This window comes from Pseudomonas sp. RIT-PI-AD, from assembly GCF_025642785.1.
GTDB lineage: Bacteria > Pseudomonadota > Gammaproteobacteria > Pseudomonadales > Pseudomonadaceae > Pseudomonas_T.
Genome location: NZ_JANZKU010000014.1, coordinates 1 through 57,671, shown reverse-complemented (window position 1 = coordinate 57,671; position 57,671 = coordinate 1). Strand labels below are relative to the sequence as shown.

Genomic DNA, 57,671 nt, shown 5'->3' with positions numbered 1-57,671 from the left:
GGTTTCGTCCCAGTCGAGCTGGGCGTGGCGATCATCGGTCATGGACGGCCCATGGCAACGGAAAGGTGCGGATAGTAGCCGATTCGTCGCGCAGACAGCCGCGGCGCGATCCGCTACCTTGAAGCGACACAGCCAGGAGATCATGCATGTTCGAGTCCGCCGAAATCGGTCATTCCATCGACAAGGACACCTACGAGTCCGCCGTCGCCGAGCTGCGCGAGGCCTTGCTGGACGCGCAGTTCGAATTGAAACAGCAGGCGCGCTTCCCGCTGCTGATCCTGATCAACGGCATCGAGGGCGCCGGTAAGGGCGAAACCGTTAAGCTGCTCAACGAGTGGATGGACCCGCGGCTGATCCAGGTGGAGAGCTTCATGCTGCCCACCGACGAGGAACTGGCGCGCCCCGCGCAATGGCGCTTCTGGCGCCGCCTGCCGCCCAAGGGGCGGACCGGGATCTTCTTCGGCAACTGGTACAGCCAGATGCTGCATGCGCGGGTCGACGGCGACATCAAGGACGCGCGCCTGGACCAAGCCATCGATTCCGCCGAGCGCCTGGAGCGAATGCTCTGCGACGAGGGTGCGCTGATCTTCAAATTCTGGTTCCACCTGTCGAAGAAGCAGTTGCGCCACCGCCTCAAGGCCCTGGAGAAGGACCCCCAGCGCAGTTGGCAGATCAGCGACCTGGATTGGAAGCAGAGCAAGGTCTACGACAAGTACGTGCGCTTCGGCGAGCGCGTGCTGCGCCGTACCAGCCACGACTACGCGCCCTGGTACGTGATCGAGGGCGTCGATCCCTATTACCGCAGCCTCAGCGTCGGGCGGATCATCCTCGAAGGCCTGCAGGCAGCGCTGAAGGACAGCGCCGAACCCAAGCGCCGGCCCCACACCGCGCCGCTGATGTCGAGCCTGGACAATCGCGCGCTGCTCGACAGCCTCGACCTCGGGCAGAAACTGGAGAAAGACGACTACCACGCGCAGATCGCCTTCGAGCAGGCGCGCCTGGCCGGGCTGGTGCGCGACAAGCGCTACCGCCGGCACGCGGTGATGGCGGTGTTCGAAGGTAACGACGCGGCGGGCAAGGGCGGTGCGATCCGCCGGGTCACCGCGGCCCTCGACCCGCGCCAGTACCACGTGGTGCCGATCGCCGCGCCCACCGAGGAGGAGCGCGCCCAGCCCTATCTCTGGCGGTTCTGGCGGCACGTCCCGCAGCGCCGCATGCTGACCATCTTCGACCGCTCCTGGTACGGCCGGGTGCTGGTGGAGCGGGTCGAGGGGTTCTGCTCCGAGGCCGATTGGCTGCGCGCCTACAGCGAGATCAACGCGTTCGAGGAGCAACTCGACGCCCACGGCATCGTGCTGGTGAAATTCTGGCTGGCGATCGACCAGCAGACCCAGATGAGCCGCTTCAAGGAGCGCGAGACCATCGCCTTCAAGCGCTACAAGATCACCGAGGAGGACTGGCGCAACCGCGACAAGTGGGACCAGTACGTCGACGCGGTGGGCGACATGGTCGACCGCACCAGCACCGAGATCGCGCCCTGGACCCTGGTGGAGGCCAACGACAAGCGCTTCGCCCGGGTCAAGGTGCTGCGCACGCTGAACGATGCCCTGGAGCGGGCCCTGGAGCGCAACGCCTGAGCCGCCCGGCGCCGGGGATGACCGCGCATACGCCGAGTGAATGATCGTCGCCGGACCCGAGCGCCCGGCCCTATCCTCAGCGCCTCGTCCATTCCAACAAGAACCGAGGTGCGGCATGCGTGAAGTGGTGATCGTCGACAGCGTGAGGACCGGCCTGGCCAAATCCTTCCGCGGCAAGTTCAACCTGACCCGGCCCGACGACATGGCCGCCCACTGCGTGAACGCCTTGCTGGCCCGCACCGGCCTCGACCCGCAACGGGTGGAGGACTGCATCGTCGGCGCCGCCTCCAACGAGGGCGCCCAGGGCTACAATATCGGGCGCAACGTCGCGGTGCTGTCGAGGCTCGGCAAGGACGTCGCCGGGATGACCCTCAACCGCTACTGCTCCTCCGGGCTGCAGGCCATCGCCATCGCCGCCAACCAAATCGCCTCGGGGTGCAGCGAGATCATCGTCGCCGGCGGCGTCGAGTCCATCAGCCTGACGTTGAAGAGCGTCAACACCGATCACCTCTACAACCCGCTGATCCAGGCGAGCCTGCCGGGCATCTATTACCCCATGGGGCAGACCGCCGAGATCGTCGCCCGGCGCTACGGGGTGACCCGCGAGCAGCAGGACGCCTATGCCCTGCAGAGCCAGCTGCGAACCGCCCGGGCCCAGCGCGACGGCCTGTTCGACGACGAGATCGTGCCGATGGAGGTCCGTTACCAGGTCGAGGACAAGGCCAGCGGCGAGACGCGCATCCTCGACGGCGTGGTCGAGCGCGACGACTGCAACCGCCCCGAGACCAGCCTGGAAAGCCTGGCCGCGCTCAAACCGGTGTTCGCCGAGGACGGCTCGGTCACCGCCGGCAATGCCTCGCAGTTGTCCGACGGTGCTTCCATGACCCTGCTGATGAGCCTGGACAAGGCGCTCGAACTCGGCCTCGAGCCCAAGGCGTTCTTCCGCGGCTTCGCCGTCGCCGGTTGCGAGCCGGACGAGATGGGCATCGGCCCGGTGTTCTCGGTGCCGCGCCTGCTCGGCGCCAAGGGCCTGAAGGTGGAGGACATCGACCTTTGGGAACTGAACGAGGCCTTCGCCTCGCAGTGCCTCTACTGCCGCGACCGCCTGGGCATCGACCCGGAGAAATACAACGTCAACGGCGGTTCGATTTCCATCGGCCACCCCTTCGGCATGACCGGCTCGCGCCAGGTCGGCCACCTGATCCGCGAGCTGCAACGCCGCGACCTGCGCTACGGGGTGGTGACCATGTGCGTCGGCGGCGGGATGGGCGCCACCGGGTTGTTCGAAGCCGTGCGCTGAGTTCGTCCGGTACCATCGAGCGCGCTCCGGCGCGCTTTTCATTGCCGCGCGGAACGCGCCGGACACCGGTTCCAGCGCGGTCGAGGAGCCGAGTCCGGCAAGGGATGGCAACTGTACCTGTCGGGATGGCCTCCATGCGGCCTAGAATGCCGGGCTGGTCCGTCCCCGTCGTCCGGGCCGTGCTTTCGAGGCTGTCATGCATATTTCCTCCGGCCGCTGGCTACACGGCCTGTTCCTGACCCTGGTCACCGCGGTGCTCTGGGGCATCCTGCCGATCAAGCTCAAGGAAGTCCTGCGGGGCATGGACCCGCTCACGGTCACCTGGTACCGACTGATGGTGTCTGGCTCGCTGCTGCTGCTCTGGCTGATCGCCAAGCGCCGCCTGCCCGCCTTTCGTCCCCTAGGCCGCAAGGGCGCCTGGCTCCTGCTCGCCGCGGTGGGCGGCCTGCTCGGCAACTACGTGCTCTACCTGATCGGCCTGCGCCTGCTCAGCCCGGGCACCGCGCAACTGGTGATCCAGGTGGCGCCGATCCTGCTGCTGATCGGTAGCCTGTTCATCTTCAAGGAAAGCTTCGGGGTGGGGCAGGCCGTCGGCCTGGGGGTGATGCTGCTGGGCTTCGGCCTCTTCTTCAACCAGCGCCTGGACGAGTTGCTCGGCTCCCTGTCGAGCTACACCACCGGCGTGCTGATCGTCCTCGGCGCGGCCTGCGTCTGGACCTTCTATGGGCTGGCGCAGAAGCAACTGCTGACGGTGTGGACCTCGGTGCAGGTGATGATGGTGATCTACCTGTGCTGCGCCCTCTTGCTGACCCCCTTCGTCCACCCCCTGGATCTGGTGAACCTGAGCGCCGGCCAGGCGTGGCTGCTGTTGGCCTGCTGCCTGAACACCCTGGTGGCCTACGGGGCCTTCGCCGAGGCCCTGGCCCATTGGGAGGCCTCGCGGGTCAGCGCGGCGTTGGCGATCACGCCCCTGGTGACCTTCCTGGCGGTGGCGCTGGCCGCCTGGCTGTGGCCCGAGCACGTGCAGCCGGAGCAGATCAACCTGATCGGCTACGGCGGCGCGCTACTGGTGGTGTTGGGGTCGGCCCTGACCGCCCTGGGGCCCTCGCTGGTCCGCGGCTACCGCGCCCGGCGCCTGCGCCGAGAGCTTCCGCCGACCTGATCAGGCGCCCTTGCCGAGTCGCTCGGCCTTGTGCAGCCAGCGCTGGCGCTGTTCCTCGCGGGCCGGGCGCACCGGCGAGAACTCCACAAGGCGCCGGGTTTTCACCCCGCAGAAGCCGAGGATGGTGCGCACCATCTGGCGATGGGCGGGGGCGCCGTAAATCCAGCGGAAGTACCAGCTCGGCGTGTCCAGGGTCACCAGCAGGTCGGCGGTGCGCCCGGCGAGCAACTTGTCCCACAGCGACGAACGCGCCCGGTACCCGAAGGCGAAGCCGGGCAGCAGCACCCGGTCGAAGAAGCCCTTCAGCAGCGCCGGCGGTCCGCCCCACCAGACCGGATAGACGAACACCAGGTGCTGCGCCCAGTGGATCTGCCGCTGCGCCTCGAGCAGGTCCGGCTCCAGCTCCTGGCTCTGGTCGTAGCCTTCGCGCAGGATCGGGTCGAAGTGCATTTCGCCCAGCTTCAACTGGCGCACCACGTGGCCGCGGCCGCGGGCGCCCTGGGTATAGGCCTCGCCCAGGGCCTGGCAGAGGCTGCTGGACTTAGGGTTGCCGAACACCAGCAGGATGCGTTTGCCATCGCCCTCCAGCGGCGTGGCGCCGCTCTTGGCGGCGTCACTCATGCTTGCCGGCCTCGAGCATGCTTTCCGGGCGCACCCATTGGTCGAACTGCTGCTCGTCGAGGTAGCCCAGTTGCAGCGCGGCGGCCCGCAGGGTGGTGCCTTCGGCGTAGGCTTTCTTGGCGATTTCCGCCGACTTGTCGTAGCCGATGTGCGGGTTGAGCGCGGTCACCAGCATCAAGCCGTTTTCCAGGTGCTCGGCCATGCGCGCGGCATCCGGTTCCAGCCCGGCCACGCAATGCTGCTGGAAGTTGCGGCAGCCGTCGGCGAGCAGGCCGATGGCTTGCAGCAGGTTGTGCACGATCACCGGCTTGAACACGTTCAATTGCAGGTGGCCCTGGCTGGCGGCGAAGGACACCGTGGCGTCGTTGCCGAGCACCTGGCAGGCGATCATCGACAGCGCCTCGCACTGGGTCGGGTTGACCTTGCCGGGCATGATCGAGCTGCCCGGTTCGTTGGCCGGCAGCTTGACCTCGGCGAAGCCGGCGCGCGGCCCGGAGCCGAGCAGGCGCAGGTCGTTGGCGATCTTCATCAGGCATACCGCGAGGGTTTTCAGCGCCCCGGACAGGTGCACCAGCGGCTCATGCCCGGCCAGCGCGGCGAACTTGTTCGGCGCGGTGACGAAAGGCAGGCCGGCGAGGGCGCCCAGTTCGGCGGCCATGGCTTCGGCGAAGCCCTGGGGGGCGTTCAGTCCGGTGCCCACCGCGGTGCCGCCCTGGGCCAGCTCGTAGACCGCCGGCAGCGCGGCGCGGATCGCCCGCTCGGCGTAGTCGAGCTGGGCGACGAACGCCGACAGCTCCTGGCCGAAGGTGATCGGCGTGGCATCCATCAAATGGGTGCGCCCGGTCTTCACCAGCTTGCCGTGGCGGGCCGCTTGCTCGGCGAGGCCGCCGGAGAGTTCGGCGATGGCCGGCAGCAGTTGCTGGTGCACGGCGATGGCCACGGCGATGTGCATGGCGGTGGGGAAGGCGTCGTTGGAGCTTTGCGCGCGGTTCACGTGGTCGTTGGGGTGCACCGGGCTCTTGCCGCCGCGCTTGACGCCGGCCAGTTCGTTGGCGCGGCCGGCGATCACCTCGTTAACGTTCATGTTGCTCTGGGTGCCGCTGCCGGTCTGCCAGACCACCAGCGGGAATTGGTCGTCGTGCTGCCCGGCGAGCACTTCGTCGGCGGCCTGCTCGATCAGCCGGGCGATATCCGGCGGCAGGTCGCCGATGCGGTCGTTGACGCGCGCCGCGGCTTTCTTGATCAGCGCCAGGGCGTGCAGCACGGGCAGCGGCATGCGTTCGTTGCCGATGGCGAAATTGATCAGCGACCGTTGGGTCTGGGCGCCCCAGTAGGCCTCTTCGGCGACTTCCACCGGGCCCAGGCTGTCGGTTTCGATGCGGCTCATGCGCTCACTCCTGCTGATTGGAATCCGCAGTTTAGGCTGCATCGGCCGGAGGTGGTTCCTTCGCCCCGCCGGCCCGCCTAATGGCGCCTGGCCAGGTGCCGCCATACGTCTCGACGGCTTGAGCGTCGCCGCCGCTTGGGCGCAGAATGGCCGCCCCCGGGCCTACCTGCCCCGTTCAACTCAAAGGATACTCATGACCAAGCTTCGCGTACTCTGCACTGCCGCTCTGCTGGCCTGCGCCAGCAGCCAGGTCCTGGCCGACGCTTCCAGCCATGCCGCCAGCGCCGAAAGCTTCCTCAAGCTCATGCATGCGGATCAGGGCACCGTGGCGCTCTACGGGCAGGTGCAGCAGATGTTCAACCAGCGCTTCGAGCAACTGCAGGCGCCGGCGACCAAGAAAGCCACCCTGGAGACCTACACCGCCAAGGCCAACGCAGCCCTGGACAAGGCGGTCGGCTGGGACAAGCTCAAGCCCGATCTGGTCAAGCTGTACGTGAGCAATTTCAGCGAAACCGAGTTGAAGGACATGATCGCCTTCTACCAGTCGCCCACCGGCAAGAAAATGATGGAAAAGATGCCGCAGCTGGGTAACGAGGCCGCGCGCCTGACCCAGGCCAAGCTGGAGCCCGCGGTGCCGGTGGTGAACAAGCTGCTGGAAGACATGACCGGCGAACTCTCGCCGAAACAGGCCGCCGAGCCTGCCAAGAAAGCCGCCGAGCCGGCCAAGAAGCCCTGAGCATGAGCATGCGCGACGCCATCGGCCGGGCCCTGGATGCCCTCGAGCCGCAGCATCTGGACGTGCAGGACGAAAGCCACATGCACAGCCGCGGCCTGGAGACCCATTTCAAGGCGGTGGTGGTCAGCCCGGCGTTCGCCGGGCTGAACGCGGTCAAGCGCCACCAGAAGGTCTACGCCACCCTCGGCGACCTCATGGGGCGTTTCCACGCGTTGGCGCTGCACACCTACACCCCCGAGGAATGGGCCGCCCAGGGCGCCGCGCCGGACTCGCCGACCTGTCGCGGCGGCAGCAAGCACGACACCTGAGACGCTCGCCGATCCGCGCGCCCGGTCCCGGCCGGTGCGCCCGGATGCTGTAGAAGTCGCCCCGCCGGCCGCGTCGGCGGGGCGATTCGATGAAAAGGTCCGCCCTTTGCGAGGGCGACCACTGGAGAAAACCACATGACCCGCTCCCCGAACATCGTCGTGGCGGCGCTGTACAAGTTCGTCACCCTGGACGACTACGTCGCGTTGCGCGAACCCCTGCTGCAAACCCTGCTCGACAACGGCATCAAGGGCACCCTGCTGCTCGCCGAGGAAGGCCTCAACGGCACCGTCTCCGGCAGCCGAGCGGGCATCGACGCCTTGCTCGACTGGCTCAAGCGCGATCCGCGCCTGGCCGACGTCGACCACAAGGAGTCCTATTGCGACGAGCAGCCGTTCTATCGCACCAAGGTCAAGCTGAAGAAAGAGATCGTCACCCTCGGCGTGCCGGGCGTGAACCCCAACCTGCGGGTCGGCACCTACGTGGCGCCCAAGGACTGGAACGCGCTGATCGAGGACCCCGAGGTGCTGCTGATCGACACGCGCAACGACTACGAGGTGGCCATCGGCACCTTCGAAGGCGCGGTCGATCCCAAGACCAAGTCGTTCCGCGAATTCCCCGAGTACATCAAGGCGCACTACGACCCGACCCGGCACAAGAAGGTGGCGATGTTCTGCACCGGCGGCATCCGTTGCGAGAAGGCCTCCAGCTACATGCTCGGCGCCGGCTTCGAGGAGGTCTTCCACCTCAAGGGCGGTATCCTCAAGTACCTGGAAGAGGTGCCCGAGGAGGAAAGCCGCTGGCGCGGCGACTGCTTCGTCTTCGACAACCGGGTCACGGTGCGTCACGACCTGACCGCCGGCGACTACGATCAATGCCATGCCTGCCGCAACCCGATCTCGCTGGAGGATCGCCAGTCCGAACACTATGCGCCGGGCATCAGCTGCCCGCATTGCTGGGATTCCCTGAGCGAGAAGACCCGGGCCGGCGCCCGCGAACGGCAGAAGCAGATCGAACTGGCCAAGGCGCGCAACCAGCCCCATCCGCTGGGGCGCGACCCGCGGCAACCGCTGGACCCGTGACCCGGACGGGCGTCGCCGGCGCCCCGTCCGACCCTCCCCGGTGCGCGTGGCGCGCCCTTTAGAAGAGGAACCGCCATGCCCGCCCGCCTGCTGTATGTGATGGACCCGCTGTGTTCCTGGTGCTGGGGCTTCGCCCCGGTCCTCGAGGCCCTGGGGCGCCAGGCGGAGGCCGCCGGGGTGCCGCTGCACCTGGTGGTCGGCAGCCTGCGTCGCGAACGCGCGGCCCTCGACCCGGCCGGGCGCGTGCGCATCCTGGCCTACTGGCAGGCGGTGAACGCCACCACCGGGCAACTGTTCAACTACGCCGAGGGCCTGCCGGAAGGTTTCGTCTACGACACCGAGCCGGCCGGGCGTGCCCTGGTCACGGTGCGAGCGCTGGACCCGCAGAGCGTCTGGCCGCTGAACCGCCTGATCCAGGAGGCCTTCTATTGCGAGGGTCGCGACGTGACCCAGGCGCGGGTGCTGGTGGAGCTGGCCGAGCGTGCCGGCGTCCCGCGCATCGAATTCGCCGAGGCTTTCGATGGCATCCCCGCGCGCGAGGCGACGGCCGCCGACTACGCCTGGGTGCAGGACTTGGGCATCGCCGGGTTCCCCACGCTGCTGGCCGAGCGCGACGGGCAACTGGCGCTGTTGACCAACGGCTACCGACCGCTGGAGGAACTGGCGCCGCTGCTGACCCGTTGGCTGGAGCGCGGCGCGCATGCCTGATCGCCTGAGTTGGGCGGAAATCCGCCGTTTGATCCTGCGTCACCGCAAATCCCTCTGGCTGGCCAACGGCATCGCGGTGCTCGCCACCCTGTGCAGCGTGCCGATTCCCTTGCTATTGCCCTTGCTGGTGGACGAAGTGTTGCTCGGCAAGGGCGATGCCGCGCTGCGCTTCATGGACCGCTTGCTGCCGGCGGCCTGGGAGCAGCCGGTGGGCTACATCGGCCTGATGCTGGTCGCCACCCTGCTGCTGCGCAGCTTCGCGTTGACCTTCAACGTCCTGCAGGCGCGCCTGTTCGCGCGGTTGTCGAAGGACATCGTGTATCGCCTGCGGGTGCGCCTGATCGAGCGGCTCAAGCGGATCTCCCTCGGCGAATACGAGAACCTCGGGGGCGGCACGGTCAGCGCGCACCTGGTGACCGACCTGGACACCCTGGACAAATTCGTCGGCGAGACCCTCAGTCGCTTCCTGGTGGCCATGCTGACCCTGACCGGCACCGCCGCCATCCTGATGTGGATGCATTGGAAGCTGGCGCTGCTGATCCTGCTGTTCAACCCGCTGGTGATCTACGCCACGGTGCAACTGGGCAAGCGCGTCAAGCACCTGAAGAAGCTGGAGAACGACAGCACCTCGCGCTTCACCCAGGCGCTCACCGAGACCCTGGAGGCGATCCAGGAGATCCGCGCCGGCAACCGCCAGGGCCATTTCTTCGGCAACCTCGGCCTGCGCGCCCGCGAAGTGCGCGACTACGCGGTGGCGTCGATGTGGAAGAGCGATGCGTCGAGCCGCGCCAGCGGCCTGCTGTTCCAGTTCGGCATCGACGTGTTCCGCGCCGCGACCATGCTCACCGTGCTGTTCTCCGACCTGTCCATCGGGCAGATGCTCGCGGTGTTCAGCTACCTGTGGTTCATGATCGGCCCGGTGGAGCAGTTGCTCAGCCTGCAATACGCCTATTACGGGGCCGGCGCCGCCCTGCAGCGGATCAACGAACTGCTGGCGCGGGCCGACGAGCCGCAGTACCCCGGCGGCAGCGACCCCTTCGCCGGCCGGCAGACGGTGGGCATCCAGGTGCGCGGCCTGGATTTCGCCTATGCCGACGAGGTGGTGCTGGACGGGCTGGACCTGGACATCGCCCCCGGCGAGAAGGTCGCCATCGTCGGTGCCAGCGGCGGCGGCAAGAGCACCCTGGTGCAGTTGCTGCTGGGCCTGTATCAGGCGCAGGCGGGCAGCATCCGCTTCGGCGGCGCGAGCCTGGAGGAGATCGGCCTGGAGCGGGTGCGCGAGGAGGTCGCGGTGGTATTGCAGCACCCGGCGCTGTTCAACGACAGGGTGCGCGCCAACCTCACCCTGGGCCGCGAGCGCAGCGATGCGATGTGCTGGCAGGCGCTGGAGATCGCCCAACTGGCGGATACCGTGCGCAGCCTGCCGCAGGGCCTGGACAGCGTGGTCGGGCGTTCCGGCGTGCGCCTGTCCGGCGGCCAGCGGCAACGCCTGGCGATCGCCCGGATGGTGCTCGCCGAGCCCAAGGTGGTGATCCTCGACGAGGCCACCTCGGCCCTCGACGCCGCCACCGAGTACGCCTTGCACCAGGCCCTCGGGCAGTTCCTCGAGGGCCGCACCACGCTGATCATCGCCCACCGGTTGAGCGCGGTTAAGCAGGCCGACCGGGTGCTGGTGTTCGACGGTGGGCGCATCGCCGAGCAGGGCGGCCACCATCAACTGATCGCCGAGGGCGGCCTGTACGCCAAGCTCTACGGCCACTTGCAGCAAGGCTGAAGCGCGCCGCTCAGGCCGACAGCTCGCCGCTGTTGCGGCAGCGGCCGTCGCAGGTGCCCGGGCAGGCGCAGCCGGTCCGGCTGCGGCCGGTGGCCTGCTCCATGCGCCGCGCCACCTCCTCGTCGTCGGCGAAGGGCAGCATCGCCGCTTCGTCGAGCCCCTCGCCGCCCCGCTCGCCGAGGCTGCGTTGCAACGCCAGGTAGAACACCAGCACGGCCATCACCAACCAGAATTCGCTGGGCATCTCAGCGCTCCGCCAGGCTGGCGGCGGCGTGGTACGCCACGGGGTCGGCCAGGCGTACGGTGCGCCAGACGTTGTAGGCCATCAGCAGCATGCCGGTGAGGAAGAAGACGCCGCCGATCAGGCGCACGACGAAGCCGGGGTGGCTGGCATCCAGCGCTTCGACGAAGGAGTAGGTCAAGGTGCCGTCCTGGTTCACCGCGCGCCACATCAGGCCCTGGGTGATGCCGTTGACCCACATCGAGGCGATGTAGAGCACGGTGCCGATGGTGGCCAGCCAGAAGTGCGCGTTGATCAGCCCGATGCTGTGCATCCGTTCGCGGCCATACACCTTGGGGATCAGGTGGTACAGCGAACCGAAGGTGATCATCGCTACCCAGCCGAGGGCGCCTGCATGGACGTGGCCGATGGTCCAGTCGGTGTAATGGGAAAGGGCGTTGACGGTCTTGATCGCCATCATCGGGCCTTCGAAGGTGGACATGCCGTAGAAGGCCAGGGACACCACCAGGAAGCGCAGGATCGGATCGGTGCGCAGCTTATGCCAGGCGCCGGAGAGGGTCATCATGCCGTTGATCATGCCGCCCCAGCTGGGCGCGAGGAGGATCAGCGACATGGCCATACCGAGGGACTGGGCCCAGTCGGGCAGGGCGGTGTAGTGCAGGTGGTGCGGGCCGGCCCAGATGTACAGGGTGATCAGCGCCCAGAAGTGCACGATGGACAAGCGGTAGGAATACACCGGGCGCCCGGCCTGCTTGGGCACGAAGTAGTACATCATCCCGAGGAAACCGGTGGTGAGGAAGAAGCCCACGGCGTTGTGGCCATACCACCACTGCACCATGGCGTCGGTGGCGCCGGAGTAGACCGGGTAGGACTTGAACGCGCTCACCGGGATGGCCGCGTGGTTGACCACGTGGAGCATCGCGGTGACCACGATGAAGGCACCGAAGAACCAGTTGCCGACGTAGATGTGCCGGGCCTTGCGCTTGACGATGGTGCCGAAGAACACCACCGCATAGGCCACCCAGACGATGGCCAGCCAGATCGCGCCGCTGAACTCCAGCTCGGCGTATTCCTTGGTGGTGGTCAGGCCCTGGGGCAGGGTGATCAGCAGCATCGCCACCATCGCCTGCCAGCCCCAGAAGGTGAAGGCCGCCAGCTTGTCGGAGATCAGCGGCGCCTGGCAGGTGCGCTGCACCGTGTAATAGCTGGTGGCGAACAGCGCCGAGCCGCCGAAGGCGAAGATCACCAGGTTGGTGTGCAGCGGGCGCAGGCGGCCGAAGCTCAGCCAGGGCAGGTCGAAGTTCAGTGCCGGCCAGACCAGTTGCGAGGCGATGAACACGCCCAGGCCCATGCCGATCACGCCCCAGACGACGGTCATGAGGGCGAACTGGCGGACCACCTTGTAGTTGTAGACGGGGGAGGGAAGCGTAGTGTCCATGGGTGACCTTTCCGGGGAGGGGACGGGCCGCGACCGGCTGGCGGTGCGGCGGGTGGCGTCACTCTAGGAACAGCGGGCGGGGTCCGACAGACTCAGAACGGCGGGGTTTTTGCGGATCAGGCCGGGCGTCGCCGGGCCTGCGTCAGAAGGTCGCGAGAATCCGCCCGAGGGTCTCCATGGCCCGTTCGCTCTGGGCGTCCCACGGGTAGCCATGGTTGAGGCGGGCGCAGTTCTGGAAGCGCCGGGTAGCGGAAAAGATCGGCCCCGGAGCCAGGCTGATGCCCTGGGCCAGGGCCAGTTGGAAAAGGTGCAACGAGTCCACCCGTTCGGGGAACTCGAACCAGAGGAAATAGCCGCCGAGGGGCCGCGTCACCCGGGTTTCCGCGGGAAAGTGCCGCGCGGCCGAGGCGAGCATCGCCCCCTGCTGGGTTTCCAGGGCATAGCGCAGCTTGCGCAGGTGGCGGTCGTAGCCGCCGTGTTGCAGGTAGTCGGCGATGGCCGCCTGGGCGGGCACCGAGGGCGACAGGGTGGTCATCAGCTTGAGCCGCTGGATGCGTTCGGCATAGCGCCCGCCGGCGACCCACCCGACCCGGTAGCCCGGCGCCAGGCTCTTGGAGAAGGAGCCGCAGTGCATCACCAGGCCGTCGCGGTCGAAGCTCTTCACCGGCTTGGCCGGGCTCGGCCCGTAGTGCAGCTCGGCGTAGACGTCGTCCTCGATCAAGGGCACCTGGTGCCGTTGCAGCAGCTCGTAGAGCGCCCGCTTCTTGTCGTCGCTCATGCTCGCGCCGAGCGGGTTCTGCAGCCCGCTCATGAACCAGCAGGCTTTCACCGGCAGGCGTTGCAGGCTGTCGGCCAGGCTGTCCAGGTCGATGCCCTCGCGCGGGTGCATGGGAATCTCCACGGCCTTCAGCTTGAGCCGCTCCAGCACCTGCAGGGTGGCGTAGAAGGCCGGTGCCTCGATGGCCACCAGGTCGCCCGGCGCGGTCACCGTTTGCAGGCACAGGTTGAGCGCCTCCAGGGCACCGTTGCTGATCACCAGCTCGTCCAGGGCGAGGCGCACGCCGCTGACCATGTAGCGCAGGGCGATCTGCCGGCGCAGGTCGGGATTGCCGGCGGTCATGTCCGCCACCACCGCATGGGGCGACAGCTCGCGCAGCGCCTGGGACATGGAGCGCGCCAGGCGCGGCAGCGGGAACAGGTGCGGGCTGGGGAAGGCCGAGCCGAACGGCACGGTGAGCGGATCCTTGATGGAGTCGAGCACCGAGAACACCAGTTCGCTGACGTCCACCTCGGTGGTGTGCGCCTGGCGCGGGCCGATGTCCGGTTCGTGCAGCGGACGTTGCGCATGTTCGCGGACGAAATACCCCGAGCGTGCCCGCGCGCTGATCAGGCCGCGATCCTCCAGCAGGTAGTACGCCTGGAACACGGTGGACGGGCTGACCCCATAGGTGCGGCTGGCGTGGCGCACCGAGGGGACTTTCTCGCCGGGGGCGAGCACGCCGGAGCGGATCAGCTCGGCGATCTGCTCGGCGAAGCGTTCGTAGCGTTTCATCTTGTCCGCTCGGACGATGGGAGGGTCGGCGTACTCTACGGGTGTCGATGCGCTCATGCGATCTCGATCTCCTTGGGTGCGGGGCCTGCCGGCCCCGCGGAGGGTTGCTTCAGCGCTGCAGTGGGGCGGTGAAGGTGCTGCCCGCCTCGCTGCGCAGGCCCGGGTCGTCCAGCGCGGTGACCGCGAAGCGCAGCCCCTGCGAACTGCTGGCGGGCGCTGCGTCGGTGAGCGCCACCGACACCGGCAGGTCGAGGATTTCCCCCGGTGCCAGCGCCAGTTCCCGCGGCGCATGCAGCTCGAAGGGGCCGGGTTCGGCCAGGGCCAGCCGATAGCGCCGCGCCTGCTGGGTCTTGTTGATGATCTTGAGGGTGTAGATGTTTTCGACCTGGCCGATCGCGTTCTCGCGGAACAGCCCGCGGTCCTTGCTCACGTCCAGCGACACCAGGGGGCGGATCTGCAAGGCCCAGACGAAGGCGCCGATCATCACCAGCAGTACCCCGGCGTAGCCCACCAGGCGCGGCCGCAGCAGGCGGGTGCGGCCGCCCTCCAGTTGCCGTTGCGAGCGGTAGCCGACCAGGCCGCGGGCGTAGCCCATCTTGTCCATCACCGTGTCGCAGGCGTCGACGCAGGCGGCGCAGCCGATGCAGTCGATCTGCAGGCCGTCGCGGATGTCGATGCCGGTGGGGCAGACCTGCACGCACAGCGTGCAGTCGATGCAGTCGCCGAGCCCCTGGGCACGCGGGTCGCTGCCCTTGCGCCGCGGACCGCGGCCTTCGCCGCGGGCGGCGTCATAGGCCACCAGCAGGGTGTTGTCGTCGAACATCACGCTCTGGAAGCGCGCGTAGGGGCACATGTGCACGCAGACCTTCTCGCGCATCCAGCCGGCGTTGAGGTAGGTGGCCAGGGCGAAGAAGGCGATCCAGAAGCCCGCCACGCCCTCCAGGCGCAGGCTGAACAGCTCGGTGGCCAGCGGACGGATCGGGGTGAAGTAGCCGACGAAGGTCAGCGCGGTGAGCAGGCTCACCGCCAGCCACAGCCCGTGCTTGGCGCCGCGCCGCAGCAGCTTGTCGGCGTTCCAGGGCGCCGCGTCCAGCTTGATGCGCTGGTTGCGGTCGCCCTCCAGGGTCTTCTCGGCCCACATGAACACCCAGGTCCAGACGCTCTGCGGGCAGGTGTAGCCGCACCAGATGCGCCCGGCGACCACGGTGATGGCGAACAGGCCGAAGGCGCAGATGATCAGCAGCGCCGAGAGCAGGATGAAGTCCTGCGGCCAGAAGGTCGCGCCGAAGATGTAGAAGCGGTGCGCCGAGAGGTCCCAGAGCACCGCCTGGCGTCCGCCCCAGTCCAGCCAGGCGGTGCCGAAGAACAGCAGGAACAGGAAGCCCGCGCCGTACAGGCGCAGGTTGCGGAAGCGCCCGCTGAAACTGCGGGTGTGGATGGCGCCGCCGGCCTGCGAGGGCGTCAGGCGCAGCGGGGTGGGGGAGAGGGTTTCGATGAGGCGGGTGGGAATGCGTTCGGTCACGGTGGGACCCCTTCGAGGCGTATCAGGCTGCGCGCACTATGGGACTCGCGCTGTATCGATAACAGGCTCAGGTCCGACGATAAAAAGCGGATCAGATGGGGTTTTGCAGGCGCTGCGGCGGATGGTCGCAGGCGATCCGCGCCGCCTTTCGCAAGGGCCGAGGCCGCGTCGTTCGCGGGCTTAGGGCTCGGGCGGAGTGCCAGCGGGCGCACCATGCGGATCAGTTGCGCACGCGCCAGCGATTTCTCCGACGGGTCTTGGTCATGGGCTTCCCGGTCGTATCCGCCTGGAGAGGCGAATCCCCTCCGGGCCGATGGACGTGTCGTCCGCGCTAGGCGCTTCTGCGAACGGTGATCCGGCCCGGCGCCCGGCTCGTTGCCTGGCCTATCGGCGTAGGCGCCGGGCTGGGCCGGGTTACGGGCCTCGACGAGGCGGGGCGCCGGTGCAGGGCTTCTCGCATCCTTGGCGGTCGGCCCGATCGAGGTGGAGTCGCCGGCGCGCGCCTGAGCCGGTTTTTTTGCCGCGACCTGAACCTGTAACCCGGCGCAGGGCGCGCGCATAGTCCTTCAGTGAATCGCCCCGTGAGAGAGGGCGAACACTGATGAGGCCCCGGCATGTACCAATACGACGACTACGACCGCGCCCTGGTGCACGAGCGGGTGGCGCAATTCCGTGACCAGGTGCAGCGGCGCCTGTCCGGCGCCTTGAGCGAAGAGGAGTTCCTGCCCCTGCGCCTGCAGAACGGGCTCTACCTGCAAAAGCATGCCTACATGCTGCGGGTGGCGATTCCCTACGGCACCCTGTCGGCGACCCAATTGCGCACCCTGGCCGGCATCGCCCGGGATTTCGATCGCGGCTATGGCCACTTCACCACCCGGCAGAACATCCAGTTCAACTGGATCGAGCTGGAGCGCGTGGCGGACATCCTCCAGCGCCTCGCCGACGTGGACATGCACGCCATCCAGACGTCCGGCAACTGCGTGCGCAACATCACCACCGAAGCGTTCGCCGGGGTCGCCGCCGACGAACTGCTGGACCCGCGGCCCCTCGCGGAAATCCTCCGCCAGTGGTCGACGATCAACCCGGAATTCCTCTTCCTGCCGCGCAAATTCAAGATCGCCCTCTGCGCCGCCGAACAGGACCGCGCCGCCCTGCGCATGCACGACATCGGCCTGTACCTGTATCGCGATCCGGCCGGTGAGCTGCGCCTGCGGGTGCTGGTGGGCGGCGGGCTGGGGCGCACGCCGATCCTCGGCCTGCAGATCCGCGAGGACCTGCCCTGGCAGCATCTGCTGTCCTATGTCGAAGCGGTGCTGCGGGTCTACAACCGCCACGGCCGCCGCGACAACAAGTACAAGGCGCGGATCAAGATTCTGGTCAAGGCCCTGGGTATCGAGGCCTTCGCCGCGGAGGTCGAGGCGGAGTGGGCGCAGATCAAGGAAGGGCCGGCCGAGCTGACCGAGGACGAGTACCGCCGCGTGGCGTCCTCCTTCGCCGCGCCGCCCTACGAGCGGCTGGACGCCTTCGACCTGGACTATGGCCGCTGGCGCGAGCGCGACGCCCGTTTCGCCCACTGGGCGTCGCGTAACCTGCACCCGCACAAGGTGCCCGGTTATGCCAGCGTGGTGCTGTCGACCAAACCGGGCGCCAGCGCGCCGCCGGGAGACGTCACCGCCAGCCAGATGGAGCAGGTGGCGGAATGGGCCGAGCGTTTCGGCTTCGGCGAAATCCGTATCGCCCACGAACAGAATCTGGTGCTGCCCGACGTGCGTCAGCGCGACCTGCACGATCTCTGGCTGCGCGCCGAGGCTGCCGGCCTGGCGACCCCCAACGTCGGCCTGCTCAACGACATCATCGCCTGCCCCGGGGGCGACTACTGTTCCCTGGCCAACGCCAAGTCGATCCCCGTCGCCCAGGCGATCCAGCAACGTTTCGACGACCTCGATCATCTCCACGACATCGGCGAACTGAGCCTGAACATCTCCGGCTGCATGAATGCCTGTGGCCACCACCACATTGGCAACATCGGCATCCTCGGCGTCGACAAGAACGGCAGCGAGTGGTACCAGGTCACCCTCGGCGGCGCCCAGGGCGTGCAGGCGGCGCTGGGCAAAGTGATCGGGCCCTCGTTCGAGGCAGACGAGATTCCCGCGGTGATCGAGCGCGTGGTGGAAACCTTCCTGCTCCATCGCCAGGGCGGTGAACGCTTCGTCGAGACCTTCGCCCGGATCGGCCTCGAGCCCTTCAAGGCGCGGGTCTACGAGCGCGCGGAGGTCCGCCCTTGAACAACCTGATCCTGTGGCGGGATGGGGTGGCGCGGATCGTCGCCGACGACCCCTGGCGACTGCTCCGCGAGGTGCCGGAGATCCTGCCCGACGGCCCGCTGTTGCTGCCCTTGGGCGTCTGGCGCGAAGGTCGCGGCGATGCCGGGGCGTCCTGGCCTCACGGCTTCTGGCTGGGACCCGAGGACGAGGTGGAGACCCTGGCCGACTGCCTGGCGACGGTGCCGCTGATCGCCGTGGATTTCCCCAGCTTTCGCGACGGCCGCGGCTACAGCCAGGCCTATCTGTTGCGCACCCGTCTCGGCTGGCGCGGCGAATTGCGCGCCATCGGCGATGTGTTGCGCGACCAACTCAGCCATATGCGCCAATGCGGCTTCGACGGCTTCGCCGTGCGCGAGGACAAGGACGTGGAAGATGCGCTCCACGGCCTGGCGGGCATGAGCGTGCTCTACGGGCGTTCCGCCATCGAGCCGCGGCCGTTGTTCCGGCGCCGCACCTGAGCCTGGGAGATGGGCGCGTCATTCATCGATCCGTTCTCTGGCCGTCCAGTTGTTCGAGGGCAGGGGATCGACCCGCAAGTCGCAGGCGAATCCCCCTGCTCGGCATTCGCCCCGAAAGGCCTGTGATAGAGGGGTTGGCGATAGCACTTCCACAGGGGTCGGCAACTTCCTGAACCGTGTCGTAAGGGTTTATTTACAGACTGAAAGGCGCCTGGGGCGCTTTGACAGGGAGCCTGGAGCCTGTAAGGAAAAGCTGCCACAGTCAGGGCTGCGACATCCCGACGCATCGCCTGGTCTCCCTTGTTCGCCGCCCCGCCACAGGGTGTCATGGGGCATCCCCGCCGCCACCGGCGGTGCGCCGATAACAACAACGAGGAGGCGAGATGAACGCCGTGACCAAGATCGAGCAACACAACCCCATCGGTACCGACGGTTTCGAATTCGTCGAATTCACCGCGCCCAACGCCGAAGGCATCGAACAACTCCGCCAGTTGTTCGGCATGATGGGTTTCACCGAGACCGCCAAGCATCGTTCCAAGGAAGTCTTCCTGTTCCAGCAGAACGACATCAACATCGTCCTCAACGGCAGCCCCACCGGCCACGTCCGCGCCTTCGCCGAGCAGCACGGGCCGAGCGCCTGCGCCATGGCCTTCCGGGTGAAGAACGCCAGCCAGGCCGCCGCCTACGTGGAATCCCAGGGCGCGAAACTGGTGGGCAGCCACGCCAACTTCGGCGAGCTGAACATCCCCTGCGTCGAGGGTATCGGCGGTTCGCTGCTGTACCTCGTCGACCGTTACGGCGCGAAAAGCATCTATGACGTCGACTTCGAGTTCATCCCCGGCCGCAGCGCCAACGACAACGCCGTCGGCCTGACCGCCATCGACCACCTGACCCACAACGTTCGCCGGGGGCAGATGGACGTGTGGTCCGGTTTCTACGAGCGCATCGCGAACTTCCGCGAAATCCGCTACTTCGACATCGAAGGCAAGCTCACCGGCCTGTTCTCCCGCGCGATGACCGCCCCTTGCGGGAAGATCCGCATCCCGATCAACGAATCGGCCGACGCCAGTTCGCAGATCGAAGAGTTCATCCGCGAGTACCAGGGCGAAGGCATCCAGCACATTGCCCTGACCACCGACGACATCTACAGCACCGTGCGCAAGCTGCGCGCCAACGGTGTGGATTTCATGTCCACCCCGGACACCTACTACGAGAAAGTCGACAGTCGCGTGCAGGGCCACGGCGAGCCGCTGGAAGAGCTGCGCGAGCTGAGCCTGCTGATCGACGGCGCGCCGGGCGACGACGGCATCCTGCTGCAGATCTTCACCAATACCGTGATCGGCCCGATCTTCTTCGAGATCATCCAGCGCAAGGGCAACCAGGGATTCGGCGAAGGCAACTTCAAGGCCCTGTTCGAATCCATCGAGGAAGACCAGATCCGCCGTGGCGTGATTTCCGCGGACTGAGCCGCCGGACGGGCGCATCCCCCGGCGCGCACGTGCGCCCCGGGGCGGCTTCGAGGGCGCCTTGGTCGGTGACGTCCATGGTGAGCCCGGGCGAGTCGTCGTGTGTCCGGAGGGCGGTCCAGCCGCCCCCTTGGTGCCCTCCGCGCGTCCGCCTGGACTGGAAGCAGGGAAAGTGGATCGAGCGCCGCGCGGGGCATCGCTGTCGCCTGGCGGGCACATCCTATAGACGCTGGAAGGATCGCTGCATGAAACTCGCTTCATTGGACCAAGGCCGCGACGGTTACGGCCTTCGACAGCCTCTTCGGCGCCATCGACCGGATCGCCGAGCGCTATGAGCCCTGAGCGCGGACGGCGCATTCGCGCAGGGCAGATCCACGACCCGCAGCATTTCGACTGTGACCTCGAGGCATACCCCGGTATCCTTGCGCCGGTCGCGCGCTGCGAATCCCTGGATGTTTTCAGAACCGTCATTCCGGAGGTACAGCCCGACGCCCATTGATACGCCTCCGCCGGCTACCCGCCGACGGAACGGCCGCAGGTCCGGCCGCCTGACAGGGAAAGCGAATGCGCACCTCAGCTTGCGTGCCCGGCGCGCACCACGCCTCCCTGAGCGGACCCGCACAGTGCCGTAACCATTCGCCCCGCCACGAGCGAGGCGGTTCTGCTCCCGTCACAGACAAAAACAAAAGGTGACGCACATGATGAGTGACACACAGCCCGCAGGCGAACTCAAACGCGGCCTGAAGAACCGGCATATCCAGTTGATCGCCCTGGGCGGTGCCATCGGCACCGGGTTGTTCCTCGGCTCCGCGGGTGTGCTCAAGTCCGCCGGACCCTCGATGATCCTCGGCTATGCCATCGCCGGCTTCATCGCCTTCCTGATCATGCGCCAGCTCGGCGAGATGATCGTCGAAGAGCCGGTCGCCGGTTCCTTCAGCCACTTCGCGCATAAATACTGGGGCGGTTTCGCCGGCTTCCTCTCCGGCTGGAACTGCTGGGTGCTGTACATCCTGGTGGGCATGTCGGAGTTGACCGCGGTCGGCAAGTACATCCACTTCTGGTGGCCGGAAGTACCCACCTGGGCCAGCGCCGCGGTGTTCTTCGTGCTGGTCAATGCGATCAACATGACCAACGTGAAGCTGTTCGGCGAGGCCGAATTCTGGTTCGCCATCATCAAGGTGGCGGCGATCGTCGGGATGATCCTGCTGGGCTGCTACCTGCTGTTCAGCGGCAACGGCGGCGAGCAGGCGGCGGTGAGCAACCTGTGGAGCCACGGCGGCTTCTTCCCCAACGGCATCACCGGCCTGGTGATGGCCATGGCGATCATCATGTTCTCCTTCGGTGGCCTGGAAATGCTCGGTTTCACCGCCGCCGAGGCGGATCAGCCGAAGCGGGTCATCCCCAAGGCGATCAACCAGGTGATCTATCGCATCCTGATCTTCTACATCGGTGCCCTGGCGGTGCTGCTGGCGCTGTCGCCGTGGGATGACCTGCTGAACAGCATCAACGCCGCCGGCGACGCCTACAGCGGCAGCCCGTTCGTGAAGATCTTCGCGCTGATCGGCAGCGACACCGCCGCCCATCTGTTGAACTTCGTGGTGCTCACCGCGGCGCTGTCGGTCTACAACGGCGGCGTCTACTGCAACAGCCGGATGCTCTACGGCCTGGCTGAGCAGGGCGATGCGCCGAAGGTTCTGCAAAAGGTGAACGCGCGCGGCGTGCCCTACGTGGCCCTGGGCGCCTCGGCGCTGGTGACCTGCCTCTGCGTGGTGGTCAACTACGTGTTGCCGAAGAATGCCCTCGAGCTGCTGATGTCCCTGGTGGTGGCGGCGCTGGTGATCAACTGGGCGCTGATCAGCCTGACCCATCTGAAATTCCGCGCGCACCTCGCGCGGGAAGGCGTGCAGCCGCTGTTCAAGGCCTTCTGGTCGCCCTTCGCCAACTACCTGTGCCTGGCATTCATGCTGCTGATCCTCGGCGTGATGCTGCTCACGCCCGGCATCCGCGTATCGGTCTATGCCATCCCGGTGTGGCTGCTGGTGATGCTCGCCTGCTATCGCCTGAAATGCTCCGCTGCCCGCCGCGTTGCGCTGGCGTCCGAGGCGGCGCGGGTCGACGCGGTCCGCCCGGTGGGGGTTCGGCCGATCGAGCCGGCCTGAACGTGGGCACTGGCGTCCCTGAAAAAAGCCCGGCGTTGAGCCGGGCTTTTTTTTGCCTCGCTCAGAGGTCGAGGCGGTCGCGGTTGTGCGCCAGCAGGGCGCGGAACTCCGGCAGCGGCAGCGGCACGCTGTACAGATAGCCCTGGTACAGGTGGCAGCCCTGCTGCTCCAGGAAGCGCAGTTGTTCCGGCTCCTCCACACCCTCGGCGATCAGTTGCAGGCCGAGGCTGCGGCCCATGGCGACGATGGCGCGGACGATTTCCGCGTCGTTCGGGTCGTGGGTGGCGTCGCGGACGAAGGACTGATCGATCTTCAGGGCATCCACCGGCAGGCGCTTGAGGTAGGTCAGGGAGCTGTAGCCGGTGCCGAAATCGTCCATGGCGAAGCTGACGCCGAGGCGTTTCAGCCGGCGCATCTTGCCGATGGTGTCGTCCATGTTCTGGATCACGATGCCTTCGGTGATCTCCAGCTTGAGCATGGTGTGGGGCATGCCGGTCTTGCGCAGGCTGCTCTCGATGCGCTCGACGAAGTCGTTCTGGCGGAACTGCCGGGGGCTGATGTTCACGCACAGGCTGAAATGCTCCGGTTCGATCAGGCCCTCGGCGAGCAACTGCTCGCAGGCGTGGCAGGCTTCGGCGATCACCCAGCCGCCCACCTCCAGGATCAGGCCGCTTTCCTCCAGGACCTGGATGAACAGGGCCGGCGATTGCACGCCGCGGCTCGGATGCAGCCAGCGCAGCAGCGCCTCGGCGCCCACCACGCGGTTGTCGCGGGCGTCCACCTGGGGCTGGAAATACAGTTCGAACTCACCCCGTACCAGCGCCAGGCGCAGGTCGTTTTCCAGGCGCAGGCGCTCGCTGGCGGCCTCCTGCATGGTGCTGCGGAACAGTTGCAGGGTATTGCGTCCGGAATCCTTGGCCCGGTAGAGGGCGATGTCGGCGCGCTTGAGCAGGTCGGCGGGGTTCTGCCCATGGTCGGGGATCAGCGCGATGCCCATGCTCGGCGTCACCTGCAGACGATGCCCGTCCAGCAGCATCGGCTCGGCGATGATCTTGCGCAGCTTCTCGGCGATCTGCCGCACTTGGCGGGTCACCTCCAGGCGCTTGCCGGCGAGGCCGGACAGCAGCACCACGAACTCGTCGCCGCCCAGGCGCGCCACGGTATCCTCCAGGCGGACGCTGGCCTCCAGGCGCGCGGTGACCATCTTCAACACCGCATCGCCCACCGGATGGCCGAGGGAGTCGTTGATGTGCTTGAAGTGGTCCAGGTCGAGGAACAGCAGCGCGCCGCGCAGGTCGTGGCGCTTGAGCAGGGCGATCTGCTGGGTGAGCCGATCCATCAGCAGCGCGCGGTTGGGCAGGTTGGTCAGGGGGTCGTGGTAGGCCAGGTGCCGGACCTGGGCCTGGGCGCTCTTCAGTTCGCTGATGTCGCGGGCGGTGAGCAGCAGGCAGGCGACCTCGTTGAGTTCGATGGGCTCCACCGAGACCTCGACGATCCGGTCGCTGCCGTCCCGGTGCTGGCCGCGCATTTCCAGGTGGTGGACGCGCCCATCCCGTTGCAGCCGTTCCATCAGGGTGGCGCCGGCGCCCTCGTCGGCCCACACGTGGAGTTCATGCACGGTACGCCCGATCACTTCGTGGGGGCGGTAGCCGGTGAGCCGGTAGAAGCCCTCGTTGACCTCGATGTAGCGACCGCTTTCGCGCTCGGTGATGGTGATGGCGTCCGGGCTGGAGTGGAACGCCTTGGCGAACTTTTCCTGGCTCGCCTTCAGCGCCGCCTCGGCGTGCTGGCGCTCGGTGATGTCGCGGAAGGTGGTGGTGATGCATAGCTGGCGCTCGACGCGGATGAAGCGGCTGGAGACCACGCAGGTCAGCTCCCGGCCGTCCTTGGTCCGGTAGCGGGCGACTTCGCCGCTGAGGCCCTGGTCGCGGTTGAGCTTCTCGTAGAGGCTCTGGCGCTGTTCGGGGTCGACCCAGAAGCCGATTTCGCTGGTGCTGCGCCCGACGATCTCCTCGGGCAACCAGCCGAAGGTCTCGCTGAAGCTGGGGTTGATCTCGGTGAAGGCGCCGTCGCGGACGCGCGACACGCAGATCGGCTCGGGACTGGCCTGGAACAGGGTGACGAATTTTTCCTCGGAGGCCGCCAGGCGCTGTTCCCGCTGCACCCGTTCGCTGATGTTCATCAGCACGCCGGTCATCCGCAGGGGCTGGCCCTGTTCGTCGAAATACAGCCGCGCGGTGCTTTCCAGGTAATGGACGTCGCCATTGGCGAAGCGTGCCCGATAGGTGACCTGGTAGTCCTTGCGGCGCCCGGCCAGCAGGTCGTGGAAGGTCTGTCGCATGGCCGCCTGGTCTTCCGGCGGCACGCAGAGGAAGAAGTGCTTGAAATCGCCGTGGTAGGGGTCGGCGGGCAGGCCATGCAGGGCCGAGGCGCGTGGCGAGCCGTAGAGGGTGCCGCTGGGGATGTGCCAGTCCCAGGTGCCGAGGTCGGCGGAGTCCAGGGCCATGGTCAGGCGCTCCTGGCTTTCCAGCAGCGCCTGTTCCTGGCGCCGCTGGCCGGTGATGTCGCGTACCGTTAGCACCAGGCAGGCGCGGCCATCGAGCTCGATCTCGCCGCCATTGATCAGGTTGATGCTGACCTCGCCGGTACGCCTCGACAGGGGGGTCTCCAACTGCTCCAGGCCACCCTCCCGGTTCAGCGCGGCGATCATCCGCCGGCGGTCTTCCTCGTGGGTCCAGAGTCCCAGTTCCAGGGAGGTCCGGCCGATCGCCTCGGTGGCGCTCCAGCCGAACTGGCGTTCGAAACTGGCGTTCACCTCGATGAAGCGGCCCTCCGCCTTGTCGGTGATCACCACGGTGTCCGAAGTGGTCTGGAAGGCCTTGGCGAACTTTTCCTCGCTGGCCCGCAGCGCCGCCTCGCCGCGCTTGCGTTCGCTGGTGTCGAGGAAGGTGCTCAACAGGTGCGGTTCGCCTTCCAGCAGCAGGTACTGGCTGGACAGCATGCCGTCGAGGATGCGGCCGTCCCGGGTGCGCCACTGCACCTCCTGGACGACGGGGTCCTCGGTCAGCGGCGCGCGCCTCAGCAGCTCCGCGTGTTGCCGGGGATCGACCCAGAGGTTGAGTTGGGAGGTGGAGCGTCCGGTGACCTCGCAGGGCGGCCAGCCGAGCAGGCTGCCGAAATGGGGGTTGGCCTCGATGATCACGCTGTCGTCGAAGTGCAGCAGCAGGATCACGTCGGGGCTCATCTGGAACAGGCTGGAAAAGCGCCGTTCCGAACTGAGCAGGGCTTCCGCGCGGTTCTGCTGCACGGTGATGTCGCGGATCATGCCGAGCATGCGTCGCTTGCCGTCCGCGCCGACTTGCGGGCTGCCGCTGATCTCCAGCCAGTGCAGGCTGCCGTCGGGCCAGCGTATCCGGTGGCGGAAGGCGCGGGGCGAGGGCGCGCCTTCCAGCACGTTGCGGAACAGCCGCAGCACTTCGCCGCGGTCGCTCTCCGGGATCAGCCCCATGTAGTCCACCGGGCTGTGCAGCGGCTGGTGGGGGTCGAGGCCGAACAGCGCCTGGGCGCCGCGCGACCAGTTCACCTGGCCGCTGTCGATTTCCCAGTACCAGGCGCCCAGTTGCGCGGCGTTGAGCGCGGCCAAGAGCAGTTGGCTGTCTTGCCAGGTCTTCTCGAATTCCGCCGGGTCGAGGGCGGGGATGAAGGGCAGGGGCGTCTGGTCAGCGGACTGGGCCATCGGGGGTCCATCCTTGGGAAGAGGGGAGGCGGCTGAGGCGTTCGGCGGTTTCGCCGAGCGGCGTGGGGCGCATGCGCGCGGGGGCGGTCGTCGGTGGGGAAACGGGTTGCAAGGGCATGCGCAAACCTGGTTGTCGTCGTGCCGTCACGTTAGACACAGCTCAGGCCACTAGGCAAGGTTTTCGCGCTGGGCGTCGAGCAGTTCCATGAACGCCCGCGCGGCGTTGGACAGGGTGCGGTCGGTATGCAGGATATAGCCCAGCTGACGGCGCAGTTGCACCGCCGGCAGCGGCAGGCGCGCCACCTGTTCGTCGAGCATGGTGCGCGGCAGTACGCTCCAGGCGATGCCGATGGAAACCATCATCTTGATGGTTTCTAAATAGTTGGTGCTCATGGCGATGTTGGGGGTCAGGCGCTCGGCCTCGAACAGGCGCCGGACGATATGGTGGGTGAAGGTGTTGTCGCCGGGGAACACCGCCGGATGCCGGGCGATGGCGGCGAGGTCCACCGGGCCGTTGCAGGCCAACGGATGCTCGGGCGCGGCGACGAAGTCCAGCGGGTCGTCCCACACCGGCACGGCGCGCACCGGCGCGGCGGTATGCGGCGCCAGGGTGATCACCGCCAGCTCGGCGCGGCCGTGGAGGATGTCCTCGTAGGCCACTTCCGAGTCGAGGAAGCGGATGTCCAGCGCCACCTGGGGATAGGCACGGGTGAAGGCGCGCAGCAGCGGCGGCAGCCGATGCAGGCCGATGTGGTGGCTGGTGGCCAGGGTGAGGCGGCCGCCGACGTCGCCATTGAGGTTGTTCAGGGCGCGGCGGGTGTCGTCCAGCACGTTGAGGATCTGGTAGGCGCGGGGCAGCAGGGCCCGCCCCGATTCGGTCAGGCTGACCTCGCGGCCGAGCCGGTCGAACAGGCGCATGTTCAACTGCTGCTCCAGGGCGGCGATGCGTTTGCTCACCGCCGGCTGGGTCAGGTGCAGGCGTTCGCCGGCGGTGGAAAAGCTGCCGCTCTCGGCGATGGCGATGAAGGCGTTGAGGCTGCCGAGATCCATGGGGTTCGTCCGGTCTGCAAAAGGAGAGGCGCAGTACCACTGCGGGAGCTGCGCAGCCTCTCGCATTCCAAATGGTTATTCAATAGATGAAAAATATGAATTTGAGTTATTCGACATCAGGCCCTAGGATCGACCCTACAAGCCGAGGGGCTATTGATTCGATCCCCATGCGGCATAGAAAGACCCGATGAGGACGCTCCGATGGCCGGCAAAACGCTCTACGACAAGCTCTGGGAAGCCCATGAGGTGAAACGTCGCGACGACGGTTCCTCGCTGATCTATATCGATCGCCACATCCTCCACGAAGTGACCTCGCCGCAAGCCTTCGAAGGCCTGCGCCTGGCCGGCCGCAAGCCCTGGCGCATCGACGCCAACATCGCCACCCCCGACCACAACGTGCCGACCACCCGCACCGAGCGCCAGGGCGGTATCGAGGCCATCGCCGACGAAGTCTCCCGGCTCCAGGTGCTGACCCTGGACGAGAACTGCGACGCCTTCGGCATCCTCGAATTCAAGATGAACGACATCCGCCAGGGCATCGTGCACGTCATCGGCCCGGAGCAGGGCGCGACCCTGCCGGGCATGACCGTGGTCTGCGGCGACTCCCACACCTCCACCCACGGGGCCTTCGGCGCCCTGGCCCACGGCATCGGCACCTCCGAGGTCGAGCACGTGCTGGCCACCCAGTGTCTGGTGGCGAAGAAGATGAAGAACATGCAGGTGCGCGTCGAGGGCGAATTGCCCTTCGGCGTCACCGCCAAGGACATCGTCCTCGCGGTGATCGGCAAGATCGGCACCGCCGGCGGCAACGGCCACGCCCTGGAGTTCGCCGGCAGCGCCATCCGTGGGCTGTCCATGGAAGGGCGCATGACCATCTGCAACATGTCCATCGAGGCGGGCGCCCGCGTCGGCCTGGTGGCGGTGGACGACAAGACCCTGGCCTACGTGAAGGGCCGCCCCTACGCCCCGGCCGAGGCCGACTGGGAGCAGGCGGTGAGCGTCTGGAGCGACTTGGTTTCCGACGAGGACGCCCACTTCGACACCCTGGTGGAGATGCGCGCCGAGGACATCAAGCCGCAGGTGAGCTGGGGGACGTCGCCGGAAATGGTCCTGGCGGTCGACCAGAACGTGCCGGACCCGGCGCGGGAGAGCGACCCGGTGAAGCGCGATTCGATCACCCGCGCCTTGAAGTACATGGGCCTGAACGCCAACCAGCCGATCACCGAGATCCGCCTGGACCGCGTGTTCATCGGCTCCTGCACCAATTCGCGGATCGAGGACCTGCGCGCCGCGGCGGAAGTCGCCAAGGGCCGCAAGGTGGCCGGCAGCGTCAAGCAGGCGCTGGTGGTGCCAGGCTCCGGCCTGGTCAAGCAGCAGGCCGAGCGCGAAGGCCTGGACAAGATTTTCATCGAGGCCGGTTTCGAGTGGCGCGAGCCCGGGTGCTCCATGTGCCTGGCGATGAACCCGGACAAGCTGGGCAGCGGCGAGCATTGCGCGTCCACTTCCAACCGTAACTTCGAGGGCCGCCAGGGCGCAGGCGGGCGTACCCACCTGGTCAGCCCGGCGATGGCCGCCGCCGCCGCGGTGACCGGGCATTTCATCGACGTTCGCCAATTGATCCAGGCCTGAGGAGCACGCCATGAGAGCCTTCACCCAGCACACCGGTCTGGTCGCGCCGCTCGACCGCGCCAACGTCGACACCGACCAGATCATTCCCAAGCAATTCCTCAAGTCGATCAAGCGCACCGGCTTCGGCCCCAACCTGTTCGACGAGTGGCGCTACCTGGACGTCGGCCAGCCCAACCAGGACAACAGCCGCCGCCCGATCAACCCCGAGTTCGTGCTGAATTTCCCGCGCTACCAGGGCGCCAGCGTGTTGCTGGCGCGGGAGAACTTCGGCTGCGGCTCATCCCGCGAGCACGCGCCCTGGGCGCTCGAGGAGTACGGCTTTCGTGCGGTGATCGCGCCGAGTTACGCCGACATCTTCTTCAACAACAGTTTCAAGAACGGCCTGCTGCCGATCATCCTCGCCGAAGCCGAAGTGGACGAACTGTTTCGCGAAGTCGAAGCCCAAGAGGGTTATCGCCTCACCGTCGACCTGCACACCCAGGCGGTGATCCGGCCGGACGGCAAGCGTTATGCCTTCGACGTCGATGCCTTCCGCAAGCACTGCCTGCTGAACGGGCTCGACGACATCGGCCTGACCCTGCAGGATGCCGAGGCGATCAGGCAGTTCGAGGCCGGCCACCGGCAGCGGCAGCCCTGGTTGTTCCGCGACGGCTGACCCGCCCTCAGGGCGAGGGTTCGGCCGCGCGGCTTTCCATCGTCGACAAGAGGAATGCATATGCGCCTTACCGCGCTGATAGTGAGTGGCTGCGCCCTGCTGAGCCTGTCCGCCCTGGCCGCCGAGCCGGGCCAGATCCGCCCCGGCCAGTGGGACTTGACCCTGAAGATGAACATCGCCGGCATGCCCCAGCTGACGCCCGCCCAGGTGGCGCAGATGAAGCAATTGGGCATCCAGGTGCCGGTCGGCGGGCAGAGCATGACCAGCGGCCAATGCATCGCGCCCGAGCAGGCGTCCCTGGACAATGCGGTGGCGAATTTCAAAGGGCAGAACGGCTGCTCGATCCAGAACTACAAGCGCGTCGGCAACCGTGCCACCGGCAACCTGATCTGCAGCCAGGGCAAGGGCACCTTCGACATGCAGCTGGACAGCCCGACCGCCTACCACGGCCGCTACACGATGAGCGGCGGTTCGATGAACCAGACCGGCGAACTGACCGGCAAATGGCGCAAGGATCAATGCGATCCGGGCGTCCCGACCTACGGTCGCTAGCCCAGGGCGGCGACCTGCAGAGGATTGTTCGATGAGTGGGCACCAGCAGGCGGTACAGCGGCAGTTCGGCGAACGGGCGGATGCCTATCTGAAGAGCGCGGTGCATGCCCAGGGCGAGGAGTTCGCCCTGCTCCAGGCCTGCGTCGCCGGGCATCCCGGGGCTCGCCTGCTGGACCTGGGCTGCGGCGCGGGGCACGTGGCTTTCCACGTGGCACCGGCGGTGGCCGAGGTGGTGGCCTACGACCTTTCCGAGAACATGCTCGACGTGGTGGCCAGCGCCGCCCGCGAGCGTGGCTTGGGCAACGTGCGCACCGAGCGGGGCGCCGCCGAGCGTCTGCCGTTCGCCGACGCCAGCTTCGATTTCGTGTTCAGCCGCTATTCGGCGCACCACTGGAGCGATCTTGGCCAGGCCCTGCGTGAGGTGCGCCGGGTGTTGAAGCCGGGTGGCCGCGCCGCCTTCATCGACGTCATCGCGCCTGGCACGCCGCTGCTGGACACTTACCTGCAAGCGGTGGAAGTGCTGCGCGACACCAGCCACGTGCGCGACTACACCGCCGCGGAATGGCTGCAACGGGTCGGCGAGGCCGGCTTGCACGTCGGCAGCCACAAGGTCCAGCGATTGCGCCTGGAGTTCGCTTCCTGGATCGAGCGGATGCGCACGCCGCCCCTGCTGCGCGATGCCATCCTGGCGTTGCAGGCGGCGATGGGCGAGGAAGTCCGGCGTTATTTCCAGATCGGCGCCGACGGCTCCTTCAGCACCGATGTCCTGGTGCTTTGGGCCGATCGCGCCTGAGGCGCGCGCCGCGCATCGACCAAGAATCACCACACCGGGCCGGCGCCCGGAGCGCCGCGGTCGCCTCTCGCGCCGCGCGTCCGGGCTTCGCGCCGCAGCTTTAGAGGATGTTATGAGCAAGCAGATTCTGATTCTCCCCGGCGACGGTATCGGCCCGGAAATCATGGCCGAAGCGATCAAGGTGCTGGACCTGGCCAACGACAGGTACGACCTGGGGCTCGAGCTGATCGAGGACGTCATCGGTGGCGCCGCCATCGACAAGCATGGCGTGCCGCTGGCCGACGAGACCCTGGCGCGCGCGCGCCAGGCCGACGCGGTGCTGCTCGGCGCCGTCGGCGGACCCAAGTGGGACAAGATCGAGCGCGACATCCGCCCGGAGCGCGGCCTGCTGAAGATCCGCTCGCAACTGGGCCTGTTCGCCAACCTGCGTCCGGCGATCCTCTACCCGCAACTGGCCGATGCCTCCTCGTTGCGGCCCGAGGTGGTGGCGGGGCTGGATATCCTCATCGTCCGCGAGCTGACCGGCGGCATCTACTTCGGCGCCCCGCGCGGCCTCGAGACGCAGGCCGACGGCGAGCGCAAGGCGTACGACACGCTGCCCTACAGCGAGAGCGAGATCCGCCGCATCGCTCGGGTCGGCTTCGACATGGCGCGGGTCCGCGGCGGCAAGCTGTGCTCGGTGGACAAGGCCAACGTGCTGGCTTCCAGCCAGCTGTGGCGCGAAGTGGTCGAGGAAGTGGCCAAGGACTACGCCGACGTGGCGCTGTCGCACATGTACGTCGACAACGCCGCGATGCAACTGGTCCGCGCGCCCAAGCAGTTCGACGTGATCGTCACCGACAACCTGTTCGGCGACATCCTCTCCGACGAGGCCTCCATGCTCACCGGCTCCATCGGCATGCTGCCCTCGGCCTCCCTGGATGCGCACAACAAGGGCATGTACGAGCCTTGCCACGGCTCCGCGCCGGACATCGCCGGGCAGGGCATCGCCAATCCGCTGGCGACCATCCTCTCCGTGTCGATGATGCTGCGCTACAGCTTCAACCGCGGCGACGCCGCCGATGCCATCGAGCGGGCGGTCAGCCGCGTGCTCGACCAGGGTCTGCGCACCGGCGATATCTTCTCCGCGGGCACCCGCAAGGTAGGCACCGCCGAGATGGGCGACGCGGTAGTCGCCGCCCTGGGTAATCTGTAATCTGTCGGGTCCGCCGGGTTCGCCGGCGGCTCGCTTTTCCACGCGGTTTCAGTCGCGACGAGCAGGCGCTCCGCCGATCCGGGTCTACCGGACACGGCGCTTTCCCAGAGGGAAACGAGCGGCGGCTGGCGCGGGCGGGACAGTCCAATGGGGTTCGCCGGGTAAGCGCGGGTAGCATCGTCGCGATGCAGCGCCGTTTCCGTGGCAGTCATGAAGGTGTAGTGCGATGAAACGAGTAGGTCTGATCGGTTGGCGCGGCATGGTGGGGTCCGTGCTCATGCAGCGAATGCTGGAGGAGCGGGACTTCGACCTGATCGAGCCGGTGTTCTTCACCACCTCCAACGTCGGTGGCCAAGGCCCGGACGTCGGCAAGGAGATCGCGCCGCTGAAGGATGCCTACGACCTCGACGAACTCAAGGGCCTGGACGCGATCCTGACCTGCCAGGGCGGCGACTACACCAGCGAAGTCTTCCCCAAGCTGCGCGAGGCCGGCTGGCAGGGCTACTGGATCGACGCCGCCTCCAGCCTGCGCATGCAGGACGACGCGGTGATCGTGCTGGACCCGGTGAACCGCAAGGTGATCGACCAGCAACTGGACGCCGGCACCAAGAACTACATCGGCGGCAACTGCACCGTCAGCCTGATGCTGATGGGCCTGGGCGGCCTGTTCGAGGCCGGGCTGGTGGAGTGGATGAGCGCCATGACCTACCAGGCCGCCTCCGGCGCCGGTGCGCAGAACATGCGCGAGCTGATCCGGCAGATGGGCGCTACCCATGGCGCGGTGGCCGACGAGTTGGCCAACCCGGCCAGCGCCATCCTCGACATCGACCGCAAGGTCGCCGAGGCGATGCGCGGCGAAGCCTATCCGACGGAGCACTTCGGCGTGCCCCTGGCCGGCAGCCTGATTCCCTGGATCGACAAGGAACTGCCCAACGGCCAGAGCCGCGAGGAGTGGAAGGCCCAGGCCGAGACCAACAAGATCCTCGGCCGCTTCAAGAGCCCGATCCCGGTCGACGGCATCTGCGTGCGCATCGGTGCCATGCGCTGCCACAGCCAGGCGCTGACTCTGAAGCTGAACAAGGACGTGCCGATCGCCGACATCGAAGGCATGATCGCCCAGCACAACCCCTGGGTGAAGCTGGTGCCCAACCAGCGCGAGATCAGCATGCGCGAACTGACTCCGACGGCGGTTACCGGCACCCTCAGCGTGCCCGTTGGGCGCCTGCGCAAGCTCAACATGGGCTCGCAGTACCTGGGCGCCTTCACCGTCGGCGACCAATTGCTCTGGGGCGCCGCCGAGCCGCTGCGGCGCATGCTGCGCATCCTGCTGGAGCGCTGACCCGCCGCCGGCCATGGCCGACCCCGCCGCGGGTCGGCTGCCGCGTCGCTCGCTGGTCATTCATCCCCTTCATATATACAGTGCCTCTCCTTTTGCAGCAGAGGCCGACCCGTGAATCCCCTTTTCGACGTTGCCGTGATCGGCGCCACCGGCCTGGTCGGCGAACTCCTGGTCGAACTGCTCGATGAGCGCGACTTTCCCGTCGGGACCCTGCATGTGCTCGCCGAAGGCGAGGCGGTGGGACATTCGGTGCCGTTCAAGGGCAAGAACCTGCGGGTGCGCGATACCGCTTCCTTCGATTTTTCCCAGGTCCGGCTGGTGTTCTTCGCCGAGGACCCGGCCCTCGCCCAGGCCTATGCCGAGCGTGCCGGGGCAGCGGGTTGCAGCCTGATCGACCTGTCTGCCGGGCTCGATGCCGCGCTCGCTTCGCCCCTGGTAGCGGAAGCGAACGGCGAACGGCTGGCGGCCCTCGCCGCGCCTTATCGACTGCGCAATCCCTGCGCGCCGGCCATCCTGCTCTCCGCGGTGCTGGCGCCCTTGCGCGACTCGCTGAGCATTCGCCGCCTCACCCTGACCGCTTGCCTCGCGGTATCCAGCCGCGGCCGCGAAGGGGTGAGCGAGCTGGCCCGGCAGACCGCCGAGCTGCTCAATGTCCGCCCCCTGGAACCCCGGCTGTTCGGCCGGCAAATGGCGTTCAACCTGCTCGCCGAGGTGGATGACGCCGATCCGGCCGGCCACGGGCAATTGGAAAGACGCCTGCACGACGAACTGCGGGTCCTGTTGAACGCGCCGGACCTGGAGATCGCGGTGACCTGCATCCAGGTGCCGGTGTTCTTCGGTGACAGCTTGAGCGTATCGCTGCTGGCGGAGTCGCCGGTCGATCTACCGGCGATTCGCGCCGCCCTGGATGCCGCCGATGGCATCGAACGGGTGGAAGAGGGCGATTATCCGACGGTGGTCGGCGACGCGGTCGGCCAGGACGCGATCTATGTCGGTCGTTTACGCGGCGGTTTTACCGACCCACGCGAACTCAATTTGTGGATTGCTTCTGATAATGTGCGAAAAGGCGCGGCATTGAACGCCGTGCAGTCGGCAGAGTTGTTGATAAAACACTATCTGTAAAAGATACTTACCGGAAATTTGAAGATTTTTTCGAGCATGACGATACTGCTCTGGCTGTTTGCTGACGGGGAGCGACCGAGCAGGTCGCAAGGGCAGCAATAACTGGACTCCTTCCGGGGTCGAGAAAAAAGATAAATCAAGGGATACGCTATGGTTCGGGTTCGCAAACTTGTGCTGGCAATTGCGGCTGCTTCGGCGCTGTCTTCCGGTATGGCGCATGCGCTGGGTCTTGGGGAAGTTACCCTCAAGTCTGCGCTGAACCAGCCTCTGGATGCTGAAATCGAGTTGCTCGAAGTGCGGGACCTGGGCTCCACCGAGGTCATCCCGGCCCTGGCGACACCGGAGGAATTCAACAAGGCTGGCGTCGATCGCCAATTCTTCTTGAACGACCTGAAATTCACCCCGGTGCTCAAACCCAACGGCAAGAGCGTCATCCGCGTCACCTCCAGCAAGCCGGTGCGCGAACCCTATCTGAACTTCCTGGTGGAAGTGCTTTGGCCGAACGGACGGCTGCTGCGCGAATACACCCTGTTGCTCGATCCGCCGCTCTACTCGCCGCAGACCACCGTGGCCGCCGCTCCCCAGCTCCCCATCGCCAAGCCCTCGCCGCGTCCCGCGGTCACCCAGGCGCCGCGCCCGGCAGCCCCGGCCAGCGCCCCACGCGCCAGTGCTCCGAGCACCGCGCCCAGCGCTCCACGCACTGCGGGCAACGAGTACCGCACCACGGCCAGCGACACCCTTTGGGAAATCGCCGAGCGCACCCGGGCCGGCGGTTCGGTCCATCAGTCCATGCTGGCCATCCAGGACCTCAACCCGGACGCCTTCGTCGACGGCAACATCAATCGCTTGAAGAAAGGCCAGGTGCTGCGCCTCCCCGACGACCAGCAGATCAAAAGCCGCTCCCAGGCCGAGGCGCTCGCCCAGGTCGCCGCGCAGAACAACGCCTGGCGCAACGGTTCCGCAGTCGCATCCACCGGCGCGCGTCAGGTCGACGCGACCAAGCGCAGCGGCGTGGGTGCCGCACCGGCCACTACCGAGAACAAGGACAGCTTGAAGCTCGTCGGTGCCGACGAAGGCAAGTCCACCGCAGGTAGCGACAAGGGCGGGAAGGGCGACAGCAAAGCGCTCGGCAACAAGCTGGCGGTCACCCAGGAAAGTCTGGATTCGACACGCCGTGAAAACGAAGAATTGAAGAGCCGGATGACCGATCTTCAAAGCCAGTTGGACAAGTTGCAGAAACTGGTCCAGTTGAAAGACGATCAATTGGCCAAGTTGCAAGCCAACCTCGCCGAACAGGGCAAGGCCCAGCCGGACGCAGCGGCGGCTACGCCGGCTCCCGTAGTCCCCGCGGCGGCCCCGGTACCGCAAGAGCCGCAACCCGCGGTAACCCCGGTCCCGGTGCCCGCGCCGGCCGCCGACACCCCGCCGGCTGGCGCGACGCCGGTCGATCCCGCCCAGCCCGCTGCCACGCCCGACTATAACTATCAGCAGGACCCGGCGGCTGCCGTGCCGCCCGCGGCCGCTCCGGTCGAGCCCACGCCCGCTCCGCCTCCGGCCGTGCCGAATACACCGGCGCCGGCGGACACCGCCCCGGCGCCCGTGGAGTCCGAAAACACCAGTTTCCTCGACGACCTCTTCGGCAACCCGCTGCTGCTGGGCCTGCTGGGAGGGGCGGCCTTGCTCCTCCTGCTGGTCGGCCTGATGGTGCTTTCGCGCCGCAATGCGATGAAGGAAGCCGAGCTGCAAACCACCCTCTCTGCCCAGGACGATCATCCCGCTTTCGATAACGATCTCGCCCTGGCCAACGATGGCTTCGACGATTTGCACGAAGAGCCCGTGGCAGCCATGGCGCCCGTGGTGCCCGAGCGGGTCGCGGCGCAAACCACCGACCCCATTGGCGAAGCCGATATCTATATCGCCTACGGGCGTTTCAATCAGGCGGCCGAGCTGTTGCACGGCGCCATCGACGAAGAGCCGCAGCGCGCCGACCTTCGTCTGAAGCTGATGGAAGTCTATGCCGAGCTGGGCGACCGCGAAGGGTTTGCCCGCCAGGAGAACGAGCTTCGCGAAATCGGTGGGGCGCACTCCCAGATCGAGCAGCTCCGGTCCCGCTATCCGGCCATGGCGTTCGCTGCGGCGGCCGGTGGCCTGGCGGCTGGAGCCATGGCCGAGGACGACCTGGAGGAATTCAACCTGGACGACCTCACCCTGGACGAGCCGAACGCCGCCTCCAGCGGTAGCCTGTCCGGCTCCCAGGACGCTGCGTTCGACTTGAGCCTGGACGAGCTGGAGGCGGACCTGGATCGCGATCGTCAGGGCAGCGGCGCCATCGGCAATGATTTCACCCTGGACGACGAGCTCGACCTCGGACAGAAGTCCGATGCGCGCAATGCGGCACTCGAGGATCTGGACTTCGCCCTTGACCTTCCCGAAGAGAAGGCAGCCGGGAAGGACGACTTCGACCTGAGCGACGATCTCGCCGACTTCAGCATGGATCTCGATCCTGCGGACCGGACTGCGAAGCCCGTCGCCGACGAATTTCTGCTCGATCTCGATGAGCAACCGGCCGCCACTGAAACTCCCGGCACCGACTTCGAGCTTCCGGCGGATTTCGATCTGTCGTTGCCGGAGGAGCAGCCGCAGGCCCCGGCCGACGATTTCGCTGCCCATCTCGAGAACGCCAGTACGAACGTCGAGCTGGACGCGAACGACTTCGACGAGCCGGCGGCTGGCGTGCCCGCTGCGGCGGAGCTGGAAGGCGAGGACGACTTCGACTTCCTTTCCGGTACCGACGAGACCGCGACCAAGCTGGACCTGGCCCGCGCCTATATCGACATGGGCGATAGCGAAGGCGCCCGCGACATCCTCGACGAGGTGGTCGCCGAAGGCAGCGAGGCCCAACAGCAGGAAGCGCGTGAGTTGATCGCCAAACTGGTTTGATACATGTCAGAAGCAGTACCTTCAGCGGCAGCCGATGAGGCTGCCGCTGGCATTTCCAGGATCGCCCTGGGCGTCGAGTACAAAGGAACCCGCTACCGCGGGTTTCAACGCCAGCGCGCCGGGGTGCCGACGATTCAGGAATCCCTGGAAAAAGCCCTTTCCAAAGTTGCCGGCGGCGCGCCGGTCACCCTCAGTTGCGCGGGACGCACCGACGCCCTGGTACACGCCAGCGGGCAGGTGGTGCATTTCGACACCCGGGTACCTCGCAGCCTGCATGCCTGGATCATGGGCGCCAACCTGAACCTGCCGCCGGATATCAGCGTGACCTGGGCGAAAGTGATGCCGCCCGAGTTCGACGCGCGCTTCAGCGCCATGGCGCGTCGCTATCGCTACGTGATCTACAACGACCCCATCCGGCCCGCGCACATGGCCGAGGAGGTCACCTGGAATCACCGCCCGCTGGATGCGCAGCGGATGCGCGCCGCGGCCGAAGCCTTCATCGGCACCCACGACTTCAGCGCATTCCGGGCGCGCCAGTGCCAGGCCAAGTCCCCCATCAAGACCGTGCACCACCTGCGGTTGATCGAGCACGGGCGTTTTCTGGTCCTGGACATCCGCGCCAATGCTTTCCTCCATCACATGGTGCGCAATTTCGCCGGTGTCCTGATGACCATCGGCGCGGGCGAGAGGCCAGTGGAGTGGGCGGCTGAAGTCCTGGAGAGTCGGGTCCGCCGTACCGGCGGGGTAACCGCTCACCCCTATGGCCTGTACCTGGTACAGGTCGAATACCCGGAACGATTCGACTTGCCGCGACGCTACCTGGGGCCACATTTCCTGTCCGGGTTGCCCGACTGAGAAGGCTATAGGCGCGGGGCGAGGCGGCTTGCAGCTGGCGGCCGCTCTGTTACCATCGGCCTTTTCCTGCCAGGTATCGTCCGTTGACCGCCGTTCGCAGCAAAATCTGTGGCATTACCCGCATCGAAGACGCGCTTGCCGCGGCCGCGGCCGGCGCGGACGCCATCGGCTTGGTGTTCTATCCCGCCAGCCCGCGCGCCGTGAGCCTGGCACAGGCCCGCGCGATCATCGCGGCGCTGCCGCCCTTCGTGACCACCGTCGGACTTTTCGTCGATGCCAGCCGCTGCGCGCTGGGCGAGATTCTCGATGCGGTTCCGCTCGACCTGCTGCAGTTCCATGGCGACGAGAGTCCAGAGCAGTGCGAGGGACACGGGCGTCCGTACATCAAGGCGCTGCGGGTCCGCGCGGGCGAAGATATAGAGGCCTACGCCCAGGCCTATCGCGGTGCTTCCGGCATTCTGCTCGATGCCTACGTCGCCGGTGTGCCGGGCGGTACCGGGCAGGCGTTCGACTGGTCGCTGGTTCCCGGGCGCCTGTCCAAGCCGGTGATCCTGGCGGGGGGTCTCACTCCGGAGAACGTCGCAACCGCAATCCGCCAGGTGCGGCCTTACGCGGTGGATGTCAGCGGCGGCGTCGAGGTCGGCAAGGGGATCAAGGACGGCGACAAGGTCCGGGCATTCCTGCGCGAGGTCCGGCTTGCCTGAAGGGTTCGTGGGCGTCCCGGGCGGGCATACGGGCGATACATCGCTCGCCATCAACCGCGTCCCCGGGCTTTCGCCGTACCGGCATGCACCGCCGCGCCATGTGACGGCTTTCGGCCGCCCGCCGTCCATACCCCAATCCGCTTTGCGCGCGACCGTCGCGCGCTCCGGGCACGCGTCGATCCTCCGCCGGGGCGGATCGAAGCACCGGTGGCGTCTCGCGCATGGGCGGAACATCTGGCATTTCGCGGCGGTCCTTGGAGGGCCGGCGCTCGAGCGAGCGGTTCCCCGATACGGTAGCCAGGCCCTGGCGGACGCCGTATCGCGTCGGTCGCATCGATGAATTCGCCCGGGGCCGTCCAGCTATGGATCGCTGGCGTCCGGGCCTGAAGCTTTGGGAGAACGAGAGCATGAGCAACTGGCTGGTAGATAAACTGATTCCCTCGATCATGCGATCCGAGGTGAAGAAAAGCTCGGTGCCGGAAGGGCTCTGGCACAAATGCCCGTCCTGCGAGGCGGTGCTGTACAAGCCCGAGCTGGAAAAAACCCTGGATGTCTGCCCCAAATGCAATCACCACATGCGCATCGATGCACGGGCGCGTCTGGATATCTTTCTCGATCCCGAAGGGCGTGAGGAAATCGGCGCGGAGCTGGAGCCCGTTGACCGGCTCAAATTCCGCGACAGCAAGAAATACAAGGACCGTCTCGTCGCCGCGCAGAAAAGCACCGGCGAAAAGGACGCGCTGATCGCCATGCGCGGCAGCCTGCTGCAAATGCCGGTGGTGGCGGTGGCTTTCGAATTCAGCTTCATGGGCGGCTCGATGGGCGCCGTGGTCGGCGAGCGCTTCGTGCGCGCGGCGAACATCGCCCTCGAGCAGCGCTGCCCCTTCGTCTGCTTCGCCGCGTCCGGCGGCGCGCGCATGCAGGAAGCGCTGATTTCGCTGATGCAGATGGCCAAGACCTCCGCGGTCCTGGCGCGTCTGCGCGAAGAAGGCATTCCCTTCGTCTCGGTATTGACCGACCCCGTCTATGGCGGCGTCTCCGCCAGTCTGGCGATGCTGGGCGACGTGATCGTCGCGGAACCCAAGGCGCTGATCGGCTTCGCCGGCCCGCGGGTCATCGAGCAAACCGTGCGCGAGAAGCTGCCGGAAGGGTTCCAGCGCAGCGAATTCCTGCTGGACCATGGCGCCATCGACATGATCGTCCACCGGCAGGAATTGCGTCCGCGCCTGGCCCGGTTGCTGGCGCAGCTCACCCATGCCAAGGCGCCTGCGTTGCTTTCGGCGATCGCATGACTCCAACCACCCTCGGCGAGTGGCTGACCTATCTCGAACGGTTGCATCCCAATGCCATCGACCTGGGACTCGACCGGTGTCGCGACGTTGCCGAGCGGCTCGGCCTGCGCAGGCCGGCGCCGCGTGTGGTCACCGTCACGGGCACCAACGGCAAAGGTTCGACCTGCGCGTTCCTCGCCAGCCTGCTCAAGGCCCAGGGCCTGAGGGTCGGCGTCTACAGTTCGCCGCACCTGCTGGTCTATAACGAACGCGTCCAGATCGACGGCCGCCTCGCCGAAGATGCGCGGCTCTGCGAGGCGTTCGCTGCGGTGGAGCAGGCGCGTGGCGAGATCACGCTGACCTATTTCGAAATGGGCACCCTGGCGGCGTTCTGGTTGTTCGAGCGCGCGGCGCTCGATGTCGCCGTCCTCGAGGTAGGCCTCGGCGGGCGCCTGGATGCGGTGAACCTGATCGATGCTGACCTGACACTGGTGACCAGCATCGGCCTGGACCATGCCGACTGGCTGGGCGAAACCCGCGAAAGCGTGGCCTACGAGAAGGCCGGCATCTTCAGGCCGCACATACCCGCGCTGTGTGGCGACCTGGACCCGCCGGACTCGCTGTTGCAGAGCGTGCAGCGGCTGGATGCGCCGTTTTACCTGCGGGGCCGGGACTACGACCTGGCGATAGGCGAGCAGGGATGGCACTGGCGTGGCCTGGACTCCGCGGGTCGCCTCCTCGAGTTGCACGACCTGCCGATCCTGGACCTGCCCATGGAGAACGCCGCGCTGGCGCTCCAGGCCTATGCGTTGCTGGGGTTGCCCTGGCAACCCAGGTCCATGGCGATGACCTTGCTCAGCACCCGCCTGGCGGGCCGCTTCGAGCGGCGGCATCTGCTCTGGCGCAGCAAGCGACTCACATTACTGCTGGATGTTGGGCATAATCCCCATGCCGCCGAGTACCTGGCCCAGCGCCTGCGCGCGCGCGCAGCGGGCGGTACGCGGCGGGCGGTGTTCGGTCTGCTCGCCGACAAGGACCTGGACGGGGTGCTGGAGCCGCTGCTCGGGGTGCTCGACCATTGGGCGGTAGCGCCTTTGCCGACTGCCCGGACGCGGCCCGCCGAAGCGCTGCAAGCCGCGCTGCTGGCACGCGGTGCGCAGGTCAGCGTCCACGCCGACATCGACTCGGCGCTGGAAGCACAGTGCGAAGCGGCGCGGGCGGGCGACGAAATTCTGGTCTTCGGATCTTTTTATTGCGTGGCCGAGGCGCTGCAATGGCTGACCGGGCATGCCCAGGGGGAAACGGAAGATGGCCGTGCTGGATAAAGTGCTGAGACAACGCATCGTCGGGGCGCTGGTGCTGCTGGCATTGGCGGTGGTATTCCTGCCGATGCTGTTTTCCCGCGAGGACGAGCGGCGCCACGTCACCGTCGACGCGCCGGCCATGCCGCAATCGCCGGGCATACCGAAAATCGAAATGGACCCGGTGGATGTACCGGAGCCCGTTGCGACGCAGGAAGACCCCTTGCCACCGACCGAGCCGATTCCCGGCGCGGAGGTTGCCGCTTCGGAGCCGATCCAGCCGCTGCCGCCGGCCGTCGAGCCGACCCCGGTAGAGCCGGCCCCGACACCCGTGGCCACCGCGAAACAGCCGCCTCCGCCCAAGGCGGTGCCGACCCCGACGCCCGTCGCGACGCCTGCAGCGCCTGCGGAAACGCCGGTCGCCGGCGACCCCGAGAGTCGTCTGGACGAGAACGGCCTGCCGATCAGTTGGTCGGTGCAACTGGCGAGCCTGTCCAACCGCGCCAGCGCGGAAGCCTTGCAGAAGAAGCTGCGCAACCAGGGCTACAACGCCTATATCCGCAGCATCGATGGAATGAATCGGGTGTTCGTCGGGCCGGTGATCGAGCGGGCCGAGGCCAACAAGCTGCGCGATCAGCTGGGCAAGCAGCAGAATCTCAACGGTTTCCTCGTACGTTTCCAGCCCGAACGCGGTTGATCGCCACAAGGCGACCGATCTGCGGCTTACCCGAGGGGAAGGGCTCTGTTAAAATGCAGCGCCTCTTCGTTCATGGGCTGTATCGTGACATTCACCTGGGTCGACTGGGCGATCATCGCCATCATCGCCGTTTCCAGCCTGATCAGCCTCAAGCGTGGTTTCGTCAAGGAAGCGCTTTCGCTGCTGACCTGGATCATCGCGGGCGTGGTGGCCTGGATGTTCGGTGGCGCCTTGTCGCAGTACCTGGCCGAATACATCCAGACGCCATCGGCGCGGGTCATCGCCGCTTGTGTCATCCTGTTCGTCGCCACCCTCCTGGTGGGGGCGATGATCAACTTTCTCATCGGCGAACTGGTACGGGTCACCGGCCTGTCGGGAACCGACCGCTTCCTCGGCATGGTATTCGGCGCGGCGCGGGGCGGCCTGCTGGTGGTGATCGCGGTAGGCCTGCTGAGCCTGGCGCCGGTTCAACAAGATCCCTGGTGGCAGCAGTCGAGCCTGTTGCCCCATTTCCTGATGGTCGCGGATTGGTCGAAAAACCTCATCTTGGGGCTCACCAGTCAGTGGCTCGCCGGCAGCCTCGGCACACCCAGCTGAGCTGCCGATACAAGGCCGCCGCCAGCCCCCACCCGGGCCGAGGCGGCCAGAATAGCCTGAACTACTAGCAGGGGTTGCGACACATGTGCGGCATCGTCGGTATCGTCGGTAAGTCGAACGTCAATCAGGCGCTGTATGACGCGCTCACCGTCCTCCAGCACCGCGGCCAGGACGCTGCCGGTATCGTGACCAGCCATGACGGCCGGTTGTTTCTGCGCAAGGACAACGGCCTGGTACGGGACGTTTTCCAGCAGCGCCACATGCAGCGCCTGGTCGGCCACATGGGCATCGGCCACGTGCGTTACCCCACCGCCGGCAGCTCCAGCTCGGCGGAGGCCCAGCCGTTCTACGTCAACTCGCCCTACGGCATCACCCTGGCGCACAACGGCAACCTGACCAACGTCGAGCAGTTGTCCCAGGAAATCTACGAGTCCGACCTGCGCCACGTGAACACCAATTCCGATTCGGAAGTGCTGCTCAACGTGTTCGCCCATGAGCTGGCGGTGCGCAACAAGCTGCAACCCACCGAGGACGACATCTTCGCCGCCGTCTCCGAAGTCCATGAGCGCTGCCGTGGCGGCTACGCGGTGGTCGCGATGATCCTCGGTTACGGCATCGTCGGCTTCCGCGATCCCAACGCGATCCGGCCGATCGTGTTCGGCCAGCGCCATACTGACGAGGGCGTGGAGTACATGATCGCCTCGGAGAGCGTATCCCTGGACGTGCTCGGGTTCACTCTGATCCGCGACCTCGCCCCGGGCGAGGCCGTATGGATCACCGAGGGCGGCAAGCTCTACACCCGCCAGTGCGCGAAGAACCCGCACTACGCCCCCTGCATCTTCGAGCACGTCTACCTGGCGCGTCCGGATTCCATCATGGACGGCATCTCGGTCTACAAGGCGCGCTTGCGCATGGGCGAGAAGCTGGCCGAGAAGATCCTGCGCGAGCGTCCGGAGCACGATATCGACGTGATCATCCCGATCCCCGATACCAGCCGCACCGCCGCGCTGGAATTGGCCAACCACCTCGGGGTCAAGTTCCGCGAAGGCTTCGTGAAGAACCGCTACATCGGCCGGACCTTCATCATGCCGGGCCAGGCGGCACGGAAGAAGTCGGTGCGGCAGAAGCTCAACGCCATCGAGCTGGAGTTCCGCGGCAAGAACGTGATGCTGGTGGACGACTCCATCGTCCGCGGCACCACCTGCAAGCAGATCATCCAGATGGCCCGCGAGGCGGGGGCGAAGAACGTCTATTTCTGTTCCGCCGCGCCCGCGGTGCGCTACCCCAACGTCTACGGCATCGACATGCCGAGCCCGCACGAGCTGATCGCGCACAACCGCAACACCGAAGAGGTGGCCGAGCTGATCGGCGCCGATTGGCTGATCTACCAGGACCTCAAGGACCTGGAGGACGCGGTGCGCGAGGGCAATCCCGAGATCACCGAGTTCGACGACGCGGTGTTCACCGGCGAGTACATCACCGGCGACATCAACGAGGCCTACCTGAACAAGATCGAGCAGGCGCGCAACGACGCCTCCAAGGTCAAGACCCAGGCGGTCAGCGCGATCATCGACCTGTACAACAACTGAGCGAGCGGCCGGCAGGCGCCGGCCATGGCTCGCGATAGCGGGAATCCGACATGACGAACGAATGGGATGCGGGACGGCTCGACAGCGACCTCGACGGCGCGGCATTCGACACCCTGGCGGTACGGGCCGGCCAGCGCCGCGGGCCGGAAGGGGAGCACGGCGAAGCGCTGTTCCCCACCTCGAGCTATGTGTTTCGCAGCGCCGCGGACGCCGCCGCGCGCTTCGCCGGTGACGTGCCCGGCAACGTTTATTCGCGCTACACCAACCCCACGGTGCGGACCTTCGAGGAGCGCATCGCCGCCCTGGAAGGCGCCGAGCAGGCGGTCGCCACCGCGTCCGGCATGTCGGCGATCATGGGCGTGGTGATGAGCCTGTGCAGCGCCGGCGACCATGTGCTGGTGTCGCGCAGCGTGTTCGGTTCGACCATCAGCCTGTTCGAGAAATACCTCAAGCGCTTCGGCATCCAGGTGGATTACCCGCCGTTGGCCGACCTGGGCGCCTGGGAAGCGGCGTTCAAGCCGAACACGCGCCTGCTGTTCGTCGAGTCGCCGTCGAATCCCCTGGCGGAGCTGGTGGACATCGCCGCCCTTGCCGAGATCGCCCATGGGCGTGGCGCGCTGCTGGTGGTGGACAACTGCTTCTGCACCCCGGCCCTGCAACGGCCGCTGGCCCTGGGCGCCGACGTCGTCGTCCATTCGGCGACCAAGTACATCGACGGCCAGGGCCGCAGCATGGGTGGCGTGGCCGCCGGGCGCGGCGAGCTGATGAAGGAAGTGCTGGGCTTTCTGCGCACGGCGGGCCCGACCCTCAGCCCGTTCAATGCCTGGATTTTCCTCAAGGGGCTGGAAACCCTGCGCATCCGCATGCAGGCCCACTGCCAGAGCGCGCAGCGCCTGGCGGAATGGCTCGAAGGTCAACCGGGCGTCGAGCGGGTCTACTACGCCGGCCTGCCGAGCCATCCCCAGCACGAGCTGGCCAAGCGTCAGCAGAGCGGCTTCGGCGCGGTGGTGAGTTTCGAGGTCGCCGGTGGCCAGGCCGCGGCCTGGCGGTTCATCGATGCCACTCGGATGATTTCCATCACCACCAATCTCGGCGACACCAAGACCACCATCGCCCACCCGGCGTCCACTTCCCATGGGCGCCTGTCGCCTCAGGAGCGCGCCAACGCCGGCATCGGCGATAACCTGATCCGCGTGGCCGTCGGCCTGGAAGACGTCGCCGACATCCAGGCGGACCTGGCCCTGGGGATCGCCGCCCTGTGAGCGAGCCGGCGACGCTGGACTGGACCCTCGAAACGGCCGCCCCGAGCCATGGCAGGGTGGCACTGGTCACCGGTGCCGCGCGGGGTATCGGACTGGGGATTTCCGCCTGGCTGATCGCCGAGGGCTGGAAGGTGGTACTCGCCGATACCGATAGGCTGCGTGGCTCCAAGGTGGCCAAGGCACTGGGCGGCAACGCCTGGTTCGTGGCCCTGGATGTCAGCCAGGAGAATCAGGTGGTGACCAGCGTCGCCGAGGTACTGGGCCAGTTCGGCCGCCTCGATGCGCTGATCAACAACGCGGCTCTGACCGATCCCTACAACACGCCGTTGCACCAGTTGCCGTTATCCGAGTGGAACCGCGTGCTCGCCACCAACCTCGGCGGGCCTTTGCTGCTCGCCAAGCATTGCGCGGAGTATCTGCGGGCCCACAAGGGGGCGATCGTCAACCTGACCTCGACCCGCGCGCGGCAATCCGAACCGAACGGCGAAGCCTATGCGGCGAGCAAGGGCGGCCTGCTCTCGCTCACCCATGCGCTGGCCGTCAGCCTGGGGCCGGATATCCGCGTCAACGCGGTGAGCCCGGGCTGGATCGATGCGCGCGACCCGGGAGCCAGGCGCGGCGCACCGCTGGATGCCGAAGACCACCGGCAACATCCGGCCGGAAGGGTCGGCGACGTCGAGGACGTCGCCTCGTTGGTGGCCTGGCTGGTTTCCGAGGACGCCGGGTTCGTCACCGGCCAGGAATTCATCGTCGACGGCGGCATGACCCGCAAGATGATCTATCGCGATTGACCGCCGCCGTGCGGTAGGGACACTGGACGGGCCGCCCGAGAAGAGCGGCCCGTCGCTTTTTCAGCGACGCGGATTCACCGGGTGCCTGGCTGGCGCAAGTCCACGGCGGGCACGCCCTGGCCGTCGAACAGCAGGCGCGGCTCGCTGGGCAACAGGTTGCGCTGGCGCTCGGTCGGTTGGTCACCGAGGACGCGGATATCGCTGTATTTCTTCCCGGATAGCGCGGCCAGGCCGGCGCCGTCGCGGACCACGGTGGGGCGCAGGAATACCATCAGGTTGCGCTTCACATGGCCGTTCTTGGTCGAGCGGAACAGCCGGCCGAGGAACGGGATGTCGCCGAGCAGCGGCACCTTGGAGTCGGACTGGGTGACGTCGTCCTGGATCAGCCCGCCGAGCACGATCACCTGGCCGTCTTCGGCGAGGATGGTGCTCTTGATCGAGCGCTTGTTGGTGATCAGGTCGACCGCCTTGGCGGTGAGGGTGGTGCTCGGTGCGATGGAGGAGATTTCCTGCTCGATTTCCAGGCGTAGGGTGGCGCCTTCGTTGATGTGCGGGGTCACCTTGAGGGTGACGCCGATGTCCTTGCGATCCACCGTGGTGAAGGGGTTGTTCGAGCCGGAGGTGTTGGTGGTGTAGGAGCCCGTCTGGAAGGGCACGTTCTGGCCCACCAGGATTTCCGCCTTCTGGTTGTCCAGGGTGAGCAGGCTGGGCGTCGACAGCAGATTGCTGTTGCTGTTCGCCGACAGCGCGGTGACCAGGGCACCGAAGTTGTCGCTGCCGAGGCCGATGATTGCGCCGTCCGGCAGGTTCTCCGGGGGCTTCTTGTCGCGCAGCGCGGTGAGCAGGGTACCGACCGAAAGGCCGGTGTTGCTGAAGTTGACGCCGCCGGCGCCGCCCCGGCCACCCCGTGCGTCCACCGCCCATTGCACGCCGAGGGCATCGTTGATGTCCCCGGAGATCTCGACGATGGCCGCTTCGACCATCACCTGTGCCCGCGGCACGTCCAGTTGCCGGACGATATCCTCGAGGGCGTTGACCGTATCGGGCTCGGCCAGCAGCACCAGGGCGTTGAGGCTCTCGTCCGCGCGGATGAGGATGTTCTGCGGCTTGCCGGTGGAGGCCGCCGCGGCGGTGCCGGCCGCGGCCGCCCCCTCGGGGGTCTTCAGGCCTTCGGAAATCTCGCCGAGGGTTTCCGCCAGGCTCTTCGCATCGTTATGCCGCAAGCGGATGACCCGGGTATTGGCCGAGCGGGTGGTCGGGGTGTCCAGGGACTTGGCCATCGCCGCGAGCTTCGCCCGCGCGGCCGGTGGGCCGAGGAGGATCAGCCGGTTGGTGCGGCCATCGGCGATCACCTGGGTGCCGCTGGTGCCCTTGGCCTGGCCCCGCGCGATGCTGTTGTTGAGCACTTCGGCGGCATCCATCACCCAGGCGTACTGCAGGTTGAGGACGCTGTAATCGCGGTCGCCAGCCTGGTCGAGCTGGCGGATCAGGTCCTCGATGCGCGCGATGTTGGCGCTGCGGTCGCTGATGATCAGCGCATTGGACGAGGTCACCGCCGCCAGGTGGCCATATTGCGGCACCAGGGGGCGCACCAGTGGGATCAGCTCCGCCACCGGCGAGTGCTGGACCTGGATGACCCGGGTTTCCAGGCTGTCCGGGGCGCTGCGGCCATTGTCCGCCTCGGCCTTGGCCTCGGCGTTGGGGATGATGCGGGCCTGGTCGCCCTGGGTGATTACGCTGAAGCCGTGGGTCGCCATCACCGAGAGGAACAGCTGATAGACCTCGCTCAGGCCCAGGGGCGATTTGGACACCACGCTGACCTGGCCCTTCACCCGTGGATCGACGATGAAGGTCTCGCCGGTGATGTCGGCGACCTGGTCGATGAACTCGCGGATGTCGGCGTCCTTGAGGTTGATGGTCCAGCTGTCCTGCTGCGTGCCGGTCGCGCTGGTCTGCGCCGGACGGTTCTGTCCGGGTTCGGCGGCCAGCGAGGGCAGGGAGACGAAGGCGAGGTGGGCGGCGAGCAGGGCGAGCGTGAGGCGAGAGAGTGTCGGAAACATCGGTTCAGTCGCTTTCCATGGGCTGTTCGGTGGGCGTCTCGGGCGGGGGCAGATTGCCGGCCGCTTCCATCTGTTGGCGCAGGGCTTCCATGCGTTGGCGCAGCATCTCCGCATTCTCTTCCTGTAAACCACTGAGGGGATCGTTGTTATCCACCGGCGGCTGGATCGCATCGTCCGTGGGCGGCGCGCCGTAGCCGCCGCCGTCCTCGGCACCGCTGTCGCTGGAGCTCGCGCGGCTGCTGGGGAACGGCAGGCTCTCCAGACGTCCGTTGCGCTCCAGTTCGACGCGATCACGATAGACCGCATGCAGTTTTACGCCAGCGTCGAGTTCCTGGCCAAGGCCGAAACGCTGTGGCTTGCTGCCTTCGCGCTGGATGATCGCGCTGGAGCGGGCGGGGTCGTTATGCACGAAGCTGCCGTGCAGGGTCAGGCGTAGGTTGGTGGCCGGGGGCGGCCCGTCGGCGGTGCTGCCGGGCGTGCCGAACAGGCGCTGCATGTTGTCCAGGCTGGGAGGGCTGGCGGGTGCGGCGGCGGCGCTGGCGGCATTGCCGGCCGGCTCGCGCAATTGGCGCAGCCAGGCGAGGGTTTGCCAGGCCAGGCTGACGCTCATGGCGATCATCAGCACGATGCCGATCAGGAGCGGCAGGTGACGGAGCGGCCAGGACGGGGCACTGGATGGGGGCAAGGCGTCTATCACTCCCTGAATAGCTTATCGATCTTATTTTCCGGTAGATCGCGGCGGATCATATCAGCTCGCGCGAAAGGCGCCAGGGGGTGTGGAAGTGTGTGCGGCAGGAAAAATGATGTGCTACACATAACGGCGCTAACGCCGGCCTCGTCCAAAAAAATTCCTTGCGGACGTGCGCCAATACCTCGTTCGATACGAAAAAATGTATACCCTGTCGCGCCACGGCGAGCCAGGCTCGCGATATGGATTTCAGGGTTCTCCTGCTTGAAGGCACGCCACGGATGAATGCACCACTTGCCGAAGCGCCGATGCGCCGTTTGCCCTTTGGTTTCGCCAAGCGCCACGGCGTACTGCTGCAGGACGGCGGTGCGCCCTGCCTGGTCCACCGCCCGGGCGTCGAGCTGGTCGCATTGAGCGAAGCCCGGCGCTTCGCCGGACGCTACTTGCCGTTGAAGGCGCTCGCGCCGGATGCCTTCGAACATGCCCTGGCGATGGCCTATCAACATGATTCGTCCGCCACCATGCAACTCGCCGAGGATCTCGGCGGCAGCCTCGATCTGGCCGCCCTGGCCGAGCAGATCCCGGAAACCGAGGACCTGCTGGAGCAGGAGGACGACGCGCCGATCATCCGCCTGATCAACGCGGTGCTCGGCGAAGCGATCAAGGAAAACGCTTCCGACATCCACTTGGAAACCTTCGAGAAACGCCTCGTCGTGCGCTTTCGCGTCGACGGCATGCTTCGCGAGGTGCTGGAGCCCAAGCGCGAACTCGCGGCCTTGCTGGTGTCGCGGATCAAGGTGATGGCGCGCATGGACATCGCCGAGAAGCGCGTGCCCCAGGACGGGCGGATTTCCCTGCGGGTGGCCGGGCGCGAGGTGGACATCCGCGTCTCGACCCTGCCTTCGGCGAACGGCGAGCGGGTGGTGCTGCGGTTGCTCGACAAGCAGGCCGGCCGCCTCACCCTGCAGCACCTGGGCATGAGCGCGCGCGACCGGCAATTGATGGACGAGACGGTGCGCAAGCCCCACGGCATCCTGCTGGTCACCGGCCCCACCGGCTCCGGGAAGACCACCACGCTGTACGCCAGCCTGGTCACCCTCAACGACCGCACGCGCAATATCCTCACGGTGGAGGACCCCATCGAATACCACTTGGAGGGCATCGGCCAGACCCAGGTCAACCCGAAGGTCGACATGACCTTCGCCCGCGGCCTGCGCGCGATCCTGCGTCAGGACCCCGACGTGGTGATGGTCGGCGAGATCCGCGACCAGGAAACCGCCGAGATCGCGGTGCAGGCCTCCCTCACCGGCCACCTGGTGTTGTCCACCCTGCACACCAACAGTGCCATCGGCGCCATCACTCGCCTGGTGGACATGGGCGTCGAACCGTTCCTGCTGTCTTCCTCGCTGCTCGGCGTACTGGCCCAGCGCCTGGTGCGGGTGCTGTGCCCGCATTGCAAGGAAACCTACGTCGCCGACGAGTCGGAGTGCGCCTTGCTCGGCGTGCCGGCGGATCGCGCGCCCACCCTGTACCGCGCCGCCGGCTGTCTCGAATGCCACCAGCACGGCTATCGCGGGCGTACCGGCATCTATGAGTTGGTGGTGTTCGACGATCACATGCGCACCCTGATCCACCGCGCCGCCGGCGAGCAGGAAATGACCCGTCACGCCCGCACGCTTGGCCCGAGCATCCGCGACGACGGCCGGCGCAAGGTGCTCGAAGGGGTGACCACGGTCGAGGAAGTCCTGCGCGTCACGCGGGAAGAATAATGGCCGCCTTCGAATACCTCGCCCTGGACCCCAAGGGTCGCCAGCAGAAAGGCGTGCTGGAGGCCGACAGCGCCCGGCAGGTCCGCCAGTTACTGCGCGAGCGGCAATTGGCGCCCCTCGAAGTCAAGGCCACCCGGACCCGCGAACAGGCCGCCAGTGGTGGCCGTTTCAGCCTGTCGCGCGGCTTGTCGGCGCGCGACCTGGCCCTGGTGACCCGTCAATTGGCGACCCTGGTGCAGGCCGCCTTGCCCATCGAGGAAGCGTTGGGCGCGGCTGCCGCCCAGGCCAGCGCGGCACGCATCCAATCCATGTTGCTGGCGGTGCGGGCGCGGGTGCTCGAAGGGCATAGCCTGGCCGGCAGCCTGAAGGAATTCCCCGCGGCTTTCCCTGACCTCTATCGCGCCACCGTGGCCGCCGGCGAGCATGCCGGCCACCTCGGGCCGGTGCTGGAGCAACTCGCCGATTACACCGAGCAGCGCCAGCAATCCCGGCAGAAGGTCCAGCTGGCGCTGCTTTACCCGGTGATCCTGATGTGCGCCTCCCTGGGTATCGTGGGTTTCCTGCTCGGCTACGTGGTGCCCGACGTGGTGCGGGTGTTCGTCGATTCGGGGCAGGCCTTGCCGGCCTTGACCCGTGGCCTGATCGCGGTGAGCGAACTGGTCAAGCACTGGGGCTGGCTGGGCGTGCTGCTCGCTGTCGCGGCGCTGGTGGCGGCCCGCGTGGCCCTGCGCGACGAAACCGTCAAGCGGCGCTGGCACGCGTCGATGCTGCGCATTCCATTGGTGGGCCGTCTCGCCCGTTCCACCGACACCGCGCGCTTCGCCTCGACCCTGGCGATCCTCACCCAGAGCGGCGTACCGCTGGTGGAGGCGCTGGGCATCGCCGCGGAGGTGATCGCCAACCGGGTGATCCGCGGCGACGTGGTGATGGCGGCGCAGAAGGTGCGCGAGGGCGGTAGCCTCACCCGCGCCCTGGAGGCCAGCGGGCAATTCCCGCCGATGATGCTGCACATGATCGCCAGCGGCGAACGCTCCGGCGAACTGGACAAGATGCTCACGCGCACGGCGCGCAACCAGGAAAACGACCTCAGCGCGCAGATCGCGCTGCTGGTCGGGCTGTTCGAACCCTTCATGCTGGTGTTCATGGGCGCCGTGGTGCTGGTGATCGTACTGGCGATCCTGCTGCCGATTCTTTCGTTGAACCAACTCGTGAGTTAAGGAGCGAGCAAGTGCGCAAGCAAACCGGTTTTACCCTGATCGAAATCATGGTGGTGGTGGTGATCCTCGGGATCCTCGCTGCCTTGGTCGTACCCCAGGTCATGAACCGGCCCGACCAGGCCAAGGTGACCGTCGCCCGTGGCGACATCAAGGCGATTTCCGCGGCGCTGGACATGTACAAATTGGACAACTTCGCCTATCCGAGCACCCAGCAGGGTCTGGAGGCGCTGGTGAAGAAGCCCACCGGGAATCCCCAGCCGAAGAACTGGAACAAGGACGGCTACCTGAGCAAGCTGCCCATCGATCCCTGGGGCAATCCCTACCAATACCTGGCGCCGGGCACCAAGAGCGCCTACGACCTGTATTCCTTCGGCGCCGATGGCAAGGAAGGCGGCAGCGACAATGACGCCGACATCGGTAACTGGGACAAGTGATGCCGGGTCCGGCGCCTGCTGTCGCCGTTGCCCTGGCGTTTCGCCCGGGCACGCGGGATCGGCATGGATAGCGGGGCGCGGGGCTTCACCCTCATCGAGCTGCTGGTGGTGCTGGTGATCATCGGCACGCTGGTCGCATTGACCACCCTGAGCACCGGCATCGCCGGGCCGGGGCGCGAGTTGCGCAACGAGGCCGAGCGCTTGTCCGGCTTGATCGGCGTACTGGCCGACGAAGCGGTGCTGGATAACCGCGAGTACGGCGTGCGCCTGGAGCGTGATCGCTACCAGGTGATGCGTTTCGACGAGCGCAGCGGGCGCTGGACGCCCCTGGGCGAGCAGGCGCACCGCTTGCCCGAGTGGGCCGAAATGCACTTCGAGCTGGACGGCGAGGCCCTGATACTGCCTACTCCGGAAGGCGAGGAACAGGGCAAGGGGAAAGGCAAGGGCAAGGCGTCCGACGTGCCGCAACTGCTGATCCTTTCCAGTGGCGAGTTCACCCCGTTCCGTCTGCAATTGAGCGAGCGCCGCGCGGACGGAGTGCGCCTGGCCTTGTCCAGCGATGGCTTCCGCTTGCCGAAGGTGGAAAGCGGAGCGGGGCGCGGATGAAGGCGTCGCGCGGTTTCACCTTGCTGGAGGTGCTGGTGGCCTTGGCGATCTTCGCCCTGGTCGCCGCCAGCGTGCTTACCGCCAGCACCAGCAGCCTGAAGAACGCCGCGCGCCTGGAGGACAAGACCCTGGCCATGTGGGTGGCCGACAACCAATTGAGCGAAATGCAACTGGCCGATCCGCCCCCCGGCGACGGGCGCGAGCAGGGTGAGCTGGACTATGCCGGCCGGCGCTGGCAGTGGCAGACCCAGACCGAAGCCACCAGCGACCCGGACATGCGCCGGGTCCAGGTGTGGGTGGCCTTGCGTCCGGTACGCGGGCGCACCGGCGGTGGCCTGGAGGACCGCGCCCTGGTGCGCCTGGTCGGATTCATCGGGGGGCAGCCATGAAGCGGTCGCGCGGCTTCACCCTGCTGGAACTGCTGATCGCCATCGGCATCTTCGCGCTGCTGGGCGTCGCCACCTATCGCATGCTCGACAGCGTGTTGCGTACCGATACCAGCACCCGGGAGCAGGAGCGCCAACTGCGCGAGGTGACGCGCGCCCTGGCGGCGTTCGAAAGGGATTTGCAGCAGGCCGTGGCCCGTCCGGTGCGCGATGGCTACGGCGAGCCTTTGCCCGCGCTGATCGGTGAAGAGGAGGACAGCGCGGCCATCGAATTCAGCCGGCTCGGCTGGCGCAATCCCACCGGCGGCCTGCGTTCGCGGGTCCAGCGCATCCGCTGGCAACGCTCCGGCGAGCAATGGGAGCGACGCTACTGGACGGTGCTGGATCGTGCCCAGGACAGCTCGCCCAAGATCCAGCAGGCGCTGGACGGCGTCACCGGCCTGCACCTGCGCTACCTGGACAAGGACGGCAACTGGCAGACCCGCTGGCCAACCGAGGAAGACGACTCCTCGGAGCGCCTGGAGCGCTTGCCGCGAGCGGTCGAGCTGGTCCTGACCCATCGCCGCTACGGCGAGCTGCGGCGCATCGTGCGCCTGGTGGACGGGCAGAAGAAGGAAGCCCCGGGGGGCCTCGGCGCTGGCGACGGCGGAAACGACGAGATACCCGGCGGCACGCCACCCTTGCCGGACACGGCGCCATGAACCGGCCACAACGGGGCGTGGCCCTGCTCACCGTGCTCCTGGTGGTGGCGGTGGTCACGGTGGTCTGCGCGGGCCTGATCGCCCGGCAACAATTGGCGATTCGCGCCAGCGCCAATCAGTTGCATACCCGGCAGGCCTGGCAATACGCGCTGGGGGGCGAAACCCTGGCGCGGGCGATCCTGCGGCGGGATTTCCGCCTGGGCAACCCGGCCCAGCAGATCGATCACCTGGGCGAAGCCTGGGCGCAACCCACCCGATTCCCGCTGGACGACGGCGGCGAGCTGGAAATCCGTATCGAGGACCTGAACGGGCGGTTCAACCTCAACGCGCTGCTGCGGCAGGCCGGGCAGAACGAGGAAACCGGCGCGGCGCAAGCCGATCAGAAGGCCATCAAGCAGTTCCGGCTGCTGCTGACCCGCCTGGGCATCGACGCCTCCGTCTATCCCCAGCGCTTGCTCGACTGGCTCGACCCGAATAAAGAGATGACCGGGGTGAACGGCGCCGAGGACGACCAGTACCTGTTGCTCAAACCGCCTTACCGCGCCGCCAATCGGCCGATCAAGGACCCTTCGGAATTGCGCCTGCTGCTGGATATGAAAGAAACCGATTTTCGCCGTCTCATGCCGTACATCAGTGCGCTGCCGGCGGATGCCAGTCTTAATGTGAACACCGCCAGCGCGCCGGTGCTGTCCAGCCTTGCCGAGACGTTCGAACCGAGCCTGGCCCAGGCGGTGACGGTGCTGCGCGGGCGCGCCGGTTTCGCCAGCGTCGATGCCTTCACCTCGTTGCCGGTGCTGGCCGGGTTGGGCGAGCTGGACGGGATGGAGCTGTCGGTGCGCAGCCAATATTTTCAGGTGGTCAGCGAGGTACGCCTCGCCGAGCGCCGTCTGGTGCTGGTCAGCATCCTGCAGCGCGGCAGCGATGGCCGGGTGCAGGTGCTGTCCCGTGATCTGGGGCAGGACGGATTGCCGTCCGTGCCCGTCGAGGAGCCGAAAGGATGAGTCAGGCGTTCATTTTCTTGCCGCCCGAGGCCAGTGGCGGAGCCGACGCGGAGCGTCCGGTGCTGCTGGTCAAGGATGGCGTGGTCCAGCGGCAGGGGTTCGCCGAGGCGGTGGTCGAGGCGGGGCCGAGCTGGCGGCTGGTGCTCCCCGTGGAGGTGGTCACCGCCTGTACCGTGCAACTGCCCACGCAAAAGACCCGCTGGCTGCGCCAGGCATTGCCCTTCGCGGTCGAGGAGCTGCTCGCCGAGGAAGTGGAGGGCATGCACCTGGCGCTGGGCGCCTCGCTGGCGGACGGTCGCCACCGGGTCTATGCGCTTCGGCGTAGCTGGCTGGCGGCCTGGCTGGCGCTCGCGGCGGAGCAGGGCAGCCGGCCGCGGGCCATCCACGTGGATGCCGACCTGCTGCCGGCCGCAGGCACGCAACTGGCGTGGCTCGACGGACGCTGGTTGCTGGGTGGGGAGATGGCCACGCGCATGAGTCTGCAGGATGCGGACTGGGCCGATCTCGCCACCCTTTGCCCGACCCCGGTAACCGGATATGCGCCAGCGGAACGGCAGGTCCTGGACGCGGTGGACGACTGGCAATCGCCCGAGGAACCGCACCTGTGGCTGGTATCCCAGGCCCACGGCGCGGCCTGCGATCTGGCCCAGGCCGATTTCGACATGCGCGAGCGGGACCAGCGCTGGCGGCAATGGCGGCCGCTGCTGGGGGTGTTGGGCCTCTGGCTGGTCCTGCAGTGGGGCTTCAACCTGGCGCAGGCCTGGCAACTGGAGCGTCGCGGCGATGCCTACGCCCAGGCCAGCGCTGCGCTTTACCACGAGCTGTTCCCCCAGGACAGCAAGCTGATCAACCTGCGCGCACAATTCGACCAGCACCTGGAGGCGACCAGCACGGTCGGCCAGGGGCACCTGCTCGCCCTGCTCGATCAGGCGGCCACGGCATTGAGCGCGGGCAGTGCCCAGCTACAGGTGCAGCAACTGGATTTCAGCGATAACCGCGGGGACCTGGCGCTTCAGGTGCAGGCTCCCGGGTTCGAGGAACTGGAACAACTGCGCGAGCGCTTGATCGCCGCCGGGCTGGCGGTGCAACTGGGCTCCGCCAGCCGCGAGGCGGGCGGCGTGAGCGCGCGTTTGGTGATAGGAGGCTGAATGCGGTTCGACATGACGTTACCTTTTCCCGGCCAGCGCGCCCTGCTGGCCCAGCGCTGGCAGGCGATGCCTTCCCGGGATCGCCTGGCCATCACCCTGCTGGCGCTGTTCATGCTGCTGGTGGTGCTCTACCTGGGGCTCTGGCTGCCCGCCGAACGGCGAGTCGAGCAGGCTAAAACCTATTTCGAACAACAACGCGCCTTGAATCTCTACCTGCAATCCCGCGCGCCCGAAGTGCGCGGGCTCCAGGACCGTCCGGCCCAGGCCAGCGTCGATCCCGCACGCTTGCAAGGCGTGGTCACTTCGACGGCGGCCGAGCAGGGGCTGGCAGTCGAGCGCCTGGACAACGAAGGCGAGGCCGGGGTCCAGGTCAGCCTGCAGCCCGCTCCTTTCCCGCAATTGCTGCGTTGGTTCCTACAGTTGCAAGAACAGGGGGTGAGCATCCAGGAGGCGGGCCTCGACCGAGCAGAGGAGGGACGGGTGGCGGCACGCCTGAGCCTGAAGGCCGGTTCGTGATTTGTTTGGCTGCGACGAAAGGGCCGTTGCCCGCGTGCGTTCTTCGGTCGCAGTATGGTTTGCATCGTCGAAAATCTTTCGAGCATGCGAGTAAGTGGACTAATGAAGTGGCCGTGAGACACGGCTATCAGAGGATGGAGAACTATGAAAAATCTACGGTTCAGCCACAAGATTCTGTTGGCGGCATCCTTGGTGGTGATTGCCGCCTTTACCTGCTTCACCCTGTACAACGATTACCTTCAGCGCAATGCGATTCGCAACAACCTGAACAGCTACCTGAAGGAAATGGGGCAGGTGACCGCCAGTAACATCCAGAACTGGCTCAGCGGGCGGATCCTGCTGGTGGAAAACCTGGCCCAGGCCATCGCCAGCGACGAGCGACCGGAAGCGATCCTGGCCGCCTTGCAGCATGACTCGATGAAATCCACCTTCCTCTACGCCTACTACGGGCACAACGACGGTGGCTACCAGCAATCCCCGGACACGCAATTGCCCGCCGACTACGATCCCAGGCCGCGGCCGTGGTACCAGGGCGCCGCGACGGCTTCCACCACCACCCTCACGCCGCCGTACATGGATGCCGACAGCAGCAACGGGCTGCTCATCACTATCGCGCGGGCGGTGGGTAGCGGCGCCAATCTGCGTGGCGTGGCCGCCGGCGACCTCAAGTTGGAAACCATCGCGCGCATCGTCAACTCGCTGAATTTCGGCGGCATGGGCTACGCCTTCCTGGTCAGCGCCGACGGCACGGTGCTGGTCCACCCGGACCAGAACAAGGTTCTGAAGAACCTCAAGGAAATTTTCCCCGCCGGCGCGCCGCCGATCAGCGACTCGCTCTCCGAGGTCAAGAACCTGGAGGGTGCGACCCGCATCGTTACTTTCAGCCCGGTCAACGGGTTGCCCTCGGTGCAGTGGTACGTCGGCCTGTCCATCGATAAGGACAAGGCCTACGCCATGCTCAGCGAGTTCCGCACCTCGGCGATCCTGGCCACGGTGATCGCCGTGGTGCTGATCATCTTCCTGCTGGGCATGCTGATCCGCGTGCTGCTGTTGCCGCTGACCCACATGGGGGCGGCGATGAAGGACATCGCCCAGGGCGACGGCGACCTGACCAAGCGGCTGGACGTGCAATCCCAGGACGAGTTCGGCGAGCTGGCGCGGGCCTTCAACCACTTCGTCGAGCGCATCCACAGC

General features: G+C 67.0%; 50 protein-coding genes (1 of these 50 running past the window's edge). 39 read left to right on the top strand and 11 right to left on the bottom strand.

The features are described 5' to 3' along the window. Positions 1 to 42: the start of a bifunctional tRNA (5-methylaminomethyl-2-thiouridine)(34)-methyltransferase MnmD/FAD-dependent 5-carboxymethylaminomethyl-2-thiouridine(34) oxidoreductase MnmC gene (gene mnmC / locus OGL92_RS13770; protein WP_263144293.1), read on the bottom strand. It extends 1,935 nt beyond the left edge of the window; the window shows 42 of its 1,977 coding nt (coding positions 1-42); the start codon lies at positions 40 to 42; its stop codon lies off the left edge, out of view. A 104-nt stretch (positions 43 to 146) separates the two neighbouring features. Here mnmC and pap point away from each other — a divergent pair, with 104 nt between their 5' ends. The 3 genes from pap (at position 147) to OGL92_RS13755 (ending at position 4,099) form a co-directional block, all read left to right on the top strand. Next, complete coding sequence (gene pap, locus OGL92_RS13765; RefSeq protein WP_263144291.1) at positions 147 to 1,637, top strand: polyphosphate:AMP phosphotransferase; 1,491 nt, start codon at positions 147 to 149, stop codon at positions 1,635 to 1,637. 115 nt (positions 1,638 to 1,752) lie between these two features. Further along, a complete protein-coding gene (locus OGL92_RS13760; protein WP_263144290.1) occupies positions 1,753 to 2,937 on the top strand; it encodes a thiolase family protein in 1,185 nt (394 codons plus the stop codon). 196 nt (positions 2,938 to 3,133) lie between these two features. Continuing rightward, positions 3,134 to 4,099, top strand: coding sequence for a DMT family transporter (locus tag OGL92_RS13755; RefSeq protein WP_263144288.1), 966 nt, complete (start codon positions 3,134 to 3,136; stop codon positions 4,097 to 4,099). On the opposite strand, the gene OGL92_RS13750 is transcribed toward OGL92_RS13755, so the two are convergent. Beyond that, positions 4,100 to 4,720, bottom strand: coding sequence for an NAD(P)H-dependent oxidoreductase (locus OGL92_RS13750; RefSeq protein ID WP_263144286.1), 621 nt, complete (start codon positions 4,718 to 4,720; stop codon positions 4,100 to 4,102). Further along, entirely contained in the window at positions 4,713 to 6,107 is a 1,395-nt protein-coding gene (locus tag OGL92_RS13745; RefSeq protein ID WP_263144284.1) for a class II fumarate hydratase, read from the bottom strand. Before OGL92_RS13745 ends, OGL92_RS13750 begins: the two co-directional genes overlap by 8 nt. Before the next feature lie 193 nt (positions 6,108 to 6,300). Between OGL92_RS13745 and OGL92_RS13740 the strand changes: the two genes are divergently transcribed. The 5 genes from OGL92_RS13740 to OGL92_RS13720 all read left to right on the top strand — a co-directional run bounded on the left by OGL92_RS13740 (position 6,301) and on the right by OGL92_RS13720 (position 10,713). Next, positions 6,301 to 6,843, top strand: coding sequence for a DUF2059 domain-containing protein (locus OGL92_RS13740; RefSeq protein ID WP_263144282.1), 543 nt, complete (start codon positions 6,301 to 6,303; stop codon positions 6,841 to 6,843). Positions 6,844 to 6,845: 2 nt separating this feature from the next. Next, complete coding sequence (locus tag OGL92_RS13735; RefSeq protein ID WP_263144281.1) at positions 6,846 to 7,151, top strand: BolA family protein; 306 nt, start codon at positions 6,846 to 6,848, stop codon at positions 7,149 to 7,151. Positions 7,152 to 7,286: 135 nt separating this feature from the next. After that, positions 7,287 to 8,231 (top strand): rhodanese-related sulfurtransferase, encoded by a 945-nt coding sequence (locus OGL92_RS13730; protein WP_263144279.1) that lies wholly within the window; start codon positions 7,287 to 7,289, stop codon positions 8,229 to 8,231. A 75-nt stretch (positions 8,232 to 8,306) separates the two neighbouring features. Next, the gene (locus tag OGL92_RS13725) at positions 8,307 to 8,939 is read left to right on the top strand and encodes a DsbA family protein (RefSeq protein WP_263144277.1); all 633 of its coding nucleotides are present in this window, start codon (positions 8,307 to 8,309) and stop codon (positions 8,937 to 8,939) included. After that, a complete protein-coding gene (locus tag OGL92_RS13720; protein WP_263144276.1) occupies positions 8,932 to 10,713 on the top strand; it encodes an ABC transporter ATP-binding protein in 1,782 nt (593 codons plus the stop codon). Before OGL92_RS13725 ends, OGL92_RS13720 begins: the two co-directional genes overlap by 8 nt. 10 nt (positions 10,714 to 10,723) lie before the next feature. Here OGL92_RS13720 and OGL92_RS13715 read toward each other — a convergent pair whose 3' ends face one another. The 4 genes from OGL92_RS13715 to ccoG all read right to left on the bottom strand — a co-directional run bounded on the left by OGL92_RS13715 (position 10,724) and on the right by ccoG (position 15,466). Next, entirely contained in the window at positions 10,724 to 10,957 is a 234-nt protein-coding gene (locus OGL92_RS13715) for a cbb3-type cytochrome c oxidase subunit 3 (protein WP_263144274.1), read from the bottom strand. A gap of 1 nt (position 10,958) precedes the next feature. Continuing rightward, positions 10,959 to 12,392, bottom strand: coding sequence for a cytochrome-c oxidase, cbb3-type subunit I (ccoN, locus tag OGL92_RS13710; protein ID WP_263144272.1), 1,434 nt, complete (start codon positions 12,390 to 12,392; stop codon positions 10,959 to 10,961). Between the two features lie 142 nt (positions 12,393 to 12,534). Continuing rightward, positions 12,535 to 13,944 (bottom strand): GntR family transcriptional regulator MpaR, encoded by a 1,410-nt coding sequence (gene mapR / locus OGL92_RS13705; protein WP_263144382.1) that lies wholly within the window; start codon positions 13,942 to 13,944, stop codon positions 12,535 to 12,537. 109 nt (positions 13,945 to 14,053) lie between these two features. Next, positions 14,054 to 15,466 carry a cytochrome c oxidase accessory protein CcoG gene (ccoG, locus tag OGL92_RS13700; RefSeq protein WP_263144270.1) on the bottom strand — a complete coding sequence of 471 codons (1,413 nt, stop codon included), beginning with the start codon at positions 15,464 to 15,466 and terminating at the stop codon, positions 14,054 to 14,056. A gap of 614 nt (positions 15,467 to 16,080) precedes the next feature. On the opposite strand from ccoG, the gene OGL92_RS13695 reads away from it, so the two are divergent. From OGL92_RS13695 to OGL92_RS13680, 4 genes are all read left to right on the top strand, one after another. Further along, positions 16,081 to 17,751 (top strand): nitrite/sulfite reductase, encoded by a 1,671-nt coding sequence (locus OGL92_RS13695; protein WP_263144268.1) that lies wholly within the window; start codon positions 16,081 to 16,083, stop codon positions 17,749 to 17,751. Then, on the top strand, positions 17,748 to 18,248 hold the full coding sequence (locus OGL92_RS13690; protein ID WP_263144267.1) for a DUF934 domain-containing protein: 501 nt from the start codon (positions 17,748 to 17,750) through the stop codon (positions 18,246 to 18,248). The genes OGL92_RS13695 and OGL92_RS13690 overlap by 4 nt, the downstream gene beginning before the upstream one ends. Positions 18,249 to 18,631: 383 nt before the next feature. Continuing rightward, complete coding sequence (gene hppD / locus OGL92_RS13685; RefSeq protein ID WP_263144265.1) at positions 18,632 to 19,714, top strand: 4-hydroxyphenylpyruvate dioxygenase; 1,083 nt, start codon at positions 18,632 to 18,634, stop codon at positions 19,712 to 19,714. 698 nt (positions 19,715 to 20,412) lie between these two features. Continuing rightward, a complete protein-coding gene (locus OGL92_RS13680; protein ID WP_263144264.1) occupies positions 20,413 to 21,873 on the top strand; it encodes an amino acid permease in 1,461 nt (486 codons plus the stop codon). A 61-nt stretch (positions 21,874 to 21,934) separates the two neighbouring features. On the opposite strand, the gene OGL92_RS13675 is transcribed toward OGL92_RS13680, so the two are convergent. Together OGL92_RS13675 and OGL92_RS13670 are read right to left on the bottom strand one after the other, a co-directional pair. Then, positions 21,935 to 25,609, bottom strand: a complete 3,675-nt coding sequence (locus OGL92_RS13675) for a PAS domain S-box protein (protein WP_263144263.1) — start codon at positions 25,607 to 25,609, stop codon at positions 21,935 to 21,937. Positions 25,610 to 25,777: 168 nt separating this feature from the next. Beyond that, positions 25,778 to 26,659 (bottom strand): LysR family transcriptional regulator, encoded by an 882-nt coding sequence (locus OGL92_RS13670; protein WP_263144261.1) that lies wholly within the window; start codon positions 26,657 to 26,659, stop codon positions 25,778 to 25,780. 201 nt (positions 26,660 to 26,860) lie between these two features. Here OGL92_RS13670 and leuC point away from each other — a divergent pair, with 201 nt between their 5' ends. The 17 genes from leuC to OGL92_RS13585 all read left to right on the top strand — a co-directional run bounded on the left by leuC (position 26,861) and on the right by OGL92_RS13585 (position 45,951). Then, on the top strand, positions 26,861 to 28,288 hold the full coding sequence (gene leuC / locus OGL92_RS13665; RefSeq protein WP_263144259.1) for a 3-isopropylmalate dehydratase large subunit: 1,428 nt from the start codon (positions 26,861 to 26,863) through the stop codon (positions 28,286 to 28,288). A 10-nt stretch (positions 28,289 to 28,298) separates the two neighbouring features. Next, a complete protein-coding gene (gene leuD / locus OGL92_RS13660) occupies positions 28,299 to 28,943 on the top strand; it encodes a 3-isopropylmalate dehydratase small subunit (protein WP_263144258.1) in 645 nt (214 codons plus the stop codon). Positions 28,944 to 29,003: 60 nt separating this feature from the next. After that, positions 29,004 to 29,495 (top strand): DUF3617 domain-containing protein, encoded by a 492-nt coding sequence (locus OGL92_RS13655; protein WP_263144257.1) that lies wholly within the window; start codon positions 29,004 to 29,006, stop codon positions 29,493 to 29,495. Positions 29,496 to 29,526: 31 nt separating this feature from the next. Further along, positions 29,527 to 30,288, top strand: coding sequence for a class I SAM-dependent methyltransferase (locus OGL92_RS13650; RefSeq protein WP_263144255.1), 762 nt, complete (start codon positions 29,527 to 29,529; stop codon positions 30,286 to 30,288). Between the two features lie 112 nt (positions 30,289 to 30,400). Next, positions 30,401 to 31,483 (top strand): 3-isopropylmalate dehydrogenase, encoded by a 1,083-nt coding sequence (leuB, locus tag OGL92_RS13645; protein ID WP_263144253.1) that lies wholly within the window; start codon positions 30,401 to 30,403, stop codon positions 31,481 to 31,483. A 226-nt stretch (positions 31,484 to 31,709) separates the two neighbouring features. Continuing rightward, entirely contained in the window at positions 31,710 to 32,822 is a 1,113-nt protein-coding gene (gene asd / locus OGL92_RS13640; RefSeq protein ID WP_263144251.1) for an aspartate-semialdehyde dehydrogenase, read from the top strand. A gap of 111 nt (positions 32,823 to 32,933) precedes the next feature. Further along, the gene (locus OGL92_RS13635; RefSeq protein WP_263144250.1) at positions 32,934 to 33,944 is read left to right on the top strand and encodes an aspartate-semialdehyde dehydrogenase; all 1,011 of its coding nucleotides are present in this window, start codon (positions 32,934 to 32,936) and stop codon (positions 33,942 to 33,944) included. A 150-nt stretch (positions 33,945 to 34,094) separates the two neighbouring features. Continuing rightward, positions 34,095 to 36,884 carry a FimV/HubP family polar landmark protein gene (locus OGL92_RS13630; protein ID WP_263144249.1) on the top strand — a complete coding sequence of 930 codons (2,790 nt, stop codon included), beginning with the start codon at positions 34,095 to 34,097 and terminating at the stop codon, positions 36,882 to 36,884. Between the two features lie 3 nt (positions 36,885 to 36,887). After that, complete coding sequence (truA, locus tag OGL92_RS13625) at positions 36,888 to 37,739, top strand: tRNA pseudouridine(38-40) synthase TruA (protein WP_263144248.1); 852 nt, start codon at positions 36,888 to 36,890, stop codon at positions 37,737 to 37,739. Positions 37,740 to 37,822: 83 nt separating this feature from the next. Further along, a complete protein-coding gene (locus OGL92_RS13620; RefSeq protein WP_263144246.1) occupies positions 37,823 to 38,443 on the top strand; it encodes a phosphoribosylanthranilate isomerase in 621 nt (206 codons plus the stop codon). Between the two features lie 407 nt (positions 38,444 to 38,850). Beyond that, entirely contained in the window at positions 38,851 to 39,735 is an 885-nt protein-coding gene (accD, locus tag OGL92_RS13615; RefSeq protein WP_263144245.1) for an acetyl-CoA carboxylase, carboxyltransferase subunit beta, read from the top strand. Next, a complete protein-coding gene (folC, locus tag OGL92_RS13610; RefSeq protein ID WP_263144243.1) occupies positions 39,732 to 41,039 on the top strand; it encodes a bifunctional tetrahydrofolate synthase/dihydrofolate synthase in 1,308 nt (435 codons plus the stop codon). The genes accD and folC overlap by 4 nt, the downstream gene beginning before the upstream one ends. After that, positions 41,023 to 41,712: an SPOR domain-containing protein gene (locus OGL92_RS13605; RefSeq protein WP_263144242.1), complete on the top strand. Its 690-nt coding sequence runs from the start codon at positions 41,023 to 41,025 to the stop codon at positions 41,710 to 41,712. Before folC ends, OGL92_RS13605 begins: the two co-directional genes overlap by 17 nt. Positions 41,713 to 41,796: 84 nt before the next feature. Next, positions 41,797 to 42,309, top strand: coding sequence for a CvpA family protein (locus OGL92_RS13600; protein ID WP_263144240.1), 513 nt, complete (start codon positions 41,797 to 41,799; stop codon positions 42,307 to 42,309). 83 nt (positions 42,310 to 42,392) lie between these two features. Further along, a complete protein-coding gene (gene purF / locus OGL92_RS13595) occupies positions 42,393 to 43,898 on the top strand; it encodes an amidophosphoribosyltransferase (RefSeq protein WP_263144238.1) in 1,506 nt (501 codons plus the stop codon). 50 nt (positions 43,899 to 43,948) lie between these two features. Continuing rightward, positions 43,949 to 45,160 (top strand): O-succinylhomoserine sulfhydrylase, encoded by a 1,212-nt coding sequence (locus OGL92_RS13590; RefSeq protein ID WP_263144236.1) that lies wholly within the window; start codon positions 43,949 to 43,951, stop codon positions 45,158 to 45,160. After that, positions 45,157 to 45,951 carry an SDR family oxidoreductase gene (locus OGL92_RS13585; protein ID WP_263144235.1) on the top strand — a complete coding sequence of 265 codons (795 nt, stop codon included), beginning with the start codon at positions 45,157 to 45,159 and terminating at the stop codon, positions 45,949 to 45,951. Before OGL92_RS13590 ends, OGL92_RS13585 begins: the two co-directional genes overlap by 4 nt. Before the next feature lie 74 nt (positions 45,952 to 46,025). On the opposite strand, the gene gspD is transcribed toward OGL92_RS13585, so the two are convergent. Both gspD and OGL92_RS13575 read right to left on the bottom strand, forming a co-directional pair. Further along, positions 46,026 to 48,011 (bottom strand): type II secretion system secretin GspD, encoded by a 1,986-nt coding sequence (gene gspD / locus OGL92_RS13580; RefSeq protein ID WP_263144233.1) that lies wholly within the window; start codon positions 48,009 to 48,011, stop codon positions 46,026 to 46,028. A gap of 4 nt (positions 48,012 to 48,015) precedes the next feature. Then, positions 48,016 to 48,696, bottom strand: a complete 681-nt coding sequence (locus OGL92_RS13575) for a type II secretion system protein N (protein ID WP_263144231.1) — start codon at positions 48,694 to 48,696, stop codon at positions 48,016 to 48,018. Positions 48,697 to 48,980: 284 nt separating this feature from the next. Between OGL92_RS13575 and gspE the strand changes: the two genes are divergently transcribed. The 10 genes from gspE to OGL92_RS13525 all read left to right on the top strand — a co-directional run. Then, the gene (gene gspE, locus OGL92_RS13570) at positions 48,981 to 50,468 is read left to right on the top strand and encodes a type II secretion system ATPase GspE (RefSeq protein WP_263144229.1); all 1,488 of its coding nucleotides are present in this window, start codon (positions 48,981 to 48,983) and stop codon (positions 50,466 to 50,468) included. Continuing rightward, positions 50,468 to 51,685 (top strand): GspF family T2SS innner membrane protein variant XcpS, encoded by a 1,218-nt coding sequence (xcpS, locus tag OGL92_RS13565; RefSeq protein WP_263144227.1) that lies wholly within the window; start codon positions 50,468 to 50,470, stop codon positions 51,683 to 51,685. The genes gspE and xcpS overlap by 1 nt, the downstream gene beginning before the upstream one ends. 47 nt (positions 51,686 to 51,732) lie before the next feature. After that, entirely contained in the window at positions 51,733 to 52,119 is a 387-nt protein-coding gene (gene gspG / locus OGL92_RS13560; RefSeq protein WP_263144379.1) for a type II secretion system major pseudopilin GspG, read from the top strand. Positions 52,120 to 52,182: 63 nt separating this feature from the next. Then, on the top strand, positions 52,183 to 52,725 hold the full coding sequence (gspH, locus tag OGL92_RS13555; RefSeq protein ID WP_263144226.1) for a type II secretion system minor pseudopilin GspH: 543 nt from the start codon (positions 52,183 to 52,185) through the stop codon (positions 52,723 to 52,725). After that, on the top strand, positions 52,722 to 53,114 hold the full coding sequence (gene gspI, locus OGL92_RS13550) for a type II secretion system minor pseudopilin GspI (protein WP_263144224.1): 393 nt from the start codon (positions 52,722 to 52,724) through the stop codon (positions 53,112 to 53,114). The genes gspH and gspI overlap by 4 nt, the downstream gene beginning before the upstream one ends. After that, positions 53,111 to 53,812, top strand: a complete 702-nt coding sequence (gene gspJ / locus OGL92_RS13545) for a type II secretion system minor pseudopilin GspJ (RefSeq protein ID WP_263144222.1) — start codon at positions 53,111 to 53,113, stop codon at positions 53,810 to 53,812. The genes gspI and gspJ overlap by 4 nt, the downstream gene beginning before the upstream one ends. Beyond that, positions 53,809 to 54,813: a type II secretion system minor pseudopilin GspK gene (gspK, locus tag OGL92_RS13540; protein WP_263144219.1), complete on the top strand. Its 1,005-nt coding sequence runs from the start codon at positions 53,809 to 53,811 to the stop codon at positions 54,811 to 54,813. The genes gspJ and gspK overlap by 4 nt, the downstream gene beginning before the upstream one ends. After that, positions 54,810 to 55,961, top strand: coding sequence for a type II secretion system protein GspL (gspL, locus tag OGL92_RS13535; RefSeq protein WP_263144217.1), 1,152 nt, complete (start codon positions 54,810 to 54,812; stop codon positions 55,959 to 55,961). The genes gspK and gspL overlap by 4 nt, the downstream gene beginning before the upstream one ends. Then, positions 55,962 to 56,477: a type II secretion system protein M gene (locus OGL92_RS13530; RefSeq protein ID WP_263144216.1), complete on the top strand. Its 516-nt coding sequence runs from the start codon at positions 55,962 to 55,964 to the stop codon at positions 56,475 to 56,477. Between the two features lie 144 nt (positions 56,478 to 56,621). After that, positions 56,622 to 57,671: cache domain-containing protein (locus OGL92_RS13525; RefSeq protein WP_263144215.1), on the top strand; the 1,050-nt coding region annotated here is incomplete at its 3' end.

Coding starts and splice junctions, on each gene's coding strand:
- pap (WP_263144291.1), top strand. CDS start 147: ATGTTCGAGTCCGCCGAAATCGGTCATTCCATCGACAAGGACACCTAC.
- OGL92_RS13760 (WP_263144290.1), top strand. CDS start 1,753: ATGCGTGAAGTGGTGATCGTCGACAGCGTGAGGACCGGCCTGGCCAAA.
- OGL92_RS13755 (WP_263144288.1), top strand. CDS start 3,134: ATGCATATTTCCTCCGGCCGCTGGCTACACGGCCTGTTCCTGACCCTG.
- OGL92_RS13750 (WP_263144286.1), bottom strand. CDS start 4,720: ATGAGTGACGCCGCCAAGAGCGGCGCCACGCCGCTGGAGGGCGATGGC.
- OGL92_RS13745 (WP_263144284.1), bottom strand. CDS start 6,107: ATGAGCCGCATCGAAACCGACAGCCTGGGCCCGGTGGAAGTCGCCGAA.
- OGL92_RS13740 (WP_263144282.1), top strand. CDS start 6,301: ATGACCAAGCTTCGCGTACTCTGCACTGCCGCTCTGCTGGCCTGCGCC.
- OGL92_RS13735 (WP_263144281.1), top strand. CDS start 6,846: ATGAGCATGCGCGACGCCATCGGCCGGGCCCTGGATGCCCTCGAGCCG.
- OGL92_RS13730 (WP_263144279.1), top strand. CDS start 7,287: ATGACCCGCTCCCCGAACATCGTCGTGGCGGCGCTGTACAAGTTCGTC.
- OGL92_RS13725 (WP_263144277.1), top strand. CDS start 8,307: ATGCCCGCCCGCCTGCTGTATGTGATGGACCCGCTGTGTTCCTGGTGC.
- OGL92_RS13720 (WP_263144276.1), top strand. CDS start 8,932: ATGCCTGATCGCCTGAGTTGGGCGGAAATCCGCCGTTTGATCCTGCGT.
- OGL92_RS13715 (WP_263144274.1), bottom strand. CDS start 10,957: ATGCCCAGCGAATTCTGGTTGGTGATGGCCGTGCTGGTGTTCTACCTG.
- ccoN (WP_263144272.1), bottom strand. CDS start 12,392: ATGGACACTACGCTTCCCTCCCCCGTCTACAACTACAAGGTGGTCCGC.
- mapR (WP_263144382.1), bottom strand. CDS start 13,944: ATGAAACGCTACGAACGCTTCGCCGAGCAGATCGCCGAGCTGATCCGC.
- OGL92_RS13695 (WP_263144268.1), top strand. CDS start 16,081: ATGTACCAATACGACGACTACGACCGCGCCCTGGTGCACGAGCGGGTG.
- hppD (WP_263144265.1), top strand. CDS start 18,632: ATGAACGCCGTGACCAAGATCGAGCAACACAACCCCATCGGTACCGAC.
- OGL92_RS13680 (WP_263144264.1), top strand. CDS start 20,413: ATGATGAGTGACACACAGCCCGCAGGCGAACTCAAACGCGGCCTGAAG.
- OGL92_RS13675 (WP_263144263.1), bottom strand. CDS start 25,609: ATGGCCCAGTCCGCTGACCAGACGCCCCTGCCCTTCATCCCCGCCCTC.
- OGL92_RS13670 (WP_263144261.1), bottom strand. CDS start 26,659: ATGGATCTCGGCAGCCTCAACGCCTTCATCGCCATCGCCGAGAGCGGC.
- leuC (WP_263144259.1), top strand. CDS start 26,861: ATGGCCGGCAAAACGCTCTACGACAAGCTCTGGGAAGCCCATGAGGTG.
- leuD (WP_263144258.1), top strand. CDS start 28,299: ATGAGAGCCTTCACCCAGCACACCGGTCTGGTCGCGCCGCTCGACCGC.
- OGL92_RS13655 (WP_263144257.1), top strand. CDS start 29,004: ATGCGCCTTACCGCGCTGATAGTGAGTGGCTGCGCCCTGCTGAGCCTG.
- OGL92_RS13650 (WP_263144255.1), top strand. CDS start 29,527: ATGAGTGGGCACCAGCAGGCGGTACAGCGGCAGTTCGGCGAACGGGCG.
- leuB (WP_263144253.1), top strand. CDS start 30,401: ATGAGCAAGCAGATTCTGATTCTCCCCGGCGACGGTATCGGCCCGGAA.
- asd (WP_263144251.1), top strand. CDS start 31,710: ATGAAACGAGTAGGTCTGATCGGTTGGCGCGGCATGGTGGGGTCCGTG.
- OGL92_RS13630 (WP_263144249.1), top strand. CDS start 34,095: ATGGTTCGGGTTCGCAAACTTGTGCTGGCAATTGCGGCTGCTTCGGCG.
- truA (WP_263144248.1), top strand. CDS start 36,888: ATGTCAGAAGCAGTACCTTCAGCGGCAGCCGATGAGGCTGCCGCTGGC.
- accD (WP_263144245.1), top strand. CDS start 38,851: ATGAGCAACTGGCTGGTAGATAAACTGATTCCCTCGATCATGCGATCC.
- folC (WP_263144243.1), top strand. CDS start 39,732: ATGACTCCAACCACCCTCGGCGAGTGGCTGACCTATCTCGAACGGTTG.
- OGL92_RS13605 (WP_263144242.1), top strand. CDS start 41,023: ATGGCCGTGCTGGATAAAGTGCTGAGACAACGCATCGTCGGGGCGCTG.
- purF (WP_263144238.1), top strand. CDS start 42,393: ATGTGCGGCATCGTCGGTATCGTCGGTAAGTCGAACGTCAATCAGGCG.
- OGL92_RS13590 (WP_263144236.1), top strand. CDS start 43,949: ATGACGAACGAATGGGATGCGGGACGGCTCGACAGCGACCTCGACGGC.
- gspD (WP_263144233.1), bottom strand. CDS start 48,011: ATGTTTCCGACACTCTCTCGCCTCACGCTCGCCCTGCTCGCCGCCCAC.
- gspE (WP_263144229.1), top strand. CDS start 48,981: ATGAATGCACCACTTGCCGAAGCGCCGATGCGCCGTTTGCCCTTTGGT.
- xcpS (WP_263144227.1), top strand. CDS start 50,468: ATGGCCGCCTTCGAATACCTCGCCCTGGACCCCAAGGGTCGCCAGCAG.
- gspG (WP_263144379.1), top strand. CDS start 51,733: ATGGTGGTGGTGGTGATCCTCGGGATCCTCGCTGCCTTGGTCGTACCC.
- gspH (WP_263144226.1), top strand. CDS start 52,183: ATGGATAGCGGGGCGCGGGGCTTCACCCTCATCGAGCTGCTGGTGGTG.
- gspI (WP_263144224.1), top strand. CDS start 52,722: ATGAAGGCGTCGCGCGGTTTCACCTTGCTGGAGGTGCTGGTGGCCTTG.
- gspJ (WP_263144222.1), top strand. CDS start 53,111: ATGAAGCGGTCGCGCGGCTTCACCCTGCTGGAACTGCTGATCGCCATC.
- gspK (WP_263144219.1), top strand. CDS start 53,809: ATGAACCGGCCACAACGGGGCGTGGCCCTGCTCACCGTGCTCCTGGTG.
- gspL (WP_263144217.1), top strand. CDS start 54,810: ATGAGTCAGGCGTTCATTTTCTTGCCGCCCGAGGCCAGTGGCGGAGCC.
- OGL92_RS13530 (WP_263144216.1), top strand. CDS start 55,962: ATGCGGTTCGACATGACGTTACCTTTTCCCGGCCAGCGCGCCCTGCTG.